Origin of the sequence: Bradyrhizobium sp. B039 (genome assembly GCF_038965675.1) — a bacterium.
In the GTDB taxonomy this organism is placed as follows: Bacteria; Pseudomonadota; Alphaproteobacteria; order Rhizobiales; family Xanthobacteraceae; genus Bradyrhizobium; species Bradyrhizobium diazoefficiens.
The window spans coordinates 7,622,542-7,680,212 of the sequence record NZ_CP152416.1 but is presented as its reverse complement, the minus strand read 5'-3'; the positions used below and the strand labels follow the sequence as shown (position 1 = coordinate 7,680,212).

Here is a 57,671-nt window from a genome sequence, read left to right as displayed (position 1 = left end):
CGAAGCCTGTGCATCATATTCGGCGCGGCCTGAGTCCCGTGGGAGAAATGTTCGGGAACGCTCAAAGACGCATCAAAGGCTTCGCTGGCTGCTGCGATCGTCTGCTCAAGGGTGGTCTGCGCCGCAGCGCCTTCGTTCATCATCTGTCCAGAGTGGTCTTCAGAGGCGAAATCGGGCTGCCGCAAGCTCGGATGCCAAGCAGGGGCATCGAAAGGCGCTTCTTGAGCAACACTCTGCGCTGGCGAGGGAACGGTTGGACTCATCGTTGGCCAAGGCATCAGCGCATCGAAGGTCGGCGTTGGCAAAAGGTTCTCGCGGTCCGCTGCATCGAAAAGCGCGTCCTGAGGGACACTTTGCACCGGCGAGTGGATGATTGAACTCATCATTGGACCAGGCACCAGTGCATCGAAGGTCAGCGCGCGAAAGAGGTTCTCGCGACCCTCGGCATGGAAAAGCGCGTCCCGAGGGACACGTTGCACCGGCGAGGGAATGGTTGGACTCATCGTTGGCCAAGGTACCGGCGCATTGGAGGTCGCCGCCGACAAAAGGTTCGCACGATCCGCGGCATCGAAAAGCGCCTCCTGATCGACACTTTGCACCGGCGAGTGAACCATTGAACTGACCGTTGGCCCAAGCATGGTCGCCGGCAAGAAGCTCTCGGCTTCTGCAGCATCGAAAAGCACGTCCTGGGCGACACTTTCCGTAGGCGAATGGACGGCCAACCCCACTCCATGCCAGACCTGCGGAGCATTGAACCCCGGCGGCCGTGAGCTGCGCTCATCTGCATCGTCCCCAATCGGCTGCTCATCGGCCGGCATAGCTGAGGGGGTGGACGGCTGGATGACCTGGCGCGAACTGCCTCCTTCTCCGCCTAAATTGGTCTGCAGGGTAATGGCGCGATAGTCCCGAAGGCCATTCAAGGCGGAGATGAGCATCTTGTCCTTCGGGAACAACCTATCCGCGTGTCCGAGCAGTTTATCATCACTGAGGTCGGCAATGGACAAGGGTCGGAGCGCTACCGCCAACTTCCGCAGTCCGCTCGCATAGCTCTCGGCCGTTTTCCTGCCGATCTGTCGACCAAAACCTGCCTCGGCGGCATCCCTGATAAGACCCTCATCTTCCCTGGAAGGACGATAATGTGTTGAGAGGGGGCGAGCGTTGGCGTCGGGCTCGCGGTACCGACTGATCATTAACAATGCTGGCGCGATGACCCTGTCGTTTGGCAGCAGCTTCCTAGCGTTAGCGAGTAAGGCATCGTCATCGAGCCCAGCAATTGATTTGCCGGACTTCTTCAGCCCCTCGGCGAATTTGCGAAGCCGACGATCATAAATTTTGACGGTGGTCTCACTCGGCGGCGGCCCTCCATTGAGAGCAGCGGCCGATGCCGCCTGGATGAGGTGATCGTCTTCCTCAGTGACATCATGAAGCGCCGCGTGCGGATATACAGGGCCCGCCTCTCGCACGCCTGCCAGGTGCTGCTCAAACGCCACATGCTTTTGATCCGGCTGTTCCACGGCGGCATCCGACGCAGCGGACGCCTTATCGGCTGGGTTGATCGTGTTGAATCGGTCCATGTTCAGTCCGCAGGGCTCGCTCTCTCGCTATTTCGCTACTCACGTTTGCTTTCCAAAACCTGACATCGCCAAGCGGAAAGGTAGAATGAAAGGATAAATGATGGCTCGCAATTGCCTTCTCTGCGCCTTGCAGCATCGCTCGTGCGCCTGAGCGCCAGGTGCTGCACAGTAGGTTCCGACAAGCGCTTAAAGCGCCTATCGGAGCGGCTGCACATTCTGTGTTGTTGGTCCCGCTGCGTCCGGCGCTGTCGTGCTTGCTCCATCTTCTCCGTTGCCCTTGTTGCGCGCTGCGAGAGTAGAGTGACTAGCAAGAGGAGCGGCGGCGCGATCGCCATTTACCGTGCTGACAGACCGATTATCAACCAGGTCGAGCGGATCGTTCACCATCACTCCCAGGTTGTTTTTGGTCGAGCAACCAAGAGTCGGTTCGAACGAATTGTCGTCCACTGCTGGTCCTGCGATCAAAAGCGACGGACAGTTCGGAAGATGCGCTTCAAACGTAATCGCCTCGATCCTGACGGCGGAACGGCCCGATAAATTGAGGGGAGAAGCGGACAGCCGGATGTTAGAGGGAACAACCCCCATGGCGCGTGCTTCGTGCGCCACCTGCGCAATGAGCTTATGGGAGCCGCTGACATCCACATGGAGCGCATCCCGCCGGCCACCACTTGCGTCGGCGATAAAATTACGCAGCTGAAGCTTTTCGAGGGCATGGAGGCTCTGCAGAAGCAAGACACGCTTTTTCTGTTCGACCTGGACTCCTTGTTCGGCAGGATTGGGATGGATCGACGCAGTATTTGCGCAGCCCCCCAATATTGCGGCAAGGACAATCGAATGGGACAAATATCGCATGTTCATATGTCGATCCTCATTCGATGATAAAGCCGGCGTTGCCCGTCAGTCCCGGTGCGCTCGCGCGCGGCGCATCGCGGCCTTGAGGCGGCCGTGCCACCGTGTTCGTCAAGATGCGGCCTGCATCTGATGGCGGTGCGATGCGGTTGGTCGGAATACTTATCTGGCTTGGATTTGATCCCGGCCGTACGATGTAAGGTGTAACAACGATAACTAGCTCGGTTTCGCGTTTTTGAAACGATGAAGAGCGAAAAAGCGCACCAAGGATCGGTACGTCGCCGAGCCAGGGAAACTCGCCGATATCAGTGTTGAAGTTGCGCCTGATGAGGCCGCCGATTGCAAAGCTCTGGCCGCTGGCGAGCTCGACCACGGTGCTCGCCCGCCGCGTCGAGAGGGCAGGAACCGCCATACCATTGATCTTGACTTCGCCTTCGGTCGATAGTTCGCTGACTTCGGGCTTCACACGGACAATGATCTGGTTGTTGCTGAGCACTGTCGGGACGAATTCCAAGCTCACGCCGAACTGCCGGAATTGGACCGAAACCTGCCTGTTGTCCTGCATGACTGGGATCGGAAACTCGCCGCCGGCGAGGAAGCTTGCGGCTTCGCCGGACATTGCCGTCAGGTTCGGCTCAGCCAGGATTGAGGCGAGGTGCTCACTGGCGAGAGCGTCGAGAACAGCGCTGAGGTTGATATTGCCGGTGCTAAACCCGATCCCAATCGTGCCGCCGCCGCCAGCCCTGCCGGACCCTCCCGGTTTGCCGGTGGCAAGGAAAGCGCCGTTTGGGCCCGAGGCGGTGAAGTTGATGTTGAGATCCTTGACGGCGGTGCGGGAGACTTCTGCTACGCGCACGCTGAGATTTACCTGCAGTGAGCCGGCGACCTGGATCTTGTTGACGACCGGGGCGCCCGCGCCAACAAATTGCTCAGTGACCTTCCTCGCAGCCTCAACGACATCGGCATTGGGCGCTATACCGCTAAGGATCGCCCCGCGCGGGGTATAGCTGACCTGAATTGGATAGTCGCCGACCTCGGCCTTGAGCGCGGCCCGTAGATCCTCGAGTGGTTGGGTTACCACAATACGCAGCTCGGCAAGAGCCTCGCCGTTTTCGTTGAGGGCGAACAGGCTCGTCCGCCCGGACTTTTTGCCGAACACGAAAATTGTACTGCTCGACGGAGCTTGATAATCGGCAATTGCAGGGTCGGCGACAAAAATGGTCGCCGCCGGTGCGCTCAAATGCACCGTCTTTCCCTGTGACGAGGTAATATTGAGCGTGCCCGTGGTGCTGCCGGGTGCCGCACGTGGCATCTCTCCTTTGCCGTCCCGCTTGGTCTCGGCTGAGGCCGCAAGCGGAAACAGCAAAGCAAATCCGCATAGGAGGTAGCAGAGACGATTGAGAGCGGCAGAGCGTTGTGGGTTGGTGATCGCAGGCGGCTGGGTAGCGCCGGCGGCATTATTAAGGACCTTCAAGCGATTGTTGCCTTTAAGTGACGCTGCTAGGCAGCCGATGCTGTGCCAACGAGTTCAAGAGTGTAACCGACGCCGCGCGCGGTCTTGATTCTGAGCGTCGCACCCGCCTGGTTCAAATGCGCGCGTAAGCGATAAATCCCGACTTCCAGCGCATTGGTCGAAACCTCGTCATCGAACGCGTACAAGCTATCTTCCAGCGAAGCGCGCGGCACAGTGCGGCCGGCGCGATTGAGCAGATGCTCGAGAATGCACACCTCACGCCGAGCAATCCTCAGGATCCGGCCACCCACCGAGACTTGTCTGGCGATCGGATCGAAATGCAGATTCCCGAATGTCACGACCGGCGCCGTCATTTGCGTTGACCTTCGCAAAATGGCCCGCATGCGAGCGATGAGTTCGTCGATCGACACAGGCTTGGGCAGGAAATCATCCGCTCCCGCATTGAAGGTCGCGATCCGGCGGCTGAGATCATTGAGACTGCTCATCATCATTGCCGGCATTGATCGTCCTTCGCGCCGCAACTGCTTCAACCAGTCCAAACTATCCCCATCCGGCAAGACGGACTCCAGCAGTACGAGGTGGTAGTTTGCGCAATCCAGCGCGGCTGACGCCTCATCCAGCGTGGGCGTCACGTCCACCGCGAACCCGCAATTCACGAGCGTTGCCTTCACAGCGCGGCCAAAGTCCGCATGATGATCAACCAGGAGAATTCGCATCCATCGCCTCTCGTCCGTCCTCGGCAAGACTTGAGCGTGTTAGGGTTGACCAAGAGATCCGGCGACTGGATGCTGCCGGTCTGGCATGAATTCGAAAAGCCGTAGACGACCCGCAAGAGCTTGTTGGCAGGCGACCGATGCATGCGCATCCATTGACATCGGATATGTGACGGCTCGCGGCGGGTCGCCTGGGCGGGCGGCGCAGCTCAACATATCCGTTATGTTGGCAAGAGCTCTGCGATGACTTACGGGGTTGAGAGCCCTGGCGGCGCACTGATGCATCTGTGGGCGGCACATAGCAATGCCTGCATGCGCTGCGCGAATGCTAGCGGTAGTGATCGCGCGAGACTGCCCCAGCGAAAGCAAGGCACGGGCGAGATCAGCTGTATTTGTCGTCGAACAGGCTTGCGAAACCGACATTGAATACTTCCCAGTTCGTCTTGATCCGCGGTCAGTCTTGCGAGGCTGTTGGCCGTAGTGCCGTCAAGTCGCGGCATTGCAAGTGTTCCGCGCTAAAGACACTTCGCGCGCTATGTGCCGGCCAATGGGGCGTAAAAGGCCGAGAAGCGACGAAACGATCAACGCGTCCTTCGGGACAGACGTCCTCTCGTTTGCCGGCGTTATCCAAGTAAGATGTCAACCGTTCCAATGCTCGGTCGCTTCCGAGGCGTTCTCCGTCCCAACTGAGCTAGTCCTGCCAATGAAGGACAAATTACGTGCGGCATTGCTGTCGTGCCTTGTCTGAGGCGGCGACGCCGGCTCCATGTCGTCGGATCGGGTGCACGGCTCAGGAACTCTGCCTTTCGTCGGCATAGGCGAAACAAAGACTGCCCGCGTTGTTCTCGCGCGCTGGATCCAGGTCTGCCTGCGAAGACGGCGCTTCGCCCAGCCCTCACAGAGCAGATGAACGATGCAAGCTCTAAAAAGGAGGAGTTGGGTAGTGTGATCAACCGAATCGGCCGAGCATTGAGTTTTTGAGACGTTCGCAATTGTTGGTACCCGTCAGGAAGAGTTCACACGAGCGGACTGTGTCGCGAGACTGTCGGAAATCCTACAATCTGACGCGAGGTGAGATTCAAGTGCAATTGAATGCTCTTTGTCGGGGTGCCTTCAGTTTGGAATCGTTGTGAGGCAACGGCGACACAGTTCGACCATGCCGTCGAACTGCGCGCGGCGGTCCGTCTCGCTGTGTACAAAGCCGTGAGCATTCGTCCGTCCAATTAAACGTCTCGCAGAAGCGCTATTGAGTGCAGAAGAGGCAGGCGCTCTTGGCAAGCGGGGTAAGCCATGACACCAGGAGCGGGGCGATCCGATCCGCCTCATGCGTGTCAATTTAGCGGGGAGACCGTGGCGAGAGGTGGACGTCCACTTGATGAACAGGAAGCAACGTTCGAGGTGAAGACTGTCGATCGCTCGAGCCAAGTTGTTCGGCAAGGGATTGAGGAGAGAATCGATTGCCAGACGTCATCTTGAATGCGGCCTCCTTATATTGCGATCGACTATGAGCCTCTTAGGCGCGCTCCGCAAAATCGATTGTTTTGATGGAACGCATCCAGGTGACGGATCGGCTGTCTTGTAACAGCGCGGCTTATCGCGGGGAGCGAATGCCCGATGCGATCGCGGCCGAAACACCTGTTGCTTGACCGCGCGGCCAATTTCAGACCGAGTACAGAGAGGGACGCAGCGCGTTCAGCGGCGTAACTCCACCAAAGCCGCCAGCCAGCCGTGAGCTCGTATGTCGTTCGAACTCACAATGTCCAAGGCGCCGGGATGCTCCAACGAGCGCGCACAGGAGGAGGATTGTCCGACATCCTCGCGTCGCCGGAAGTGCATCTTGTCGGAGACCCAACCGCTCTGCCGCTCGACCGGCGAGTTGATCGGGCCGCCGGTCGCCGCATAAGCTTAAGCTGTTCTGCGTGTGCGGAGTTGGTACGCCGCTTCAAGGTCTTTCTTTTGGGAGTTTGGGTGCTTGAAAACCAACGAACCAGCCCAACGGTTTGGCCGAGAGACCATCTACTCATTGCTCTCGCGCTTATAGGGATTTTCTTCTCTGCCGGTGCGGTAGCTTTCCAAGTTTCCGCCCAAGAACAGGCGCTCGGTCTCTTTCGTTGGCGTTCTGCCAAGTGAGCACATCAAATCGACGTCCGCATCGATGTTGTCGTAGTCTTCAGCATTCATTCTGAGCGCAATGCTGCTCATCACGTCGTCTGGCGTCCAGACACTGTGCTTCGGAACAGTGTAGGTGTGCAGTGCGTTCGCATTGTTGGCGATCGCCCTCGCCCAATGATCGCGAGAAACGGCGAGTTTCGCCGGATCTTCGACCAACGATACGAAGGGTGATGTTGTTGTCTTGCCGCGCATATGCCAGCCAGCTTGGCGCGCCCGGTCAATAGGATACCGCTCTGGATGATCTCCAATGGAAGAATGATCCCGAGCCGTGTTGCGAACATGCAATATGGCGCTTGTGTTTTCGTCCGTATGCGGCTTGCAGTCACTATTCTGATTCTGAAAACGCCGCAGTGTGACATAAGACGACCTCACGACGTCGTCAAATACGCCGTCTCGGTCAATGCTAGGTGCGCTCGCCGGTGACCAGCGCGCCGCCTGCTGCACGGCAAGGTCGATCTCATTGCGAAGCACTTCAAGATTGGCACCTGTCAGTGTTGCTGCAAGCTGAGCGCGGGCACTGACAAATGATGGGGCTGGGCAGCTACCGGGTTCCGAGGCGGCCTCGCCTGGCGCAGACGAGGACGTGGCAGTCGCGGAATTTGCCGCTAAGCAGAGTGAAGGCGGCGTCGGGTAGGCCGAATCGAGGTCGTCTATATCCAAGTCATTCAGCTGCTGCTCGAAGCTTGCTTGATCTTCGGAATTGTGTGCCGTTGCGCTGCTCTCGGCGCCAAGCTCATCCTGTTGTCCATGGACGCGGCGCGCCTGCTGTACCACGTTGTGAACCTCAAAGGGAGTGTCCACAGCATTTCGTGGATCAACGTTCATATCTCTCTCCCTTCGAAGTGCCGGATGCCAGCCTAGATTGTTGCAGGCGCAGCTTTCGAGAAGCTGACAGACCAGAGAGGGCGCCATTTAGTTTCAGCTCTTGACGGAGTCGAATTGAGTCAGTCAGCATGGCGAACAGCCAGCCGGAAGGAAGTCGCGCGAAGCGTCGGATCAAAATCGGTGCTGCCGTTTGCCTCCTGGCATTGGTGTTCGATTGGGCTGCTATTGGATGCCTGAGATTGTTCGGATCGGCACGCCAGGACGCGCCCACCACTTCATTGTGGACGCGTGATCTAAGGCAGACAGCCCGTGCACAGCAAGATGGACGAGCCGGTGCTTGAGGTGGCGAAAGGCGCGTTCGTAGATCGTCTACTTATGCAGAGGCGAGAACTACATTCTCTCGCTCGAGAGGCCTGTGGCGGACCAGCGCAACCGGTTTGGTTTGCTGTTTCCAAGCGGACGACGCTGGATCAAGCCGGTCTAGTCGACGCGCGGGAAGCTAAGCCACTTCCGCAAACCTAACATACGAGGTTGTGATGTCGGAATAGCCATTACAACGTCTTGCGCGTCGTTGCGACAGGCTGCTTTGTACGAGCGCGCTTGTTGTCTGGAATCAGCCAAACGCATCGCGAGCATCACGACTTGGAGGCCGCAATCGGCGGTACTTATCGAGGGAGAAGAGCATATGAAGGTTACTGGCCGAGGACTAACGATCCTGTTGTCCTTGCTTTCGGCCGCGAGCGCGCCGGCAAGAGCCGACGACCCCTCGCCGAAATACACTGAAGTACTCAGAGCCCTCCAAGCGGGGAAGAATGTGAAGCTCATCCTCGATATGACCCACTGTACCAACGCGGATGGTGGCAAACCTGCGTCGGCGACGCAGGCCGGTCTGGTCATCAATGCCTTCAGGGTGACCAGCCAGAGCGGCATCAGCTTCGCCAATGCTCATCAAACGGTCGACAGCTCCGGACATGCCGTGACCGAGTACATCCGCCATAGCCTTAGCCGCGAAGGCAAGCTGACGGTGCGAGCCTCCAAACTTGTCGTCGGGACCACCGAACTCGCGAATCAAGGCGAATTCATCTGCGAAGTGCCGGATGGCGCAAAGTTCATCTGGTAACGAAGAGCACAGAGCAGACGGGCGCTTCGTAGACTTGATCCTCCATCGTGTGGACAGCTTCGCCGGGCATGATACGGATCTTTTCGATCGTCAGGACTGCCAGACTCTTTCTAGCCGTCTTTTCGTCAGGGAAGGATCAAGTTGCCTGAACTTGTTGCTCAGCTAACTCATGAATGTCGCCGATCTCCATTCGATCTTTGAGGTGGAAGATCGGCGGCTCATGCAGTCGTCGTATGGGGCTGAGCCAATACCTCTCGGTTGAACGTCCAGATGATCTCGCTACGTCCACGCGCTGCCCGCGGCCCTCGTGAGAACATCATATTTAAGCGGATCCAGCCAGGACCGGCGTTGTTGACGCTCCCCCTCGCCGGGCAGACGGACCGGAGGATTATAGCATGAACGCTGTTTTCGACTTTTCCAAGCATCGGAAAAGGCAAATCACCCTTTCCGGAGCCTGCGTCATCAGCCTTTTGCTCCTGACTTTTTGTACGGATTCGATGCGCTGGCCGTCCGAAAGTCGTCCAGATTCCCACCCAGAAATAGTACCTCACGCTCTTCGGTTGGGGTAGCACTCACCCATGCCAGATCGGGTTCATCATTTTCGGTTCCATCCTCGAGAATACTGACGATGTCTTCCGCCGTCCAAGTTGTGACCCTCGGCACCGTGTAGGTGTGCAACTCATTCGCGTTTTCCGCGATGACTTTGGCGCCAAACTCCTTGTCGTCGTCCGGCGAAACGAGCAGTAGTGAGGCGTCCTCGGACAGTGACACAAAAGGCGAAGAATTGGTATCGCCCCTCATGTGCTCTGCCGCTGCGCGGCCCAGATCTAGTCGTTGGCCTCCCCAGATATTCCAGGGAGCTTGCTCGTAACGCAAAGCCGCCATGGAACGCAAATGGGCCATCGCGCTTTGACGGTCCAACACATGTGGCCTGCAGTGGCTGGCGTGGTTTTGAAAGCGCTGCAGCTCCGTGTATGACGATGCCAACACGTCGTCGTAAACGCGGTCACTGTCGACGCGATAGGCTGACGATCCAGTCGCTCTTGGCCATTGTGCTGATCTTTGCGCAGCGAGTTCGATGTCTCTTCTGAGTTCCGCAAGGTTAGCGCAAGTCAACGTTGCGGCAAGCTGACCGCGCGTTCTCACGAACGATGCAGCCGCGCACCGTTCGTTCTCAGGGATAGCTTGCGCTTTCTTGTTGCCGTCCGTTACCGTCGGGTTCGATCCAGCCGCGGGTGAAGCTAATGATGCGAGGATTGGCTGAGCCTCTCCAAGCCGATGCTCAAAGTCTGCTTGCGCCGTCTCTTCCTGTTGTGGATCGAGGTTATGCATCCGAGCCTCGGATGGGTTGACGTTGTCAAATGGGGCCATTCCGGTCTCCTTTTGTCGGCCTTCAATATCGTCATGCAAAAGTTGATCAGATCAGGAGCAGGAACTGAGACGGGCGCAGTTTGTATAAGATGCACCGGTCTGGTTCTCGAACGTCCGGTGTTGAGGCGTGCGGCAGGCCCCTGACCGGCAATCCAGCTCATGCTTCTCGTCCAGATATTTGTGTTCGAGTCGGGCTCCAGTCCGGATAAAGATGCTGTTATGCTAGAAAGCCTAGCTGTCGAACAGCTGACCAGACCCAATTGCTTGAAGAAAGCCCGTGGCCATTGCGTCTGTGCCGGCGAGCCTGTTGTTTATTGCGGAGCAGAGTTTTGGCGAGATGGGCCATTGCCGCTCTCCGCTTCATGGCAGTACCGTATGAAAGGTTATGGGGAAGCAGCCCGGGGGAGGGCCCGCTTACCGTAAGCTTGAGCCGCATGGGGCAGCCTGCCTGGACTAGCTTGCATCGGCTCCCCGTGAAGGACTTTGAAAAGCTCTTCAAGAAGCTGCTGGGGATACTAACGCCGGATCATGCCGCGGCCATCGGGCTCTGACCGGGCCGCGTGGCATGAAGATCCATTGTTGGGAATACTGATGCGATGGATCGCGTCGGCGCGCCGAGCGTTAGTCGCAAAACAAGCCACGGGGGTGCGACTTCGATCGGCCCAACTCGTTCTCCCATAGATGGACCCGTCGGCTCGCGGAGCAGGCCTAGCCGATCGCGAGCTTTGGCTAACCAGGAGGCCGGCGATCCGCAAGTGTCGAATTGCAATTGATCGATTGCGTGCCCGTAAGGACTGCGGCTCTTGCCCTCCTGCAACCGAAGTCGGAATTTTTGCTTTCAAGGTGGCGTAGCGACCATAATGCGGTTTCTGTCAGCGGGACCGTGTTTGTCAGAATCAGAACATTCTGCGCCCATGTGGAAATTACGCTGCCGATTTAGCTCGACAATTCCGACTGATGCGGCTGGCACGGTTGTTGCTGCCGATGAGGTAAGGCCAGGCTGAGTGCAGAGCTAGGTGAACGATCACTGTTCCGCCCGCAAGCCGCGGGTCCATTCCGAACAAGAAGAAAGACCTAGAATGTTGCGCATTCGGGTTAATGGAGAGTGATGTGGAGTGTCGAAGAGCTGGCGAAAAGAAACACACTTTCGGACATATCAGCGCTGCCAAACAACGGATCAGGGTTGGTGGGTGTGGTAGACAATTGCACCGATTGGCAGTGGACACGCATGACAAGAATTCGGCTGACGTGGTCAAGCGTCGGCCGCCGCGGACAGCGACATGATAAGAGTCTCGTCGACACGTCGTGTCACCAAATCCCCGGCGAGTTCGCCACAAAGCCCGCAGCCTGCGTCCATGCCAAGCACAAAGAGGTCCTCGTAATCCTGGCAGTACGGAACTCTCGACATGTCGCAAAGGATCGGCGCTGATAGCGAGTGCACCGTGAATGAAGGGGCAGAGCACTACTCAGATCCGAAAGACAAGCTTTCATCAGATGGCGAGTTCGTTCGGTACTGGAGCCGGGCTGCCGACCGGCTGCTGGCGGTTGCTGCTGTTAGGAGGCGAACCGAGGAGGCAATCAGAAGGACCGGGATTGGCTTGCAGCTATCCTCCGAGAACCTTAGCGGTCATGACCTATCAGATTTCCCGCTGCGACGCTGTACCCTCAATCGCGCGCAGCTCTACGGAACAAAGTTGGATCGAGCAGATCTTTCTGAGGCGAACCTTATCTGTCCGGGGCTAGAGCGGGCAAGTTTCATGGGGGCCAAGCTCGATTTTGCCTATATGCATGCGATGGCAGCGCAGGTCTGCAACTTCGATGATGCCAGTCTGCGCAATGTAATCGATGCAACCGGCAGCCTTTTTCACGGTTGCAGCATGAAAAGAACACGCTTTGACAACGCGATGCTCAGCGGGCTCCTCGTTTACCAGTGCGACGCGAGTGATGCTGTATTCGACGGCGCGGAATTACAGGGCTCAACCATCAATGAATGCTTCCTCCCTTCAGCGTCCTTCCGCTTCGCAAAGCTGAGCCAGGTCACGATCACGAAGGCGCATCTGGCGGATTGCTCGTTCTTTCAGTCGAAGGGAGACTGTTTATCGATCGTGCGTCCCATCTCGATCGATGGTCTCGTCTTAGAGGGCGCTCATCTTCCGTATCTGAGACTCTCAAAGGTGAGCGGGCGGATTCGGGCGAGAGCCCTGAGCGCCCCATTCGCTGATCTTCACCTATCAAATCTTGCGGGAGCGGAGCTGGAACAGGCAGACTTGACCGAGGCGCGGCTTCTGTCCGTAGGCCTGTCCGACGCGAACCTCGTGGGTGCCGTGCTTACCGGTGCATCTATTCACTCCTGTCAGCTGAATGGGGCGGATCTATCTAGCGCATCAGGTGAAAGCATTTCGATAACAGAGAGCACAATGCGAGCGGCCAAATTCACCGGTTTTCGCGGCCGCTGCGCCTTTGTGCGCGACTGCGATCTGGAGCATGCGGACCTATCCCAAGCTTACCTCTACAGGTCGATGATCACCGGTGATCCGCCGCAATCAATGGCATTGAATCACGCAAATTTCGAGGGATCAAATCTCGTTCAGGCATATCTCGCCGCGGATATGACCGAAAGTAACCTGGAGGCAACGCGAGCCGCATACGTTCGCATGAACCAATCGTCCCTGCGCGATGCGAACCTGAGTGGGATATCGCCGTTCCAGGCCAGTTTCGTAAAGGTGGACTTTTCGGGCGCTAAGATAACCACTTTCGAGCCACCATTTTTCGCCGACCGTTGTCGGGGACTGCAGGTCGCTCTGGAGGGGCGGCAGCCGCGCGAACCATCAAGCTATCTGGCTGAATTCTCATCGGTGATCAGACGGGGTCGAGAAGGGTCAACCTGACTGCTTCGGAGCTGCAAGAACAGTGCGCGCGAGCTTTGGACAGTTCGTGCGGTGGTCGAGGTGTGAGAGGGCGTAAAACCTCTTTGGTGCTCGTTGGCGTGCGCGGCCCACGAGACGCTGGGCGGCGCGCCTTCCGAGATCCGAACGCGCCACTATTTTGGCGTTCAAAAAGCGGAGTAAGAAGATGCATCTGACAGGTCTTTCCGCAGGCAAGGCGTTCATCCGGGAGGTCGCGAGAACAGGTCAGACGATTGGAACGGTCCACACTCTCGGCGCCCTGCATCTTGGGCATGCAGAGCTGATTAGAAGAGCGGCATTGGAGAATGATGTCGCGATCGTCACAGTGTACCCGAACAAGATCCAGCTTAGACCAGGTGGGAGCTACGATTTCAATTTGGACGATGATATTGGACTTGCCCTACGTTCAGGAGCAACTGCCGTGATTTCGTCGAGCGACACCGAAATGTTCCCGGTCGGCTATCGAACGTATGTATCGCAAGGTGACTGTGATTTGCGTTTAGGGGGGCCTGAAACTTATTTGAAGGAAGCCGTTACTGGAGCAATCCGCTGGATCTGCTATTCGAGGCCAACTCGCAGTTACTTCGGCCTGAAAGATATAGGTCAGGCGATCCTGGTAAAGAGCGCCGTCGCAGACCTGCTTCTCGATTGCGAGATAAGGTTTGTGCCGACCGTGAGATACAAGAACGGAGTGCCCATTTCGTCGCGCTTGAGGCGATTTAACCGTTCCGAGCTTGATGAGCTGTCCTGTCTCTTCACGGCACTCAACCGTTCAAGAGAAGAGATCGCCCGAGGAGCGTCAAGCGTGAAGGATCTGGTCGCGTCGGCGACATCTCGGATAGAGTTTCGACAGTTTAGACTCGAGTTTGTTCGGATTGTCGACGCTGATAATTTCAAAGATTTAGAGCAGGTCAAGCTCCCATTCTTAATTATTGGGGCTGCAATGGCTCATGGCCTCACGGTTTCCGATAGCATCTATGTTCCAGATCAGGATACGCTCCTAAATGGTGCTCAGGATATCTGGATCGATTTGCCTAAGCAGTCGTAGCGAGTCGATTACTCATAGATCTTCGCCCGAAAAAGTAGACGGGGTTAGGTGGCTCTTAGCTCCATGTCGATTGGGGCGATATATGCGAGCGGAATGAAGCCAAGTTCGGTTGTAGGAGCCCTCAATGAAGGCGAAGTTTCGCGCTGGGCTCGCGCGGTAGCGCTCAGATAGCGATCGGGCAGCGCGATGACGTTCGTCGGCGGCCTCTGTTAGGGCGGCGCAGGACGGTGTCACTGGGAAGAACAGGACCTAGCCGCGGCAGCCGGACCAGCTCCTTCGCCGTCAGGGCAACGACAGCCACTATGTTGACGCCGATGCCGTTCCCGGAAACGGCGAGGCCAGCGGTGGTGACAGCTCTCAGCGATCCATTGAGTAGATGGAGCCGGAAAGTCAATGCGATCCTTACTGCCCGACATGGTAGGGCTGGCTAGCCGCACTTTGAGATAGTCTGTTCGGGTAGCTTGTCACAGCCAAACGCCACGACAGCTCAAACCGGTGAATCGTAAGTTTGGATCCGTAAGCTCTCGCGAACAAAATCTGCGGAGATGTTATGAACAGGCGATTGGAAATCCATAGAGCGGATGATGGATATATTATCCCGCTCAGCGAGCTGGATGTAAGCGAGGGCAAGCGCTTTCAAGACGACAGCATATGGGGTTGCTTCGAGCGGTTGCGAAGAGAAGATCCCGTTCACTACTGTCAAAATAGCGCTCATGGTCCATATTGGTCAATAACGAAATACCGGGATATCGTAGCGGTCGACACAAACCACCACGCGTTTTCGTCACAGCAAGGTGTCACCATTGTCGAGGTGCCTGATAAGCACTGGACCCCAAGTTTCATCAAGATGGGGCCTCCCCAGCACGCCGAGCAGCGCAACACGGTGAGTCCGATCGTCGGGCCGGAAAGCCTGACGAGGCTCGAAACCTTGATCCGCTCTCGGGTCCGGATGATTCTCGATGGCTTGCCGCGTAATGAAGTCTTCAATTGGGTAACCAAGGTCTCCATAGAGTTGACGACGCAAACGCTCGCCACGCTGTTCGACTTCCCATTTGAGGATCGGCGACTCCTGACCTATTGGTCGGACGCAGCTGTTACAACTCCTAAAGCAGGCTATGCCATCGACAGCTGGGACAAGCGAAGCACCATCTTGTCGGAGTGCCTGGACTATTTCACACGGCTTTGGAACGAGCGCATCAATGCCGAGCCACGCCTCGACCTGATTTCCTTGATGGCGCATTCACCCGTCACACGCCATATGGAGCCAACTGAGTTTCTTGGGAACCTCATTCTACTGATCGTAGGCGGCAATGATACCACGCGCAACTCGATTACCGGCGGCCTCCTGTTCATGAGCCAGTACCCCTCCGAACTGCGGAAACTAACTGACAATCCCAAGTTGATCTCGAGCGCCGTGTCTGAGATCATTCGATACCAGACGCCGATCGCACATATGCGCCGCACTGCTGCTATAGACAGCATCGTTGGGGGAAAACCGATCAGGACAGGCGACAAGGTCGTCATGTGGTACATCTCCGGCAATAGAGACGAAGAGGTCATTGAGAACGCCAACAGTTTCGTGATCGACCGCAAGAATGTGCGGCAACACCTCTCGTTCGGATTCGGAATCCATCGCTGTCTTGGCCGACACCTTGCGGAACTGCAGTTGAGAGTCCTCTGGGAAGAGATTTTGGATGGGGGATTGAAGATCAAGGTCGTCGGCGAACCCGAGCGAATTGCATCTAACTTCGTGCACGGCTATTCCGCTCTCCCCGTGCGGATTGAAGCTTAGGCCATGATCGGGACAGTCTCGACCGCCGGTGTGCGGTGGGTGTGGATTGATGTGAACTATCTTGGCTTCTTCAAACTGCGCAGATGAATGGATAGAAGCGAAGGTTCTGTCGGCAGCTATTTATAACCGGGCAGACGTTGAATCGCCCGTGAAGAACGATACGTGAGGCGAATGCTTGGTGCACGCGACTGTCATTTTTCTATAGCTGTCAGTTTTCTATAAGGGGGCGTCTGGCCTGTTCGCGTCTCAGCTGATGACACCGGAACTGACGCGGTTACTCCAGCAGCATGGAAGCTGCGATAGAAGTCGAACACAAGGCCGCATCTTCTTCCTTGCGCATCCGGATGAATGCTCTTGGTCAGCTAGTCGTCAGCCAGTCGGCCTATCCAGACAGGCTGCGCACCCTCAATTATCCGGAGATGAAGCATGAAAGGCATTGGCCGAGCTGGTCCATCAGAGCTTGAGGCCGCGGGAGCCGAAAGCATTAGGGAATCGAGCCGTTCGAGCCCGGAGTCTGGTCTCTTCCCTGGGGAACGCGATCAGTCCTTCGATGCCGTCGTAGGGCGGATACGGTCTGAGCCTGATGTGAGAGCGGCGACGCTTGCGAACCCGCCGCCAACTTCGGACGTAGCGGCGCCAACGAGGGAGGAGATAAAGGCAGCAAAGCGAGAATTGAGCAGCCTGCTTGAGGAACTTGAAGCTTGCCGCCGAGCGGCCGGGCATGCCCGGAACTTGCCGGAGAGACAAGATCTGATGGATCAGGTCGTCAAAGCAGGCGCAACAGTTCTGGCGTACTACGCCAGTCTGCCACCCGATTTGGCGCGCCGAATTCTGCCAAACGATCGGGCTCGCCGGCTCCGCGATGACACTGTGAGGGAGGCTGACGAATGTAATGAAGTGGCGACCCAGATTATCTACGAGCTGGAGGAGAGCAGAAAGAAAGCACAAGGCGTGCTCGACAGCCTCAAAGACATCGCCTCGCCTGCACAGCTGAGCCGCCTGTTTACAAGCGTTGCGAACCACTATGCAGCATGCATGGAGTTGTGGGGAAAGAAGGTGCTGCGCTGTGAGCGGATGCAGTCAGTCTGTGCCGCTACCGCCCACCTTCCAGGCAGCACGCCCGCCATGCGCACGGCCGAAGATGCCGCACTAAGGCATCATACGGGCTGGGCGCTCTTTACGAAGTGCATGTATCTGCAATCGCGGATCGCTCTCGTGGAGCTTTTAGTCAACTCGCAAGCGAGCACGTTGGAACCAGACGTGCGCGACGCCCTCATGGATGAGAGCGGGAGGGTGCGCCTGCTCGGGGCCTTCATCGGAGATGTTTTTCCGGCGTTCGTCTCGACGGCCCAAGCCGTTCTGTACAGCGATGGAGCGGCGCTCGAAGCGGAGCATCGCGCCGTTCTGGAAGGAGTCATGGAACGACTTTCGGAATTTGCATCGGGGCTGAGCGGCATGCTTGACAGCCTGAGGGGGACTGCAACGGAAACTGACCTTCCGTTGCCGTTGCTGGACCAGATCGTGGAAGCTGCGTGGGTGACGGCGAACGAAGTCATGCGGCTGCTGGCATTGCAGCCAAAGACGCAAGCCACGATTGAACCGCCGGCTTGGGCTGCGCTTCCGGATAATATTGGCCCAGCGGGCGGAGGCAGTCCGGCGCGCAGAACGGGCAAAGCAAGGCCCGCAGCAGCCGCAGGAGAGGGGAGTTCGACGGCCAGCCCCGCCACGCCGCAACTCGCTAGGCCCGATGCGGCGACGGCCCCGGCGGGCAAGGTCATCGTGCTCTCGGATCTCGGTACAAAGAAACTCGCCACTCCGGAGCAGGCACGCGCGTCATCCGCTGCGGCCGATAACCTCCAGATGTGGATGGCTCCGCCATCCAGGAAAGCACTGCCGGGATTACTTGAGCGATTGGACCAGTTGCTGCAGTTCGATCTGCCGGCTCAGCAAAGCGCCGCCTCGCAAGCTCGCCACATGAAGCCCGAGGACGCCGAACACGTGTTGGATATCGTCATCAAGCGCATGCAGACGCAGTCCTCCGAGATTGAGGCCTGTGTAGCCGCGCTGGAGGAGCCTCGCCGGCGAGGCCTGCTCACGCCTGCGCAAGTGCCTGAAGTGCACGAAAAAATAGTCCGGCTGACAAGGATGTGGTCCGAGGTTCAGGGACAGGCAAGCTCATTGAACGCGCGAAAGGCAGCAATCACAAGCGATTGCACGAAGACCTATGCGTTTCCATCGCAAGAATACCTAGAACAGTTGCGGGAAGCGGGAGAACTGGCGTCAGTGGATCCACCGCACGCCTTGAAGGGAGAGCCGGGGACGCTATTCGAAATCAAGCTGCAGCCCAGGGCGCTGCGCAGCGGTGCGATGCCAAGGCCGATGTGGGTGCACATCCATACCAAGCGCCCGGTAAATGCCTGGCAATTGGCAACGCTGGGCGATCGCGAATTCGCCGCTTGCCACGTCAAGTCCGACGAACAGCGCGGCTACAATCGGCACTGGCAGAGCGCTCGAGCCGCCGAGGGGCACGACAATGTCGTGATCCATCGCGGCAGGCTCACTCCTGTGTTCTGCAAGTCCTTGTTAAGCACCGCCGCTGGCCAGCCGTGGCAGCCCCTCCCCGATCCGGAGCACGCTTCAGCGCAGATGGCTCGACTGGGGATCCGGTGAGGTATCGTCTTGCGGCGGTGAGCCATCCGGTGACAGCGCTCATGCCTCCATCGGCTTGGCGGACTGCCTGAGCAGCGCCGAGCCCCATCAAGCTCTATCTTACAAAAGCATGGAGCCTGGAGAGAACACTCCTTTCGGGAGGGTTATCAGCCCGCAGTCCGGAGGATCGCCAATCGGCGCGCAAGCAAGCTTGCCATTGCGGGGTGTGGCGAACATCGGCGCTCGGATGAGAATGTAGGCCGCTGAGTGTTGCAAGACGGAAAACTTTGTAAAAGAAGGGACTTGAGCTGACAGCGAGTGCTTTGTCGCGGCAGGTGTCCGACAAAGGTTTCATGTGCGACCCCACGCAGCCGGCAACAATTTTTCTCTCGACAGAGCACTTGCGTCACGCAAAGTTTGCATCGGCGTCTTGCCGTAGCACCAGCGCCCCTGATGTGGGCGCACCTCATTGTAGGCAGCGATCCACTCATCGAGATCGCTCTGCAAGGCAGTGATGCTCGGATAGATCTTCTTGCGGAACACGACGCGATAGAACTCCTCGAGCACGGTGCGGTGGAAGCGCTCGACAATGCCGTTGGTCTGTGGGCTCCTCGTCTTGGTGCGGGTGTGATCGATGTCTTCGACGGCGAGGTAGAGCTCATATTCGTGATGCTCCGGATTGCCGCAATACTCGGTGCCGCGGTCGGTCAGGATCCGGTTTAGCGGGATGCCCCGCGCATCGAAAAACGGCACCACGCGATCATTCAACAGTTCGGCCGCCGTGATCGGCGTCTTGCGATCATACAGCTTGGCGAACGCCACCTTACTGTAGGTGTCAATGAAGGTCTGCTGATAGATCCGCCCGACCCCCTTCATGTTGCCGACATAGAAGGTGTCCTGCGCACCGCAATAGCCGGGGCACTCGCTCTCGAACTCGCCGTGCGCCTCCTTCTCGGACTTGGCCCTTTCCAACGCAACGAGCTGGGCCTCGGTCAGCACCAGGCCGTCCTGGGCCATCTTGGCCTCCAGCGCCGTCAGCCGCTTCTTGACGTTGGCGAGGTCGTGACGCAGCCACACCGCCCGCACGCCGAACGGGGAGATCGACAGGCCGCGGCTCCTGAGCTCATTGCTGACCCGCACCTGACCCCAGGCCGGCTGGTCGATCCCCAGCTCAACGACGGCTGCCTCGACCTCCGGCGCGACACGGTTCTTCAGGACCGGTTTCTTGCGGCTGATCTCAATCAGCGCCAGCTCGCCGCCCTTGTCGTACAGTTCCTTGAACCGGTAGAAGCTGTCGCGGCTATAGCCCATCATCCGGCAAGCCTGGCTGACGTTGCCGAGCTGCTTGGCCAATTCCAGCATGCCGACTTTCGCGCGAATGACTTCTGTTCCTGGGTCATGGTAACGTCTCCCTGTGAGACGCCGCGGGCTGCGCGGGAGCGCCCTTTGGGTGAGCGCTCCTGCTCGCCCGCAGCTCCATTCCCTGCCAGTTCAAACCTTGCCGTCAGATTAAGTCGAAACTTCTACAGACCATGACATATTCCATGTCCGGCTCGTCTGAGACCGCATCAAACATGCGCTTCCAGACGCCCGCCTTCGCCCAGTCGCGAAAGCGCGTGTACGCAGTTATCCAGTTGCCGAAGGCGCGCGGAAGATCGCGCCACGGACTGCCCGTGCGGGCAATCCACAGCGCGGCTTCGACAAACAGCTTGCCGCTCCGGCCGGGATCGCCCGGCTTGCCAAGACACAGCGGCTCCATCTTCGCCCATTGGGCGTCAGTCAAAACGAATCGGTCCATCCCAAGCTTGAATCACAACCAAGCCAGGATGAGAATCCTAATAAAAAGCCCAATTCTAACAATCTGCCAAAGTAGTGTTAGGGCGCGGATTCATTAAGGCGCAGCCATAGCCTGACTGACGCGAGTTGAACGAAGGCAAGGTAGTTGTCCTGACATCTGCTCCATTTTTTGATCTTCGCATCCAATGCCGGCGAGCCCGGGTGGATGGTCTCGTTGCTCGATGAGTTGGCCCGACACTTCTCGAGACGCCTACGAAGAAAACGGCCAACGAAACCCTCCTCACCCAGGCAACCCGGAAAGATCCCGAGCCATTCTGATGGCGAGGACACAACGACGCTGGCGCCTGCCATAGGCAATCCGCTCCTCCCGCCCGGGCGGGAGTCGAAAACTCCGGCTGGAAGCCGGGGTTTTCTTTTGTGCTATTATAGGCACCAGCTCTCGTAAACCGCCGCCAGTACAGTGCACCTCACGGCTTGAGCCGAATTGCCTTGGGCTTCGCTCCGTCCAAGGCTCGATCGTAAGCCGCAGGTGTCGGTTGGTCTGCGCTCTGCTCCACCTCAAATGGATTGGTAGAGATCTCACGTCACATGAAGTCTCCATCCGAGTCGGGCTCTGATGAAGGTTCATCATCGCTCGACGCTTTGGAGAGATACATCGAAGAATTGGTTGCGCGCTGCCATTCACCATCCCTATATCTCCACTGTTTGGACTGGGTGGGATCAAGTACCATATCATCGGGATCCACATGAACGAAGCCCAGTTGTTCTGCACGGGCTCTCGCTTCGTCATTGGCAGGACGCCAGTTCACTAGCGGCCGTTCGCCGTCTCGCCCTAGTTGGTGCTCGAGCAGAATATCGCCGGCGTTACCGACGAGCGGATGTGCAACCTGAAAATCCACGATTGATGTGACATCAGTCCGTCCGGGAAACAGTTCTCGCCACCGCTGGCTGGTGAAACCAGTCGCCATAGGAAATCCGGCTTCCGTTCTTTGGAGGCCGACGCTCGTATTTCCTAGTTGATAGCTGTAGCCGTTGTTGCACCTTTACTCGCGTCGGATCATCCCCGAAACGACCCGTGATCGCACCTACCAGGCTTGGTGGGACGGCAAGGGTAATGGGCTGCTGCGGGCAGAACTGCTTGTGGTTGTCGCGTCTGCAATTGCCTGAGAAGAGCTTGGAGCCTGACGAGCTTGCAATGCGTTATGCCGAGAAGACCCCGTCCAATGCCAGGAAATGCCTGACGCACGTGCGAGGAAGAAGCAGCAGCACCGGGCGCGCCGAGGAAACCATGCACGAACTTCAGCCGCAGCTAAGAAAAGCGATTGGGCATGGCGGGCGACACCAAATCGGAACGGTGGGCGAGATCGAGCGGAAACCAGCACACCCATGGCATTCCCCATCCTTCATTCAAAGCTCCTGCATTCTTGAAGAAGCCAGCAATCCTGAGAGTGCGACGAATCTGTACGATATCGATCAATCGGAGAGCCTGCAGCGAAGTCCGTCCAAGATTTCACGGACGTCTCCTATGGTCACGTCTCCGCGCCTGGCCGTCGTTCGAGTCGGCGCGCATCATGTGCACATGCACAAACCTCCTAACAATGCTAGCCCGTCCTATTCGTGAGAGTGCGGCTTTGGGGCCCGATTGATGCGGCCGAACATCTTGTCTGACGAGGCGCACAGGATTGCCTTCGGCTTTTCACCGCCTGACGACCCGTACTTTGCAACGCGCTTGAGGTATAGGTTGGGCGAACGGGGGGCGGACGCCCCGCCGGTCAAGGACCGAGCGGCAGCAGCGCACCTGGCAAGCAGCGGATCAGGTCGGCTTCCGGACAGGCCGCGGCGAACGCAAGGCGAATGCGGCTCGTGGTCTCGACCACACGGGCAGCGATTTTCAAGAGCCGAAGACGCAGCGTCGCGAACTCGGCAGCGGCCAATTCCCGGACTTTGGGAATGGCCTCGCGCACGGTCAGCATCAGCCAATAAGCGGCCGTATGGAGCACGAGACGGACCTGGTTGGCGAGCGCCGAACGGCAGCTGGTGCGGTCGGAGGCGAGCTGTGACTTATGCAGCTTGTCAGATTCTCGGCTTGGCCGCGCGCGCAATACAGGCTGTCGTAGATCCACTCGGCCGAGCCGACATCGAGGCTGGTGACGACGAAACGGATGTCGAGGCCGAGCATCGCCGCCTCAATACGGGCGACAGTGCGCCGTTCGCGATCCCAGGACTTTGCCTTGTGGCGGGTCTCGGTATAGCCACGCAGAACCGGCAGGTTCTCGATGGCGCGTCGGGTGCGGATGTCGTCGGCGACCTCGTCGACTTTTCTGGCGAGAGGCTTGGTGCCGGACAGACCGAAGATGTAGTCGATGCCGTTGGTCTCGCACCACGCCATTGCCTCCGGCCGGGCATAGTGCCCGTCGCCACGGAACGTAATTTGCGTGTTGTGCCATCGCGTGCGGATATGCCGTACCAGGCGGCGCAGATGGGCACGCACCTCGACGCCGCCCGGCGTCTTGCCGGGCCGCAGCACGACGGCCACGGGCCGGCTCTTATCCGTGTCGTAGACGTGGATCGACCGCCATCGAAGGCAGCTGTGACTTTCTTGGCGTGAACGGCTGGAAACGAGGATGGCAGAATCGTATCATCGGTCATGGCGGGCGTGGTTTAAGGTGATGGGGTGGCTTCGCAACCGAATCCTACGCCGCATCAGCGCTTTACACCACGCTCGCCAGCCCTCAGGCGCACTCTTACGAATAAGACGGGCTAGCGCTCCATCTCGCCCATAAGAATTTCATCTGAGACGTATCGTGGATTGGAAATGACAGTCCGCATTTCCGCATTCTTGCCCTCGTCCGCAAACCGGAATCCCTTCTTGTAGAAAAATGCTGAAGCTCCTTCATCTTGAGAGAGAAGGGATAGCTTGGAAAGGCCCGCGGACTGCCTAGTATGATCGGCGACTTCAATCATAGCCGTCCCGACCCCTTTGTACCTCGACCGGCCGAGATTTTCTATGCTGAGAATTCGCAAACTGTTGCGCCCCGGCGCCACGGTCATCGCTCCCACCTTATTGCGTTCATTGGCATCAGTAAACAAAGAAACACTTTGGGCGTTGCCAATATTGCTACTTACTCTGTGTAGGCGGACTGACACACCTGTCCTCTTGTCAAAAGCGGAAGACGCTGGTCCAGCAGCTAAAGCGGCCGTAAAAGCAGCACCATCTGCGCCAGAAGTGCCGGCCAGCGCATCGCGCTGCTGGTCCACACTTTGCCCGTCGGAGGGCCAGTTGTTGTAATTGGTTCTCATCACAACGAGCTACTATTTGGACGAGCTGACAGAAAGCTGACAAAGCCGACGCATGAGCCGGTCCTTTACGAATAAGACGGGCTAGCGTAATGATACTCATCGTAGGATGGAACATGCGACATATTGTTAACTCGATCGTCCATGACGACCACACTCCTATGCCGGTTGCATTGTGTTTCAGGTCGTTAGACCTGACTCCGCAGATAAGCAGCTTAGCTGTCCGTAAGCTGACGCCGAGAAATTAACGGAAAACTAGGTGTTTGGCCCCGGCATTTCTGCAGCGGATTGAGTTTGAATCGTTCCGGCTGGGAAGTTCAATCCTGAATCCAAACAGACCCTAGTCGGGTGCTCCGAGAAATGCATCGACGGAGGTGCGACGAGCATCCGATCATAAGTAGGTCTACAGGTTCCGAGCGGGTAGACGGAGCGATGCGGTGATGGCCGAACTTATCCATTCGGTCGATAGATCTGATCAAGAAAATCAATTTTACCGATTGTAGCGTCGTCATATAGACCGTCACCACGGCTGGGGCTAACCTAGGGAAGCGATCTCCCAATGAAGAAGTCAGTTTTGGTGACGGCGAGCGCCCTCGCACTTGCGACCGCGGCGGTACCTCCATTTGCTGCAGAAGTTGCCGCGCAACCGCTCACCTCCAGCGTGCAGGTAGCCGATACATCGTATCCTCAGTGCGCCGATGACCCATTGAATGGTATCTGCGATCTGTTTTTTTGCTTGACCGATCCCGCGTGCGTGCTGCACTGACGACGGAAAACAATCAAGCAGAGAATGAGGATCGAGCCTCGTGCGGCCGCTGCTCCGTCAGCGGCCGCATCCTTATGCCGTTCGTTTACGCTGGCGGATGGTGCGAGCCGCGCCTTCTTGTTCTCTAAAGATGATCAGAGTCATTGCTCACTCCAGCCGGCGGGTGACGGCAGCCCGATCGCTCAACTGCAGCATCGGCGAACGTTGGGTAAACGGAGAAAGCCGTTTCAGACCGCGACGCTGCCGTTACGGCCGGAACTCCTTCACGATGTCAAGCTGCGCCAGTTTTCAGGATAGATTGCTGTTCGGGCTAGCCCCATACCGTGCTCCTGCTCGATGTTCGCATTTCGGACGTCACAGATGTCATCCTTACCTGTTCGGCTAAGCTACTAGGGCGGCGATCGTGCCGTTACAGATGTTCGTCTATGGTTTCGCTCGAAATTGAGTGGCGCCGTCTCCGGCATCATCACCATGGCAAAGAGCCCGGCCGCGCTCGCGAAAAGCATGTACCAGGCGGGCGCGAGTGCGCTCCCGGTCAAGTAGATCAGCCATGTGACGACCAGTTGAGCTGTGCCTCCGAAAATGCCTATGGCAAAAGCGTAAGTCGTCCCGAAGGCGCCACCACGAATGTTCCTGGGCAAACTCTCGGCCATGCTTACGTAGAAGGCGCTATACGGAACCGTTCCGATAAGGGTGAGCGTGCCGAGGCCTCCTAAAAGTGCGAAGGCGCTGCGGCTCTCTGCAATCCACAAGAATACCGGATAGATCATCAGCAACGCAGCTGCCTGCGGCCATATCATGATGCGCCGGCGGCCTGCGCGGTCGGCGAGCAGGCCGCCCAACAGCGCCGCAGCAATGCCTGCCATATTGCTGATGAGCGTGGCGCCGAAGGCGAGAGGCGCGGATACGTGGAGGGTGTTCAAGGCGTAGGTGGTCATATATCCCGTAACGTAAGTAGTGATCGTGCAGCTGGCCAAGATGACGAATCCCAAGCTCATGATGCGGCGAGCGGCGGGCGATCGCCTTACAGGCCGGGTGACCAGAACCGGCGCCTCCGGGCGGAGAAACGTTTCGGGTAGGACGCTCCGCAGCCAAAGTCCGAACGGCAAAGTAACGGCGCCGAGCAACAGCGCGATCCGCCATCCGTATGCATTGAGCGCCTCACTTGTCATGGTGAGCGAGAGTATTTCTCCAACCAACGCTCCAGCCGTCGCAGCGACCTGTTGGCTCGCGGGCTGAAAGGAGACAGCAAGACCGCGGGCTTTGGCTGGTGCCGCTTCCATCAAGTAGGCTGTCGTTGGACCGACTTCGCCTCCGAGAGCAAAGCCCTGCAGCAAGCGTGCGAAGATGGCTAGCAACGGAGCGGCAAATCCTATTGTCTCGTACGATGGCGTAATGGCCAATAATAGGACCGCGACGCTCATCATAGCAAAGCTGGCGGTCATGGCAGGCCGGCGGCCAACCCGATCCGAATAGGAGCCGAGCACGATGGACCCGATTGGCCTGGTCACAAAACCCGCGCCGAAGGTTCCGAGTGACAGCATGAGGCTGGCGAACTGGTCGGTTGCCGGGAAGAACGCCTGACCGATCTGTATTGCGAAAAAGCTATAGGTGCCGAAGTCGTAGAATTCGAGCATATTGCCGATGGTGGCGCCCAACACCGCCCGGCGCGTTAAGCCTTCGTCTGCCGGACTGGGGACCGGCTCCAGCCTCTCTCGAGTTAATTGCCTCGCCATCCTCAACCTGATCTGGAGCGCGAACCCTGGCCCGAACATTTCCACCAGACACCGGTCGCGCAAAGTTGCAGTCCGCTTGCCCGAACTCGTCCTTCACGGCCATTGCGCCTGTCCACATGTAGCCTGAAGCGCGTCGCTACAAACCTCACGGTAACGTCTGCAATAAGAATGCCTGCCTTTCTGGGCCGATTTGACTTCTGGTCTGATCCCAGGCCTGGCCGGTAAGAGGTAAGCGGAGCTTTTCTCCCATTTGATTGACTGGTTTCGCTTCGGCTTTCGCTCTGCGATCCTTGGCTTGTCAGAGAGCCGAGAGGAGACTGAAGGCGATGGAACAATCGGGGGAGGAAGCCGAAGCTGATGGCTTTGTGGGGAAGCTTACGCGCCGGACGCGTTCTGGATGCCGGTTATGGTCTGCGGAGATCAAGGGGCGCGCTGTTTTCGAGAGCATGAAGCCCGACGCCCGGGTATGTGATGTCGCACGGCGTTATGGTGTGAAGGCCCAGCAGTTGACGACGTGGCGCAGATTGGCGCGTGCTGGCCGGCTCGCATTGGTCACGGACGACGCGGCGGATTTCGTGTCGATCGAGCTGAGCGATCCAGTGGCGTCAGGCAAGAGCGAGGGCCCGTCGAGATTACGATTGGCAAGGTTTCGGTCCGCCTGGATGCGGACGTGTCGGCGGTGCGGATCGCGGAGATCGTGACTGCGATCGAGCGCGGCGCATGATCATTCCGGCGCAGGGACTGCGGATTGTGCTTGCTGTGCGTCCTGTTGACTTCCGGTGCGGGCACGACGCGCTGGCCGGTCTTGTGCAAAACACGCTTGGGCTCGATCCGCATTCGGGCCTGATCGTGGTTTTTCGTTCGAAGCGCGCCGACCGGCTGAAGATTTTGCTATGGGACGGCACGGGCCTCGTTTTGGTCTACAAGCGCCTTGGCCGCGATGGTCGTTTCGAGTGGCCGCAGATCAGCGACGGCGTCATGCATCTGACGCGCGTGCAGTTCGAAGCGCTGTTTGAAGGGCTGAACTGGAAGCTGCTGAGCGCATCCTCGAGGGCTTCGACGGCATCCTTCAGGTCGACGGATACCAGGGCTATCATCGGCTCGCACGGCCCAAGCGCAAAGGCGGCGTGCCGCTGCGGCTGGCCGCATGTTGGTCCCACTCAAGGCGCAAGATCATCGCAGCGACTCCGAAAGCCGGCTCACCCATCGCCGAAGCCGTTCTCGCGCGCATCGCCGCACTCTATGCGATCGAGAAGGAGATCCGTGGCGCCGACGCCCCGGCTCGGCAAACGACCCGTAACGAGCGATCACGGCCGCTCGTCGCTGAACTCGAGAGGTTTCTGCGCGAGCAAGCCGCTCGCCTGTCGCCGGGCAGCGAGATGGGCAAGGCGATCGCCTATCTCCTGAACCATTGGGATGGCCTCACCTTGTTTCTCGACGATGGTTGCGTTGAGATGGACACCAATCCCGTCGAAAATCAAATCAGGCCGCTGACTCTGACGCGTAAAAATAGTTCATTTGCTGGTCACGACGAAGGTGGTCGTTCATGGGCGCGCATAGCTTCGCTCATCGCCACCTGCAAAATCAACAGCGTGGAGCCCTACGTCTGGATGAAAGCGACGCTCAAAGCGATCGCAACCGGTCACCCGCAGTCCCGGATCGACGAGCTCCTGCCCTGGTCGTTCGGCCGCACCTCGTAATTCTCCGTCGTTGCCGCCTCCATACCCCCCGCCAGCGATTTGCAAACACGTTGATCAACAGACTGCAATCCCCACGCCAAACCTTTGCGAGTGGGACGCGAACGTCGCTTACGGTAAGAGAAATATGAGAACCTGGTGCAGTTGTCGGGCGCCGCAGACATTACGTTGCTGTGGCGGGTTTGCGACAAGACTGGCTGGCGCCGAACATGATCGACGAGGACGCGAGCCACCTCAGCGTCACGCGTTGCGTCCGCTCCTTAAACAGCCAGTCGGGGCTGCGTCATCGCCTAGACGATGCTGCCAATCAACGCGCCCGAGGCGGTCTCTTGCGCGCGAGCAAGATCACCATTCACCAGTGCTCCACTTTCCGTCGCGGCCGGATCGCCAGCGGACGGGCAAACCGCTTTCCCCCGAGCCGCTTGGGTCTGGCGACCATCAGGACCGAGGCCGTCATGCGTTCCGCGCCGCTCGCTTGCATCTTGGCTATCGCCCGAGCGAGCGCGTCGTCCAGGACGTGAGAAGGCCCAGCTGTTCGGCCGCAACACCGACGAATGCCGATCTCAAGTCGTTAGGTGAGCGCGAGCTTCAGAGTCGCCCATCTTGGTCAACCATGTGGAGAGCTGCTAAGGCTAATCGATAGCGCCACACGCAGAAGCTAGCGTTTGTGTGCCCGGGCGGGCAAGCAAGAAACGGCTACGCTTCTTCGCCAGCGGACGCTTAGAGGAAGACGGCCATTTCAGCGGCGGCTTCGCCAACAATTACAACGATTTGTCTTAATCAGGACACGAGTGAATCCTCTTTTCCAACAACAAGGCGCGAGCGCCATCTGCATGACGCGTAGCATCAATAGCAGCCGGATAAAGTTGGCGGATCGTATTGCCTCATCTGACGATGAAAATCTCAGCTTGGCCGATGTAGCTCCGGCTGACGGCCTGTCCGACGTTGCATCATGGCGCGCAGGATCGGACGCACTGGGGACATCGCGGAGTGCGCATTAAACGCAGCGGCAGCCGCAGTCCCGAGATCATCGGCCAGCGCCGCACCTTTAGCCGTGCGCGGGATGATCGTCTGGGCTGCTTTGCGTCTGAGCGATTTCTTTCTTCATTTAATCAGGTGAACAGATCGCTCCGCTCTTGCCGGACTCTCAGATCGCGCTCTCGTCTGTTCTCGCGTTGGCCCGGCTATCGCGGTCATTCTGCTTATCGGACCAAGCATAGGCTCAAGTGCAGGCCAGAACAACTGGTCGCGGACAGAGATCGAAATGCACATGTTCGGTATGGGACTGGGGCTGGCTGCGGTCAGCGTCGCCTGACCTCCTAACGAGCTTTCCGTCAGATGAAACGATGCAGGACGCAGAGCTGCGCGCCGACCGCGAGTTGAGGTGGAATGAGTTCAGGATCGGAGATGATCGCATCAGACGTGGTAGATGCAGCCGCGAGTTTGTCTTTCTTCTTCGACCTTTGTCAGCTTCTCGAAAGCCAGCCTCTCTAACACTCGAACTTGGCCTCTTGATGACGAAGCTGCCCATGCCGGAATTCGTGACGAACTTCAGCTCATTCCCTCTGGGAGATATTCTAGAGGCCTTTGGTCTCTTAACAAAAAGGAGGGCTTTATGGCTCCAAGCCCGATCGATAATGCCCGTTCACCAGAATCACCGACAGCGCACGTCTGGACACAGGAAGATCATGATTTGTTCAGCGAGATCATGAATGAAGCTGGACCATCATCGTCTGCCGCACCTGAGGAAGCGGTAGATGTCTCCTTCGCCGCTCCCCAGAGATTTTTACACGGTTCGCAAATCGCCCCTGACTCGATGGTCGATAGGCTGTTCCACCGGGGTCTCTTGCCAGACTCGGACCAGCCGACAATGACCTATGAAATCCAGGGTCACCGCTACACGGCCGGTTTGGATGAGTGTAATCGCGTTCTTCTTGTTCATAACCCTGCGGAAGACCAAGTGCTTGGGGCCGGCCGGGCGGGGGTACCGGACTTCGGAGCCTTCTTCGCGGAGAACCGACGCTATGGAAGGCCGCTACCACAGCAATGGGCCACACCTGCCCTCATAGACAAGCTGCGCGAAGAAGGTTTCATGCCGACCGCCAATAGCCCCACGACCATCCATCTTAACGGACGGGCCTACAAAGCCGAACTAGCCGAAGGAGGATTCGTTAAGCTTACGCGGGTATGAGACCAACTTGACGGTGAGCCGATCGCGCTGGGTCTGAGTCGTGCGGTCACTTTGGTTGTCCTTACCTGGATAGACGGTTCATCGCTTAGCAGTGGATTGTTCGAGCCGCCAGCGGGTACGCATCATCGGGCCCGCTGGCAGCGCTCGAGATGCACGGTCATCCTGGCCATTCGTCTGCGTGGTGCCGACCTGTCATCCGGCCGGCAATATTGTCGCCGTGTTGCTTCACTCGAGGATGTTGCTGGCGCTTGACCGATACAGCTCCGGCTGTGGGCCAGTCCGAGGTTGCACCATTGCGCGCGGGATCGGAAGAACCGGGGTGCGTCGCGGAGTGCCCAAGGCACGCCGCCGCGCCCCGGTCCCGGGATCACCGGCCAGCGCCGCACTGTTAGCCGTGCGCGGGATGATCGTCTTCTCGGCTGCTTTGCGTCTGAGGGATCCCCGTGAGCGCTGCACGACGGTGTGCCGCGGCCGAACTGCTCGGGGCGGTGCTTCGCGAGGTGACCGAGAATTACCAGGGCAAACGGGGCTCGGCCGCAAGCCAGCGCTCGATGTCGGCTGGGTTCGGCAAATTGGGCAGAAACCGGTGCCCGTTGAGCACTTGCTTGGAAACGGCGGAGGCCCTGCAAGTGCGAGGCTGGATTGTCTTGGCGGACGCGAAGGTATTCTCAAGGAGGTGGCAGCAAAGATCGCCTAGCCGCAAGGACCGTCGCAAGTGGCGCAGTCGCTTTGCGTAGCAGTGGGATTGCGTGAGCGTATTTGTCGAGGAAATCGTGTCAATTTAACACTACCAAATCTGGGCGTTCTGCAAGCAGTAGCTCCACCGTAGAGTCACGCAAGATCGCATGCACATAGGCGTGTGCAACCAGCCTCAAAAACCGGAAAAGAACGTCATGGCGAACATCAATCTCAGCTCCCAATCTATTGCAGGTGCACGCGCCGGACAGCGAGCCGCCACCGCCCGGAAAGTCATTGAATGGCGAGCGCCGGCCCCGAGACGCCGAGGCTTCCACATGATCCACGGAATGAAGCCCATGGCGCGGATGCTCGCAGCAATTAGGCGCGGGCTAGCCTTGTCCGATCTTGACCGGTGCTGCGCAATCTGGTGGCTCTATCGTCTCCATTTCGGGTTCACCGGCGACGTGATGTTGGGGCTCGCCGCGGTCAGGATTGCCCAGGAGAGATCCCGCTGCGGAATTTAGGAATCGTGGGGGCGCGCCTTCCATACGGGCTCGGCGCCCTGCCGCCGGTTACGTGTTTGGCTGGCGAGGAAAAGTGGCCGAATGCCGATTGCCTTTAGTCTCCCCCAGCCAATTGGGCCGCATTCACTTCTAGCGCCGAGGATCTGCCCGTGGGGGTGGCACCAAAGTGCAGGCAAATACGATGAGCAGATTGCAAAAACTGAACTTGCGCTCGCCCTTCACACGATCAGTAAGCTGAATTTGATGTCGGATGATGCTGCTCATGAAGGTCCCAGCAGGGGCAGACGACCGGGCCATAGCGGGGAGTGTAGGAATCAGGACGGTCTGGAATCCTTGGTCACGTCTGGTGATCGGGGGCAAGGACGCGCGGCTCGCATTCCATCTGGTGATCTTCTGCTGTTACATGAAAGGAAATGACCCGCGTGAGTTCGCGTGGCGATGCAAGGGCGGGTAGCTCGCCAAGCAATACTGCCCGAGTCGTTGCGCTGGATGGATCCTCGCGCAGAACCTCACCGACGCTGTGTACCCACGGCTTGAATTCCTCTGTGAGCGGCTCGTCCGTTGCAGACCGCCAGCCGTTCAACTCTCCCCTCGGTGAATAAGCCGTTGATCTTTCGCCAGGCACTTTGCGTCCGCCTCCGGCCGCCGCGCGATGAGACAACGGCCGCGGCTTCCCGGTCGGTCGGCGCCTTCGCAATGGTACGCGGAATCGGCTTTGGAGCGAATTCCGGGTCAACGGATCGAGCTCTTATCACCAGAAACGAGCTCCGGTTCGCGAGCGGAGTTGCGCTCGCCTTGTCCATGCGGGCGGTTTGCAATCGAAGCAAGCCGGTGTACAGGCGTGATCGCGACATAGTCCTCGGCGGCGAATGGGCGCCGAGGACTGGGGCCATCAGCGAACTTCAGAACGGCCCCTAAGCATCTGCAGTTTGGAGCCTCGTAACAGTGAAGCCCTTAGTTGAGCTTGTAAGACGCCTGGAAGAACGTACCCCACCGTTCCATGCTGTAGTTCGCAAATCCTAGCGAGCCGCAGCCGTTTCCGCAGTCCGCGGAGTCCGCTTCCTTTTTCGTCCACATGGCCCAATAGCGGCCTCCAACGCCTAGGCTGATATTGTTGGTGACAAAGTAGGACAGAAGGCCTTCAACCTGGACGCCGCCGCCACCATTGCCGTGTTGCTCACTAAAGGTGGTCTTTTTGCGCAAGAGATGATTATCGCGGCCCTTGAAGTCGGTCCAGGGCAGGTAAGCGATGTCCGCATTCAGGCGCCAGCGCTCGGTCAGCATAGTTTCGGCGCTCAAGCCGATTCGAGGCGCATTCCATTGAGTATCTTGGCTGCCAACGATCCTATCGTCGCTCGGCTTGATACGACAAAAGTCCTGCGGATTTGTGAGCGGAACGCAACCCCTCGAGTCTGAGCTCTGGCTGTAATAGGCCCAGCCTATAAATCCGCCGATCTTGTAGTTCGTACTGCGCAGGACATCGTAACCGGCGTCGGCCGTGTAATATGCAAATCGCCCGTTTGACTCACCTGAACGAGTATTTAGGTAGGGGTATCCCTCGTGGGGCAGCCAATCTTCATCGTTCGATTTCCCTTTGTTGAAGAACCCGATACCAAGGCTACTCTTCAAGAACACTCCCCAGGGACTGTCGACACGGCCGAATACCTCCCCCGAAAGTCCGTCCAGTGCATGATAAGTGAGCCTGGAAATCAGTATGCTGGGGTCTTCAGGCCAGCCATACGGGACTGCGCTTTGATCCCACTGGAATCTTCCCCGGCTCAGCCAGAGCCGCGAGCCCCCTTCGAACGACCAACCGGACGTGTAGGGAATGGGTGGTACGCTGCCGGCTGATCTCGCATGCAGCGGCGAATCGGACTTTGGTGCGGCTTCTGGGTCCGCACCAAAGTGGTAGTTCAGACCAATTTTCCCAATGTGATAGTTGCTGGACAGGCTGGTCGTGCTCGCCGGCAAAATCGTAGACGGAGATAACTTCGCGGTCGAAGCGGTCGCGACGCTCGGCCCGCCAAAATGCAGATAGTCATACTCGACGTTCACCGACCATGAAGGCGTAAGGGCTTGCTCCACACCGAGCCCGATGACGCCACCAACTTGGCCATAGTCGAAATGGGTTTTCTCCTGTGGCAGGTCGCCCCCTTCAAAGTTGTTGACGATGTCGCCTCGATTATTTTGCCAGGCTGCACCTGCCTTGAGATAGGCAAGCGTTTGCCCGAGCGAGCCGAAGGCGTAACCGATGCGACCGGTCCCGGTCGCAAAGAGGTTCGGAGCTGCGTTGCAGTTTGCGCTTACAATCAAGTCTGAGGCTGCGAGGCAGGTGTTTGAGCCGCTCGCGACAGCTGCGCTGGCATCCAGTTCGAGGCCGTACACCCAACTATTGTTCTGCCAATTGTAGCCGATTTGGCCACCTGCGACGAAGGAGGGAATATCGACGACGTCGCCGTAGATCGGTGGGCCGAACGGATTGGTGAAAGAGGTTCGACCGTACCCGCCGCCTACATGCCCGCCAATGTAGCCTCCGGACCAGTTCCACACCGACGGTGGCAGGGCTTCTCGCCCGAGGTTCGCCATAGATGTACCCGTTGTGGCGATCGCCATGGTCGCAGCCCCCAAAAAGAGAACTCTTGATCGCATAAAGATTGCCCTGAACTTTCCCGAGTTGTAGTCGCGCTCGCTAAGTATCGCCGCACGGCAAATCGTCGGAGCACCAGGCCCCCAATAACGAGCCGGGGCCGCTCCGAAGATCACCGCACGACGATTGGTGATGACGTCCTCAACGTAGCAAGCCGCGTGCCGGAGCAATTCCTTTGTTCTGCAGGAGCTTACTAAGAGCGTGCCGCGTCAACTTCCCTACATTGGGTGGAAGGCGGACGAACGAGTGTCGAGGTTCGCTGCATTGCGGAGCTAGCGTCCAAGGCACGTGCATGTGCCGGAACTTTGTGGTCTGCCCGGTGAGCACAAGCTGGTTCAGCTTGGATGAGCCGTGAGATTTCAAGCCTAGTGTTCTTTTCACTCCGCGAGCTGCCTGATGGCAACCAGCCGGCCGTTGCAAGTTCAGCTCGTACTAGGGTCTGTACCTAAATAGCGCCACGTGATTCTCTTGCCTACGTGTTGATTCGGGGGCGAGAGAATGCGCGCTGGTTTGTTTTGGCTGAACGACAGGCAATGGGCGCGTATCGAACCGCATCTGCCGAGGGGACTGACGGGGCCGGATCGGGACGACGACCGACGCATCGTCAGCGGCATCATTCACATGCTGCAATCGGGTGCACGATGGCGTGATTGTCCACGTGAATACGGCCCTTACACGACGATCTACAATCGCTTCAATCGCTGGGCCAAGCGAGGACGATGGTGCGCAATCTTCGAAGCGCTGGCCAAGCCTGGCGAAGACGGCGTCGTACTGTCGCTCGACTCGACCTCGATTAAAGCTCACCGGTGTGGCTCCGGCGGAAAAGGGGGGAGCACAATCAAGCAATCGGCCGCTCGCGCGGAGGCCGCACGACAAAAATCCATGCGCTGAGCGATCCGCTCTGCCGGCCGGTCGTCCTGCATCTGACTCCAGGCCAGGATGCCGATATCGCTGCGGCTCCCGATGTCCTGGCGCTCGCGCCACCCATGAGCGTGCTCCTCGCCGACAAAGGGTATGATGGCGACAAGCTTCGCGGCGCAATCATTCGTCGTGGCGCCAAGCCCGTAATCCCCAATAAATCTAACCGTGTCGTCATCCATCGCTTCAACAAACGCGCCTACAAAGGACGAAATGTCATCGAACGCTGCTTTGGCAGGCTCAAGGACTTCCGGCGCATCGCCACGCGATATGACAAGCTCGCCCGTAATTTTTTGGCCGCTGTTCATCTCGCCGCTCTCGTCGCATATTGGCTCAATTGAGTCTGGACCCTAGTTTTTGGGAGCGTGAGTACGCCAGGAAGCTAGGAGTCGTGCTCGGACCGCTTTAGGATCGACGCGCCCATTGTCTTGCGGCTTTCGTCCCTCGCGGCATCCTTGAGCGCGTAATGATAGTTGATCGGCAAGATCGGATGGACCTCGGCCGACGAAATCGATCACACGATAGTCGCTGATCTCTTATCTAAACAGGTCCTGATATGGCAGTATGTAGGATCGTGACCAGATGGGACGGATGCTCTCTGCATTGCGCGAAGCTAAATCGGAGGCGCAAAGATCGAGCCGCGATAAGCCCTCATCAAGTGCGTTTGTAACAGCACATCTGCTACTCTGACATCAAGCGGCACAATCGGCCTATCCTAAAGGTAATATCAGGATCGGTGCCCGGGCCATCTCAGGAAATATCGAGGATCAAGACTCAAAAGTCAGTGCGAGAACGGGCACATCCGCGGAGATCCGGCGTTGGGTAAGCTCTAGAGATGCAATGAAGTCCGCCTCGAGGAGATACCTCATCGAAAGCGCTCCCGCGACGGTGCGCCAAGGAGCTCTGCGCGCCAAGGGATGTCTGTCGAACAAGGCTCCGCTCGCAAATCTTCTTGCTCGGTAAGGCAGCTAGAAAATTGGCCGAGTCGGTCGATGGCCACAACGAGTTGCCGAAAGTCTTGCCGGCGTAATTCGCCAACGGATCAAGTCGTCAGACCGCGAACTTGAATCCACCGTCGCCTAGCCCGTTGGGGCATCAAGATTCATGGATGGTTCTTCATTCCACGATACGTCACACCGTGGATCGAAAAATAAGTAATTGCAGGTCAGTTCTTCACCGGGTTGTACGTCACGGGCTGTGAAAACTCGGCGGTCGTCTTGGTATGTGTTTGGGCGGCTGCTGTGGTTCATGAAGCGGGCATTGTCAGCATTGTACTCGATAACACCATCGTAAGCCTTGTAGTCTCTTGGATAGGCATGCTTATCAAGTAGCGCTTGGAATGTTGGAGCTAGGGCTTCGTATTGTTCAGGCGTCACCGTGATGTCAACGATTGGGTTGTGAATCCAGATCAACGAACCTTTGGGCAAACGAGTCGCGGAGAAAAGTCCAATACCGCCAAACCTGTCTGGCTTCAAAATTGTGTCGACGATCAGCATTGAAGAAGTCTCCCGGAGTTACTACCCAGCAAACTAACTGACGTGAGCTGCGAAATCTGCTGCACGAATTGGTAGGCTCGTTTATCCGCGCCTCCATCACAATTTATGTCTTCTCCAGGCGTATTGGGCCGCCTGCTGCGGATCGCCTCCAGCGACAAGGCCGTGAGCTGGGAGGGCTGCAAGTCAGTCGCATTCCGAGCAAAGATCCGTGTCGATTATAGCGGCGAGCTCGTGTCGCACGATCATGACCTGTTACCAGCGCGACGGCGCGCTCGATGCTCTCGCGGCCCGGCAAGCCGCCGACAAGCCCTTCATCGCAGCTTCAAGAGCCGCCCGCGGGTGAATGCGTCAGTGCGTGCCCAGGCAACTGTGGATGTGGAGCAGATATTGCAGGCAAAGTGCGCGGGAGGCCGGCACTCGACTGCCGATTTCGCTGCACAACCGCCTCGAGGCAATCAACGTGATCACGCCGTAGTTAGCAAGAAAACGGAGGTAGAAGTTCGGCCCAACGAGGAGTTGCTAAGCGATGATGCTGGCAAGTCATCGACGCGAGCAGCGGACATCTGTGCTGCCCAGAACCGCGCCAACCTCGCAGGAGCAGCCGGAGCAAGCTATGGTCCAATAACAAGTCCAATTCCGGAACTATCTGGACGGGCTCCATGCGTTTGAGATGTCCCTCGGCGTCTACATTCGTGGGTGATGGATGAGCCGAAGGTCATCGGAGCCTCCGGGTCCGAAAAGGGCGGTGTAGCGCTCACCATGAATGTCGTATTGTTTTGTCGGATGCGCTTCGTCCGGCAGAAGGCCCCACTGGCCGAGTTTCGCCCGCATCGTGTCCGGCGCGGGTTGGGTGCCGTGCAAAAAAGTCTCGGGAACGGAGAATGATGCAGCGTAAATCTCGCGGGCCGCGGGGTACGTCCTCTGAGCCCTGGAGGACGCCGGAGCGGCTTGCTCAATCGACCGTCCAAAAAGCGATCGGGCGGTTCGATCCGTTGGCTGCAGGCTGGGCGGCAGAACGTTTTCCGGTCGAGATCCGAATTGAATGGTTGAGCCTGGCGGATTGAGTGGGGTGCTTCGCCTCATCGCCCCCGCAGGCACGAACAGCGCCGTGTAACGGTCATTGTGAACGATAAAACTGGTAGGTCGGCTGTCCTGGCTCGGCGGGACGTTGCTGCGCTCGTGCGCAGCGGACGCGTGCTGGTCGCCGTGCTGCGCGTTGAACGGACCAACGGCCGCTTCTGAGTCCAGGGCTTGGTGATGACCCTCGTTTGGTTCGAGAGATGACGATGGGCGAGCGTTATCCACCATGGCCCACAGCAGATCCTGATCGTAGACTTCCTCAGGAAGGACGAACCGGCTGCTGGCCAGAAGCGGTGCGCCGGCGTCTTCAATTAACTCGCGACCGGTTGAATTGCCGGGCTCGGTGCGCTGGCGCGCAGTGGCATTTTCTTCCGCCAGGCTTAGTGTCCTCTGCCTCTTCGTAGGTTGGCCGGTGTAATCCTCATCCACAACGACTTCGTGACCTGAGCTGGAAGCGACCGAGGCTAGCTCGTTTGCAGCCGGCCGGTAGGCGCCGCTCCAGCTGAAGTAACGAACGGCTTCTTCGGGATCCGGTGCCAGACCACCCGGGGCTGGCCGGTTGAGAGACGATGCTAGGATCGCTTCGCGTATCGGCTCTTGCCACGGATCCTGATCGTGACCTTGCGCAGTCAGTTCCTCCGGCCCACCCTGCGGCGCGCGATGCTGCGCAGCGGCGTCCTCGCGTCTGGTGACTGCGTGTTCGGGATGAGGACGGTCCGTGCTCTGGTGCTCAAGTCCCAATGCCTGGGCCAGTCTAAGGCCTTCTTCAGACAGATGAGGGTAGTAGGGATCATGAAAAACGGGATTCTCTGCGATTGTCGAGGTATCAAGCTGGGGCACTTCATCCAAGTAAGGCTCAAACTCCGCTTGCTGCTGTTGCGGTGCCGCGGCGTGGTCACGGTCGAGTGGGTTGATGCGGTTAAAAGGGTCCATGTCGACTCTCCGGTGGTTTGAGTCGGCTCGCAATGCCGATCCAATCGTGTCACTGTCTCACTCTATTAGGATCAGCTGTCGACAAGCTGACGTGCTTAGAGACTAACCGGAGTGCGATCTCAGCTCAGTCATTTCGCCGCAATCGCGACTGGTGACGAAGCCGAGCAGGCGGCATCGTTTTTGCCTGTTTGGGACGGGCTCAAATACTGTCGGCACTCTGACGCCGCGATGATCTCGGCAACTGATTGTGGCTCTTCGGTCATCCCAACGTCTCACGCTTGCTCAGCTTGCACAATCTAATACGGTTGGTGGCCGACAACGGTTCCTGGCTCGCATGTTCGTGTGCCGTACCGCGGCGGATGCTCTCGCTCGGATTGTGGTTCTCTGCTGGTGCTCGGCCGGCAAGACACAGAAAGCCAATAGGCTTTATATCGGCGATCCTTGTCCGGTAATCGCGGCCACGCACATATTTGGTGCGCTCGCAGTAAAGATGTCGAGTGCATGCTCCGCGACCGCGCCGGCTGGGCGCCGTTGAGACCCTCCATGGCCTTCTTCTTGCCGCTCAGAACCAGCTCGGGCTCTCTTTGATCGCCGGCGGACTTGTGCTGCGGCGCACGTATTTGCCCCGCGATCGATTGTTCAGGCCCCAAAAATCGCTAATAGCAAAAGATTCGCCGCATCCTTTCCAGCAGGGCCGATCGTGCCTCCTGAAATCGCGAGTCAACATACGGCCCGGCTAAGCAGGGGATCAAAGCTCCTGGTCGCCGCGCTCGGCTGGCAAAATCAAGTACGTGAAGCGGATCCAACCGGCGAGAGTCGCGCGCCCGGTCCTCACCTTGGGCCCGGCCGCCTCGATTGCGCCGATAGCTTTTGCGGTGTTGCGCGGCCATCCTTGGCCGCTTCATCTCGCCGGCGTCTCTGGAACGATTCCGTCGCGGCACCGGGCGAGCAGAACACGCGCTCTGTTGCGCAGAATTTGTAGCACGCATGATCAACCGCAGGCGGCTGAGCGAAGGGCAGGATGTTGATAGTCTCATTCTGGCCATATCGCCTCGTCGAGAAGTTCTCGCAAATTCACCATCCGCGTTGCTCCGCTGCTTCCCTAAGCGCGTCATCAGCCAGATTCCTGCATAGCTCCCGCTTTGTTCGTATTCACCCGGTCCCGTTCAAGACCTCGATGTGCAGAGCCCGACAGCACATTGCAATTGAATCGATCTGAGATCGCAAAGAGATGATTGTCTGAACCAAGCGCGCGAGTCCTGGCATGTCGATTGCTGGGAAGTGCTTGCTACACCATGCACTGAACTAGACGCAAAGGCCGAGTCAGATCCAACTTGCCGTCGAAACCAATTCTCTAGCTTAGAAGCGGCGCTGCTTACTGCCGCTCCGCCCAACGGAGCCAAGTCATGCTGAGCGACACATCCAAATTCTTCGCCTCCATTCGCATCAACAAGCAGGAAGCGCAGGAGGAGCGCCGGACCGCGGTGCGATGCGAATGGCCTGATTGCCAGAACAAGGCAACCCATCCCGCGCCAAAGGGCCGCCACAATGCGCGCGAATATTGGCACTTCTGCATCGAGCATGCTCGCGAATACAATCAGTCCTACAATTTCTTCTCCGGGATGGACGCCGAAGCGATCGCGCGCTACCAGAATGACGCGCTGACGGGCCATCGTCCAACTTGGAAAATCGGCGAGCCCATCAGCGCCCGCAAGATGACCGGCAGCCCGGCCCATTCCGAGGACGACTGCGATGCTTTTTGCATGCTCGCTGAGCTGAAGGGACGCGCCCGCGCGGAGGCCAGGCCTGAGACGCGCAAGCTTTTCAATGCCAAGCGGAAAGCGTTGCAGGTGATGGGCCTGAATGTCGATGCGACGCTCGGAGATATCAAGGCGAGGTACAGGGCGATGGTCAAGAGGCACCACCCCGATGCCAATGGCGGCGACCGCTCTACGGAGCAGCGCCTGGTCGAGATCATCAAGGCCTACCATTACCTGAAGACCGTGGTGCGGGAGAGCTAACCCGGACACGACTTGAACGGCTTCACCTCACCCGCCATTCCATAGCCCTTCATCGTGTGAAGGCTGCACCCGAGCTGGCGTGTAACCCGCTTCAGACCCTAGGCCCGAGAGGCGCAACATTTCCGCCACGCCACAAGGAGTTCTATCAACCTGCTCCCGGACCGATCAACAACGAGCCTTTGTTTCTTTCCTCGTTCATTCGCTCTCTCCTCGGGTTTGCAAGGAGGGGGCAAGTCTTCACGACGCCGATGGGAAGTTCGCAAAGGCGAGCCACAGCGAAAGTTCGAAAGTGCCGTCCTCGACTGCTCGAAAAGCAGAGCCACACTAAACTGCTGCTCCGCTGCCCGCAGGAAGGTTGGTACTGGACTTGCCTCGCGCGTTAAGATGGCACTCAGGGAGTGCCATTCGCGCCCCGTCAATGCAGGTGAGACGGCAGGCCTTTAATCACGCTCTTGATCTATATCAAATTCTGTGTCGCGCATGAGACGTTGTCGCATGTTCGACGTATGTCACATCCGCTCAACCAGAGGAGACCATCTTTCTGCGAGTGCCCCTATTATGGGGGCAAGTTCTCCGATCGGCGAGTGGTGCGAGAATTGCTGTGCGCATCGGTGGTTCTTGGAAAGTCCTGAGGATCGCATGCACGCTGTCGTCCTCGTCAAGCAGCCATTTGTTGATGTCCGCGGGTGGTGGCCCAAAATGCGCAAGCACCTGAGGGCGCTGGACCCGTCCGGGTGTGGTGTGCCGAGCTGCGAACAGTTCCATGCCGACCTCGCTCCTTTGCGGTGGCGCTCGAGATGCCGGCATGTTCTTACGAGAAGTGCTGACCGTGTCCGCCGCAATCGTTGCATGATTTGCCAGCCGTTCTTTCGAGAGACTGGGGCACTGGCACCTCGGAGAGCAGCCCGACCGGTCAGCAGCGAACAAAGTCAGCTTCGCTTTGGCTCGACCTGCCAGCGTGCGTCAAGTCGCTCCGATTATCTTCTCGGAGCGTGCTGGGACCGTGTGAAACAGTTCTGGGCCGGCGCTTTCCTTTCGCGCGCGAGCTTTCAGCTGCAAGAAGCAAAGCCAACATCTGTGTAAGCAAACGGAAATAGAAAATGGATGACCAGTCGCACGGCAAAATGCCACTCGCTTCAAGCAGACGGGAAAGCCGCGGGCCCGACCTATTCAGCTTCATCGAGTGCGCTATACAGACAAGATCAATCGCAGCGCTGTTCGATCTTCTTGTGAATTTCGCGAGCAATGAAGGCTTTGATAAAGTCGCCTACGGAGCACTCTCCTGCTCCAATGAGCGTCGTTTGCCAGAGTATCTACCGCCCCCGCCAACTATAAACTTCCCGTCTGATTGGTGCCAACGCTATGCTGAACAAGAATATCAAGCGATCGACCCGGTGGTCCGGCGGACAGCAATGCTGCCAAGGCCCTTTCTTTGGGATGAACTAACCAGTCGATATGAACTGCAGCCCCGTGAGCTGCGCGTCTTACGCGAGGCCAAAGAAGCAGGCCTTAAGCATGGCATGAGCGTGCCATTGTTTGGATCGCAAGGCCGATCGGCTTTCGTATCGTTTGCATCTCCTTTCGATGATGCCGATCCACAGGATCGCATGGCTCATCTCACGACATTGGCGTCGGCGTTTCACAACGCTGTCGCGCAGATTACACCGCCGCTTGATGAGAGTTGCGAGACAGACATTCCGCTAACACCGCGAGAAACAGAGTGCCTATACTGGGTCGCAGAGGGGAAGTCAGCCTGGGTAATCGGGCAACTTGTTAACGTCACTGATAATACCGTCAATTTCCACATGAAGAACGTCATCAGAAAGCTAGGGGCGGCAAACCGGACAAATGCTGTAGCCAAAGCAACCCGGCGCGGCATCATTTAGCTCCGTACGCCTTCAAAGGAACGATCAAGGACCCTGCGTCGGCGGGCTCTTCCTTTGCGATTCATCTGCTGCGGTCGGGATAGCCGATCTCTAGTGGATTCAACGATGTACTTCAACGGAATTGGCTCAAACCAGATGACGGGGCAAGCGCATCCGGCGCGCGTGTCCGGTGTTTATCAGTGGCTGGCGTGGACCTAGGGGCGTCGGCGCTTCATGCAAGTTTCGCTGCGTCAGACTCGCCTGAGGCTGGATTTCCTAGTTCGGACAATGCAGGTCCTAGGCGGTAAATCGCATGCTTTGTCATACCGACCACGCGATCCCGGCGCTATTGATATGAAGTTCCATCCGTTTCAGATCGAGGATGTCGATCTGTTTGCCAGGAATCGCGCTGTTATAGGTTTTTGCAAGTAAGTGTTGCTAAACAGGCTGCTCAACGCAATGAACGGGTTGAAGCAACAATGACAACATCTTCATTCTCGCCACCAACCGTCTCGAGGCTCTCGAGGCTGCGCCAGCCGGCCGTCCCGGCCATATCAATCAGGCAACTGAGGTGCCGCTGCTCGATGCGACCGCCCGCGAAAGCTGGTTCGTCCCTATGGCAGGGGCTTGCCGCTGGACGAAGCCGTGATCGCTGAAGCCAGGCCCTTCACCTGAGCGGCAGCGCGGCCCTTATCGAGAAGTTGATGCTTCGCGTTGTGCAATCGAGGCTTGCCAGCTGCGGCAATGTCGGCGCGATTTCCACTAACATGAAGCTACCTGCCCGTGCGCAGCGAGTTCAATCGCGATGCGCATTGCATTGTGGCTATGGTGCGCGCCCCACAACTAGGCGCGTCCCAAGTTACCTATCGAAGGATTTGTGGTGAGGGGTCTCCAGCCGTCGACCTTGCGCATGTTGATCTGGCCGGGGGTGAGCAGGCCAGGACGGCATTGCCGCGGCGGCCGCTGATGGCAAACGGTCTTGATCTTGATCCGTCGCTCGAACTCCTCACGCGGCCGCTCAATTGCGTCGGTAGCCGGAATAAGATGTCGCGGCGCCAACTTCCGCTGCGGTGTTCTACAGCGCGGTGTATGGTGCTACCATCGGCGCAGAGGCAGCGGGAGCGCGAATGGCAGGTACGACGACGCGGGCGATGAGCCGGGGTTCGGCTCGGGAGCTTGCCTCTGCGACCCGGTGAGTTGTACCAAGAGCGCGAATTCTTCTTGTCGTTTCGCCGCAGCTCAGATGCCACTGAGGCGAGTGATTGGGGGCGGCATCCCACCGAAGCTTCGGAGAGGTGTTGTTTGGGGAGGCGGCAGGCTTCACCGGCAGCACCGATATGGCGAGGAGTGGGCCAACGCGCTGGCAAGACCCCGCTGGCCAGCGATGAAATGTTGCTCGAGGTCGTAGGAACATCATGGCGGTCTCGCGCGTGCGGACGCCTCTCGCGGAGCGAGTATGTCGGCCGGCCGCTGCAAGCAAGGCGACTGGCGCAGGGCTCTCGACCAAACCGACAAGATCGTCCCGCTCAGCGGCCAAGCGGAGGAAACTAACTGTCCCAGATTTGATGCGTCAGAGGCCCCAGATTCGTCATCCCGAATACGTTGGAACTTTCGGCAGGATAAGCCGAAGAGCAGGCCAATATATGCCCGCTATTCGAACTTCTGCCGATTTGCGTCAGCAACCCGGACAAGAGACTCTTCTCGACGCACATGGGGCAGACGCTAGCGGCCAACAAGCGGCAGGCGTTGGGCAGCTGAATGGTGATCGCCTCGCAATCGCGTTTGACGCAATAGCGATCTTGCGGCCGGTTCAACCCGCTACCTCAACTATTTTCGACTGCCAGCCCTAGTGCCAATTCGTTTGGGCAACTTCCTTCCACGATCGGCTTCGAAGTTCGCGCTAATTCGAGCGTGCAGCAAGGCTCGACAGCGAGGGACTGTCTGAGTGGCGGCAGGCACTGATCCTGAGCCCCGCGCAGCTGTTGCCGGCGCTCCTGCGGGAGGGTGGAGGATCGCGGCTACGCGCAGAACTCACCGAAACTGCCGGGGACTGCAAGTCCTTGATAGGAGTATCGCCACGGGAAGCTGTCCTGTTTGTTGATGCCCTCGCGTCACAGTGCCGCATCCGAATTCCTAGTCCTCTCATCTCGCGCACAATGGGGATTGACGAGGGAGCTCCGACTGAGTGTCGGATTCCGTTGTTCGCTGCCTTCATCTCACCTCGCATCCGCTTTTGCGCGACATCAAAGCGCTTAGATCAGCTCCTGACTAGATGAGCAAAACGCAGACCAACTTCAGTAACGGTTCTTGCTTCATGGCGCTCACGCAAAGATTAGAGTTCCGGCAATCCCAGTCGCTGGTCATGTCGCCGCAGCTGATGCAGGCGATCAAGCTGCTGCAATTATCTAATCTCGACCTCATGACCTTCGTGGAGGAAGAGCTGGAGTGTAATCCGCTGCTCGAGCGTGCCAGTGACGATGCAGCTGGGGCCGAAGCCCCGACTGAGGTCGATCAGGTCAGCGGCGATCAGCTGGCCGAGGCCCAAGTGCGCGACGCCCGGGATGGCGCCATGACCACCTATACCGAATGGGGTGGCGGCGGCTCGGGTGACGAAGACTACAATCTCGAAGCGTTTGTCGCGTCCGAGACAACATTGTCCGACCACCTGGCCGAACAACTGTCGGTCGCATTCACCGCGCCGGCGCAGCGCATGATCGGGCAGTATCTGATCGATCTCGTCGACGAAGCCGGCTATCTGCCGCCGGATCTCGGCCAGGCCGCCGAGCGGCTCGGCGCAACGCAGGAGGATGTCGAGCACGTTCTTGCCGTCCTGCAGGAGTTCGATCCGCCCGGCGTCTGTGCGCGTAACTTGCGCGAGTGCCTGGCGATCCAGCTCCGCGAGCTCGATAGATACGATCCGGCGATGCAGGCCCTCGTCGAGCATCTCGATCTCCTCGCCAAGCGCGACATCGCGAGCTTGCGCAAGCTCTGCGGCGTCGACGACGAGGACATCGCCGACATGATCGACGAGCTCCGCCGGCTCAGTCCCAAGCCGGGCATGAAGTTCGGGTCGGCGCGGCTGCAGACGATGGTACCCGACGTCTATGTCCGTCCGGCTCCTGATGGCGGCTGGCATGTCGAGCTCAACAGCGACACCTTGCCGCGCGTGCTGGTCAACCAGACCTATTATTCCAAGCTGTCGAAGAAGATCGGCAAGGACGTCGATAAGTCCTACTTCAACGACGCGCTGCAGAACGCGACCTGGCTGGTGCGCGCGCTCGACCAGCGCGCCCGCACCATCCTGAAAGTTGCGACCGAGATCGTGCGTCAGCAGGACGGCTTCTTTACCCTTGGTGTTGCGCATTTGCGGCCGCTGAATCTAAAGGCCGTTGCCGAGGCCATCCAGATGCATGAATCCACGGTGTCGCGCGTCACCGCCAACAAATACATGGCAACAAATCGCGGCACATTCGAGTTGAAATATTTCTTCACGGCATCGATCCCTTCGGCGGATGGCGGTGAGGCGCATTCCGCTGAAGCGGTGCGTCACCGCATCAAGCAGCTGATCGAATCCGAAGAGCCGTCAGCGGTTCTGTCCGATGACGCGATCGTTGAGCGCCTGCGAGTCTCGGGCATTGATATTGCCCGCCGCACGGTCGCGAAGTACCGCGAAGCCATGCGCATTCGGTCCTCGGTGCAGCGCCGCCGCGACAATATGTGGTCAACGATGAACAGTAGAGCATCGGGCGGAACTGGCCTCGATAAATAAACCCCCAGCTGTCGATTTAATCCGGAAGCGTAGCTTTGGAGGTCTCTGAAAGCGGGCCTTTGGAGCGAGATTGTTGATGGTGATGGAAGGAAGCTTCTGGCGCGGCATTTGAGGAGAGGTAGTATAGGCCGACTGCCGTCTAAGAGGGGCGAGCGTTTTCAGAGGCTCCGTCGGCGCCAAGCTCTTATTCCTCCCAAGTCCTCGCCTTGGCTTATTGTCGGCCGATATACGGCCCCGATCGGTAGCAGCCGGCTGATCTCGCACGCCAATGATCGCCACCACCTCTTCCGCGATAACTTTCCGGTTCGTTGCTACGCTGCACAACAAGGTTGTAGGGCGAATTATTGGCTTAACCATAATAGCTCGGCGCTAAATGTTGTAAAAACTACACTTGGAGCGCCCAGATTTTGGAAAATGAACAGGTTTTCGAGTGCGCAACTGTAGCCGCGCCCAGCATCGCCAAGTGCGGTTGGGCGGGATCGTCAGGATTGCGCCAAGTCGGGGCTGCTTAGGACCGGCGAGCTCATGGCGGCTTCAAGACAATCGACGACGTCCCGGCAGGAGGGACACATGACCTGGCTGAGCAGGGACAATCTGCCGAATGGCACGTGTTCTGACGAGGCGCATTCGAACTCGGCGGAAGCTAGCGACGCCGGCACACAAGTCGGCGTCGAACGCCATCGCTCATAGAGTCTTGAGATATTCGACAAGCGCTCGCCGTTCGGCGTCGGTCAACTCTGGTCCGATGATGCCGGGCGGCAGTTTCCTTAAGTCGGTTTCCTTACCCTCGAAAGAATGTCCGCGATTGCTGTTCCCAAGCAGCGACACATCGAAGTTCGTCAGACCGGCCGCACAGCTTTCGGACGACTGTGCTTTCGTCGCGAGCCCGACGTTGACCGGGTCGAACGCACGGCTGCCTACGCAAAACGACATCGGCCGCTTGGCGTGCGGCACCAGCATGTCTCTCAGGGTCGGAACAGACCCGTTGTGCAGATAAGGAGCTGTTGCCCAAACACCGTCCAATGGTCGCGCCCGGTACTGAGTGAAAAGCTGTCCCAGCTATTTAGGTTCATCGAGGGTACGATCAAGCATGTCATGCCGACCATCGTTGCCGAGATCGCCTATCAAAGCCTTGGAAGCGAAAAGCTGGTTGATTTTATCGATGAGCAGATACGCAGCGAGAAGACATCTGCAATTCGCACGCTGCTCTGCTCTTTCATGTTGCTCGAGATCGACTCGTTCCCTAGCTATAACCAGGATAAGTGAGTTTTACGAATCGGAAGATACGCCACGGTGGGTGACAGCTGTCATAACCGAGCGCCTGTACAGCTATTATCGGCAACGACCTCTGGCGGGCGCAACACGCAAAAAATTTGAGGAACTTGTTGTGACGCTAGAAATGCGCTTGGCCGGTAAATCTCGTCCAAGAGTTCGAGGAAATTATTTATCCGCCTTGAAGAAGAAGGCATTCAAAGAACCAAAGTCCTAAACTCTTATTCTGGATGAAGCGCCTCCTACAGTCAAAGATCGAGCCATGTCGCTGGACTTGCGGCGCGGATGGGGCGGCGGACTCGATCATGGCCATGGATCGCCTCAAGGGTCGCGCATGGCAACCGAAAGGCTACCATACGCCGGCCAGCTGATCGTTAGGGTCGCGCCGGGCGGCGATCATGGTTCGATGAACGCCGCTGCGCGCGGATCACGCCCGGCCTGCCTTGACCAGATCGAACCACCGCTTCAGGTGCGGATGCGCGCACCAGTCGATCCGTCGTTGATCGACCGGGAGCGGTAGCCCGCGGGTCGCTTCGTCCGATGTCGATACGTTGCGCCACGCCTTCGATCTCGCCCAGGCCATCCTGGACAACAAGCATCTCGACGTGGACTATAAGACCTTCTCGCGACGGACGGTGAGGCACAGCAAGACGCTGGAACGCGTTGAAGGCGTCGTGGTTCGGCTCCTGAGTGGCGTCCTCGAGTTTCCTCCGGGCGCGCGGCCCCGCGAGGCACTGCGGGCGATCGGGCTGGAACGCTTTGCCCCGCCGCTGCTGATCGCGGGTAAGATCGATCTTCTTGGGGCCGATCTCTCCGGAGCCACTCCGCTCATCTCGGGATCGCGCCTAAGGAGGCAGATCATGTCCGCTTCCGGGAGCCGCCGGCGTATGTTTTGACGATCGAAAACTTGGCAAGCTTCAACAGGCACGTCGCCGAGGCCGACGCCGCTCGACTGGGTGCTACGCTGTATGTTGGCGGGTATCCCTCGCTTGCCAGCCAACAGGCCCTGCGCACGATCTCGGCAATGGTGTCCGAACAAACCCCGATCTTTCACTGGTCGGATATCGATCCGGACGGCACCTGGATATTCCACACGATGGAGCGCGCCGTCGGACGACCGATCCTGCCGCATCTCGGGGCGGGCGCCGACCAAAAAGTCCGCACCCGCTCGTTGCCCACCAAACTCCGGCATCGCTTCACTGGCGGCATACTTGGCCAAAGATGGATCCAAGATCCTCGAGCAGGAGGAGCTTGATCCGATTCTTCCTACGCCCACGTAGGCGTTCGGACTGACGAGGGCGCCAGCTTGCGTAACGGGCACGCTTGGCCATTGACGTAAGCGGCTCGGTGACAAGCTGGAGCTCTTGCTGGCCGAGAGCTTGAGGGGGCGCATGAGACCGGCGCGTTGCGGACGCGCGATCTCAAGCAGCGACGGTGGAGACCACCGTTCAGCCCAAGACCATCACCTCCCGACCGATGCCAAGCTGGAATATGCGGCGATTAACCAATCGGCTGGCCCGCGAGTGCGGCCTTAAGTTGCGGCAATCTTATCTGCGCATCGGCTCAGGCGCCTCTCAGTCATCGAGCCGTGAATGGCCACATGAAGAGCGACGGGCATCTCGGTCGCTGCCATCTCAAAGGGCCGGGAGGGGGACGCCGCCAACATCGCCTTCACCGCCGTCGACCACAATCTCCGCCTCACCCTCAGCCTGGCTGAGGCTTTCGTTGGGCCTAATCCGCAACGCCTTGTTGCTGATGCTCGCGGTCGCGCTCGAGCTTCGTCCTGCAATATGGCGGGTTGAGAGACCAGATTGTTTGCGGATCGAGAAAGGTTGCGGCAATGCATCAAGCACTCGTCCCTCTTAAAAGCAGCACAATCAAGAACAAGATCGAGGCGTCCGTGCCGCAAGGTGAGATTAACAGAGGGATTCGAACGAGCTACTATGCATCAGCTCGGGCGGTTGGCCCGGCTCGGCCCTCGTTTGTAGGCTGGCTGCGCGGGGTCTGAACATGGGCCTGCATTGATCATCTCCCCATGGCTTTTGCAACGGCTGCTGTAACGCTGTTTTCTTGACTTACCCAAAAATACCCAACTTCGATCTGAATGGGTGCATAAGGGCGGAAAATCACGGCTAGCGTTACCAACACTCGCGGCCCTGGAAGACGACAGGCACGTGAACTTGAGGGCCGAAGAGCCCAGAGGAGGGACCAATGCCAAGGACGCTAGCCGCACCGCGCGGCCATTCTTACCATTTCGTCAAAGCCGCTCTGATTTGCTCAACTCTCTTGTCCGGTGCGGCCGCATCTTTCGGCCAGGCCAAAGCGGAGGATATCAACTGGCGCCAGTTCGAGGGCGCTTCGATCGTTTGGGCTTACGACATCCATCCATATGCTGACGCGGTTGCAGCACAGCTTCCTGAGTTCGAGAAGTTGACGGGCATCAAGGTGACGCCCGAGCTTTATCCGGACGATGCCTATTGGAATAAGCTGACCATCCAGCTGAGCACAAAATCGCCCTCGTGGGATGTCGTCGGCACAGGAATTCAACCGGCTTGGGATCTTGCGCCCGGTCAACTGCTTGAGCCGCTCGACCGCTATCTGAACGACCCTAAGCTCACATCGGCAAGCTATGACTACAAGGACTTCTTCCCCGCATTGCGTGACGCGCTGACTTGGCAAGTCAATGGCGGGCAGATCGAACCGGGCCGGGGTCAGGTGTGGGCCATCCCGCACGGGTTCGAAAACATCCAATTGTTCTACCGTAAGGACATTCTTGACAAACACGGTATCAAGGTTCCGACAACCCCGCCGGAAATGTCGGCGGCATGCGAAAAGCTAAAATCTGCCGATCCCGCGATCACGCCCCTGGGTGTGCGAGGAGTGCGCTTTTGGAGCAGCATCCACACGGCCGCGATCTCAATCGCCAAGTCCTATGGTGTACACGACTTCGTCGTCAAGGACGGCAAGTTGGAAACCGGTCTCAATTCTCCCGAGTCGATCGCCTTCCACAAAGACTACGTGGAGATGATCAAGAGGTGTGCTGCCCCATCCTTTGCCAACGACAACTGGTACCAAGTGGTCGATGGCATCAATTCGGGTCGGACAGCGATGGCGATCGATTCTAACATGTTCGGGTTCTGGAACGATGTTGCCGGCAAGCCCGCTTCGGGCAAGATTGCCTTCGCTCCGCCACTGCGAGCTCCGAACGGCAAGACTTTCGAATCGAACATCTGGATCTGGTCCCTGGCCATGAATGCTGCTTCCCAGAAAAAGGGAGCGGCCTGGCTCTTCATTCAGTGGGCGACGTCAAAGCAGGTCGAGCTGAACGGTGCCATCGCCGGCAAGCTCGTCAACTCGCCGCGCGCTTCGACCTGGAGCGACAAGGTTTGGCTCGACTATGCGGCTAAACCGGAATTCACAAATTTCGTGGATACCTTCAAGAGTGTTCAGGACCGGGCTGCGCTCGCCTTTACGCCGCGCGTAGGGTTTGCCGAGGCCATGAACGCCTGGGCAGTTGCCATGCAGAAGATGGTTAATGGTGCGGACGTGAAGGCGACATTGGCCGACCTCGCCTCCGAGATTCGCTCCTCCATGTAAGGCAACCGGGGAGCGGCATCACCGGATTGCCGCCTCCACTACCCCCGCGTATCTTTCGAGAAGTGAGCGATGAACCTTCGAGGCATCGACGCAACCGTGATGCTACAATCATCGGTAGGCCAACTGGCACCGCCCAAAAAAGAGCAGGTGCAAAGCGCCGGGCAGCATGCTCTTGACTGGTGGAGCCTTGCTGCGATTGCTCCCGCGATCATCATACTGCTCGGATTTCTTTTTCTGTTTTTCTATGGCGTCTTCCAATCGCTGACCGATCTCAAGTTTGGCCGTCCCCTGGTTCGTTTCATTGGGGTCACCAACTATGAAGTGGCAATCAAGACTCAAGATTTCTGGAACAGCATGCGGGCGACCACGGTGTATGCCTGCTCCGCGGTCCTCGCGGAAGCGTTCTCTGGGCTTGCGCTCGCCAAATTGTTCGCAAGCCGCGTGTTTCTTGCACAATTGATGCGGCCTGTCATTCTCCTTCCGTTGGTATTGCCGCCCATGAGCGTCGCCCTGATGTGGACCACAATGATGGATCCACAAAACGGGATTCTGAACTATTTGCTTTCGCTCGTCGGGATCGGCCGCTTCGCCTGGATTTCGGACGCCGGTACGGCGATGTTCTCGCTAGTTCTCATCGACATATGGACTTACACACCATTTTTTGCGCTCATCATCTTCGCCGGTTTGCAGGGCATTAACGAGGAGATCAGAGAAGCCGCGCGGATCAATGGCGCTAAGGGTTGGGCGACGTTCCTCCATATTGAGCTTCCACTTATTGCACCGTATATCCTGATCGCCGCAGTCTTTCGGCTGATCGAGTCGCTCAATCAGTTCGATATCATCTTCGGAACAACCCAGGGCGGTCCAGGTGACAGTACCTCCGTGCTCTCGGTTCGCGCCTACATCACAGCCTTTCAAAACCTCGCCTTCGGGCGTGGTGCCGCGCTCATGGTTGTCAACTGGTTGATCGTGCTTCTCGGGACCTTGGCCATGGTAAAATTGTGGCGGTTGGTTCGGCAGCGCGTAAGCTAGAGGAGGCTGGCAATGCGCTTCAAACGCTTAACGCCCGCAAGCTTGTTCCTTAATGGACTGGTTGTTGTCTGTACGCTCATCCTGACATTTCCCCTGGTCTGGATCGTGATGATGTCGCTGAAGCAGCAGGCCGAGGTCATGACCTTGCCGCCGCGCTTTGTCTTCACTCCAACATTTGAAAACTTCCGCGTTTTGTTCGATGCCGCCCAGGCCGGGGCGACAAGCTACGGCACCATCAAGGTTGATTTCCTGACGCCGGTCGCCAATAGCGTCGTGATATCGCTTGGCGCGGTGCTCGTATCGCTGATCGCCGGCGTACCCGCAGGTTACGTCTTGGCAAGACGTGATATCCCTAGGAAGGAGGACATCGCGTTCTTCATTCTGGGCTTCCGCTTCGCGCCGGCACTCCTTGTCGTTATACCGCTGTTCAGCGTGTTCCAAACAGTTGGCCTTTATGACACTTATCTCGGCATGATCTGGGTTTATCAGGTCGTCACGCTGCCAATGATCATCTGGCTAAGCCGATCATATATCGAGGACATCCCAAAGGACATTGAGGAGGCGGCGGCCATGGATGGTGCAAAGCCGTTCCGTGTAGTCTGGCACATCGTTCTTCCGCTTCTAAAGCCCGGCCTAATCGGCGCTTCATTGCTCATTTTCTTGCTTGCCTGGCACAATTTCGCTCTCGGCCTGATCCTCAGTTCGACGAAAGCACCGGTCACCGTGGCCCTGCTCAAGCTGCTTAATCCAGGCGTTCAGTTCTATCCGGTCATGGCTGCGGGTTTGGTGGTGACCATGATTGTGCCGATCGTCCTGATTATCCTTGGCCAGCGTCATCTCGAACGTGGCCTTACCTTCGGGGCCGTGAAATGAGCCCCAGACCATTGATGTTCTTCGGAACGACCAATCTTGACCTCTGCTTCAACGTCGAGCGGCTTCCAACGCCGGGTGAAAGCCTGATGGGAAGCTTAAAGCAGAATGCGGGAGGCAAGGGCGCAAATCAGGCGGTCGCCGCCGCTCGATTGGGGCTTCGGCCGAGCTTCTACACCCGGCTTGGCGATGATGACGCTGGCCGATCGTTGCTGCAAGCGCTGCGTGAGGCAGGTGTCCGCCTTGATGCCATTGAGGTATGCCCGGGGGAGATATCCGGTTCTGCTCTTGTCCTCGTCGGCGACGACGGCTCCAACATGATTGTCATAGACCCGGGAGCCAATGCAAATGTCACTCCGAGCATGGTCGAGAAGGCGGCCGAATTCATTGAGCGGGACGCAATCGTCGTTGCCGAAATGGGCATGCCGGTCCCCGCGCTCAATCACCTTTTTGCATTGAAGAGCGTCAAGGAATTCGATCTTATTTTCAATCCGGCCCCCGTGAGGGCGGGCCTGTCGCCCGCGGCGTGGAGGAGTGTCGATTTCGTCACACCAAACCAGACGGAAGCTTTCGAGCTCACCGGTGTCGAGGTGCATGACTTCGACGGCGCCGCTCATGCGGCTGGAAAGCTTCTCGATCTCGGGCCGAAGGCAGCGCTGATCACGCTAGGTGCGCAGGGAGCCTACTACGCCGATGCCAGCGCGACTTTCGCGCTCCGCGCATTTCCTGTGAAGGTCGTTGATACGACCGCGGCGGGGGATGCCTTTAATGGAGCTTTCGCAGCCTCTCTTGCTCATCGGTTGCCGATACGAGAAGCGATCAAAAAGGCGCTCGCGGTTGCCGCCTTATGTGTGACGCGACGCGGCGCCCAAAGATCGATGCCTAGCAGTTGGGCCGTCGACGAATTTCTGAATTCTCAATCGATCTTGGAGTTGGAATGACCGAACAGTTCTCAGTTGCAGACAGGACCGTGCTTGTGACCGGTGCAGGTGGAGGCATTGGCTCAGCCATAGCTAATGCTTTCCGTCAAGGCGGTGCGAACGTCCTGGCAACCGACGCGAATTTGGAAAACCTGCGAGTCATTCTGACTCGTTTGCCGCACGGCAATGGCATCCTGCCGATGAGCATGGATGTGTCACGAGAAGATGATGTCGGCAGGGTGCTTGATGAGATCGCCAAGCGCTTCGGCAGGCTCGATGTCCTGATCAACAACGCCGGAATAAAATCGGCTCAGGCGCTTCTGACCGGAAATGCCGATCGAATCGAAAAAACCATCCAGATCAATTCCGTCGCAGTGCTTCGTTGCGCGAAGCTGGCGATCGAGCGCTTCATGAAGAGCAAAGGCGGCCGCATCGTCAATGTCGGGTCCTCGTTGTCATCTCAAGGTGCTGTTTTCAACTACCAGGCTGGCGGTGCCGACTATTGCTTGTCAAAAGCCATCGTGCACGATGTGACAAAGCTGCTCGCTTATGAATGTGCTCCGTTCAAGATCAACGTCAACGCGATTGCTCCCGGGATTATCGATACACCCTTGCACGGGCGTCCGCGGGAGGAAACCGAAGCGCGCCATAGTGGCCGAATTCCGCTGGGCCGGGTCGGACTGCCGGAAGATATCGCAGGGCTTGCGGTGTTCCTGGCCAGCCCCGCAGCTTCCTACATGACCGGGCAGATTGTCCATGTGAATGGTGGGATGCTGATGAATGGTTAGCCTCAGCTCTAAGATCAACTGGCCGCCGATAGAAGGGATTATCTCCGATCTGGATGGCGTCGTTTATCGTGGCGGCACCGCAATAGCGGATGCCATAGAGGCGTTTACGAGATGGCAGAAAGCAGGCGTGCCATTCTGCTTTGCGACGAACAATTCAACGCATACCCCGGAGGACGTCGTCGGCAGGCTGAGAGGATCTGGTCTTTCGATCGCACCGTCTCAGGTCGTTACAAGCGCTATCACCGCCGCAGAACTCGTTCGAACCAATTATCCGCACCTAACGCGAATCTATGTCATCGGAGCTTCCTCGCTTGTGACGGCCATGCGAGATGTTGGGCTGGAGGTCACGAACCGAGCGCCCGAAGCCGTCGTGATGGGGCTTGACCGGGACATCACGCATGAGAAGCTGCGAATTGCGGTTGAGTCGATCCTCAATGGAGCTGTGTTCATAGGAACCAATCCCGATCTTCTGCTGCCGACGGCCAGCGGGTTCGAACCTGGCGCTGGTGCGACCATTGCAGCTGTGGCCGCTGCTACGCAAGTGCAGCCTTCGATCGTTGGAAAGCCGCAAGTGCCGATGATCGAGACAGCGCTCTCACGCCTCGGTACGAAGCGCGGGTCGACCATCATGATCGGAGATCAAGTTCCTACTGATATTCAAGCCGGAAAGAGGGCGGGTCTTGCCACGGTGCTTGTTACAACCGGCGTGCCAACGCGTCAGGATCCGTCCTTGATGGCTCCCGACTTCATCGTATCGAGCTTGCGCGAGATTGAGGTGAGTGCTGCTCGCGCGGCTCAACCGCGACAGAGGAGGGCATAATGGCCGACGTTCGCCTGGAGGGCCTCAAGAAGACTTTTGGGACAATCGAGATCCTGCGTAATATCGACCTGACTATCGATCACGGCGAATTTGTCGTCTTTGTTGGTCCGTCCGGGTCGGGCAAATCCACGCTTCTGCGCATGATTGGCGGGCTCGAGCCCATCAGCGGTGGGCGGCTCCTCATCGACAATGAGCTCGTCAACGACATCGATGCGGCCGATCGCAACCTCGGCATGGTCTTTCAAAGCTACGCTCTCTATCCGCATATGACGGTGAAAGAGAACCTGGCCTTTCCCCTGCGCATGGCCAAAGCCGGGAAAGCCGCGATCGCCGCCAAGATAGCCAAAACAGCATCGCTATTGCAGATCGACCATCTATTGGAGCGCAAGCCTCGACAACTTTCAGGAGGGCAACGCCAGCGCGTCGCAATCGGGCGCGCCATCATGCGAGAACCAAAAGTTTTCCTGTTCGATGAGCCGCTCTCCAACCTGGACACCGATTTGCGCGTGCAGATGCGGGTTCAGATCGCCAAGCTCCACAAGCAGCTCGGAAATACCATGATCTACGTGACGCATGACCAGGTGGAGGCGATGACCATGGCTGACAAGATCGTGGTACTCAAGGACGGCAACATCGAACAGGTCGGCAGCCCGCACGATCTGTATCACAATCCCGCTTCGCGCTTTGTTGCAGGATTCATCGGCTCGCCCAAGATGAACTTCCTGGGCGGCAAGGTCGAAGCAGCTCATGAACATGGCATGGATGTCCGGTTGGACGCCGGGCCCACGATCTCCGTTCCGGTCCAGCCGGACCAGATGCTGGTTGGCAAGCCGGTCACTGTTGGAATTCGCCCGGACGACTTCTCCTCGTCAATGCCCGGGCAGCAGGAGATCTCGATTGAACTTGGGGTCGATTTCGTCGAGCATCTCGGCAGCGTCACGTACATCTACGGTAATGCCGGAAACGAAGCTCTCGTCGCCAGGGCGCCACACTCCGGTTGGCCCAAAGGCGCCTCCAAGTTCACCCTCACCGCCGCTCCAGCCGATTGCCACTTGTTCATGGGCAATGGAAAGGCGGTATGGCGGTTGCACGCACCTGCGAGTTGGAGCTAGTCTTCACGTAGAGCCGTGCGATGATGCGCGGCTCAGGATCGACAGGCGGACGGCTGAGGTGAAGGGAGCCGGTATCAGGCAGTTCTTCCGCAATTCCCGTTCGTTTGTCCTTGGTGCGGGGATCGGGTCGGGCATGACCGCCAGAGCCGCCGAGCGGGCGGGGGCCGATTTCGTGCTCGCGCTCAATGCGGGCCGTTTTCGTGCCATGGGTGGGGCCTCGCCTGCCTCGATCCTCCCAATCCGCAATAGTAACGAATTCGTGGCAAGCTTCGGACGGACCGAAATTCTGCCCAGCACGAAACTGCCGGTCTTCTTCGGCACCTGTACATTCGACCCCGAGCTCGATGTTGATCGTTGGCTCGATCGGATCATCAAATGGGGATTTGCCGGCGTGACCAACTTCCCATCGGTCATACACATCGACGATGAGCGCAGGTCATTGCTCGAGAAGTGTGGTCTTGGTTACTCCCGGGAAATCGAGCTCCTCGTGAAAGCTGCAAAACGCGGCCTGATGACAATTGCCTATACGCGCAGTCAATCCGAGGCGCGTCGAATGGTCGAAGCGGGCGCCGAGGCCATTTGCATCAACTTCAATCTAAACCGCGCGATTGAAAGCGGAGCCGATCCGTCGGTCAGCCTGTCTGAACTTGCAGCGCGTACGAGCGCCGTTGCGCGCGTTGCTCAATCCGTCAACAAGAGCACCATCTGCCTGCTTGGGGGCGGCCCCATTACGAAGCCGGACGAACTCCTCGACATCTGCCGCGAGACCGGAATCCAGGGTTTCATCGGAGGCTCTTCGCTGGACCGCGTGCCTCTGGAGATGTCGGTCCTCGAGGTGACGTCGGGCTTCAAGACCATCCACCTGTTGCGCGAGAAGGTGGATCTACTCGAACGGCAGCTGCAGTTGAGTGGTTTCAGGCACGGCGTGATCGCGCAGTCCTCGGCAATGAAGCGCATCCTTGAGATCACCAGACGCGTTGCGGCGACCCCCCGCCCGGTCCTCATCTGGGGGGAGGCCGGCTCTGGCAAGCGTAGAATAGCAACCCTGGTTCACGCGTTTAGCGACCGCAGGCACGCCAAAACGGCGTTGTTTCATTGCCGCCCCGGTCCGGCGATGGATATACTTGGCCCGTTGTTCGGCGCCGAGCGTCTTGAGAGCGGCAGACGCCAATTGTCACTCCTGGAGGCGTCGAGTGACGGTGCCGTCGTGCTATTGCATGTCGACCAACTTTCGCGCGATGGACAGGAGCGCCTTGCCGATTACCTCGAGACAGGCGGATTTACCCCTCTGAACGGGGTAACTGTCATGCGTTCCAACGCCCGGATCATTGCCACCGCGACCGTGGCCCGAG

The 57,671-nt window shown here is 58.3% G+C and carries 40 protein-coding genes and 5 pseudogenes (2 of these 45 only partly in view); 27 read left to right on the top strand and 18 right to left on the bottom strand.

The annotated features are described in order from the left end of the window. The 5 genes from AAFG50_RS36275 to AAFG50_RS36255 all read right to left on the bottom strand — a co-directional run. Positions 1–1,574, bottom strand: the 5' portion of a protein-coding gene (locus AAFG50_RS36275) for a hypothetical protein (RefSeq protein ID WP_018647880.1). The gene continues 742 nt to the left of window position 1, outside the view; 1,574 of the gene's 2,316 nt are visible here — the first part of the coding sequence; it begins with the start codon at positions 1,572–1,574; the stop codon falls past the left edge of the window. 195 nt (positions 1,575–1,769) lie between these two features. Further along, positions 1,770–2,432, bottom strand: a complete 663-nt coding sequence (locus AAFG50_RS36270) for a CpaD family pilus assembly lipoprotein (RefSeq protein WP_011084647.1) — start codon at positions 2,430–2,432, stop codon at positions 1,770–1,772. A gap of 10 nt (positions 2,433–2,442) precedes the next feature. Then, the gene (locus AAFG50_RS36265) at positions 2,443–3,897 is read right to left on the bottom strand and encodes a type II and III secretion system protein family protein (protein ID WP_018647881.1); all 1,455 of its coding nucleotides are present in this window, start codon (positions 3,895–3,897) and stop codon (positions 2,443–2,445) included. Positions 3,898–3,923: 26 nt separating this feature from the next. Beyond that, the gene (locus tag AAFG50_RS36260; protein WP_011084649.1) at positions 3,924–4,613 is read right to left on the bottom strand and encodes a response regulator transcription factor; all 690 of its coding nucleotides are present in this window, start codon (positions 4,611–4,613) and stop codon (positions 3,924–3,926) included. 2,013 nt (positions 4,614–6,626) lie between these two features. Beyond that, complete coding sequence (locus AAFG50_RS36255; protein WP_014497925.1) at positions 6,627–7,607, bottom strand: hypothetical protein; 981 nt, start codon at positions 7,605–7,607, stop codon at positions 6,627–6,629. A 685-nt stretch (positions 7,608–8,292) separates the two neighbouring features. On the opposite strand from AAFG50_RS36255, the gene AAFG50_RS36250 reads away from it, so the two are divergent. After that, a complete protein-coding gene (locus AAFG50_RS36250) occupies positions 8,293–8,727 on the top strand; it encodes a VirK family protein (RefSeq protein WP_011084653.1) in 435 nt (144 codons plus the stop codon). A gap of 462 nt (positions 8,728–9,189) precedes the next feature. Here AAFG50_RS36250 and AAFG50_RS36245 read toward each other — a convergent pair whose 3' ends face one another. Next, a complete protein-coding gene (locus AAFG50_RS36245; RefSeq protein WP_014497924.1) occupies positions 9,190–10,098 on the bottom strand; it encodes a hypothetical protein in 909 nt (302 codons plus the stop codon). Between the two features lie 1,406 nt (positions 10,099–11,504). Between AAFG50_RS36245 and AAFG50_RS36240 the strand changes: the two genes are divergently transcribed. From AAFG50_RS36240 to AAFG50_RS36225, 4 genes are all read left to right on the top strand, one after another. Next, the gene (locus tag AAFG50_RS36240) at positions 11,505–12,986 is read left to right on the top strand and encodes a pentapeptide repeat-containing protein (protein ID WP_011084657.1); all 1,482 of its coding nucleotides are present in this window, start codon (positions 11,505–11,507) and stop codon (positions 12,984–12,986) included. Positions 12,987–13,170: 184 nt separating this feature from the next. Beyond that, positions 13,171–14,052 (top strand): pantoate--beta-alanine ligase, encoded by an 882-nt coding sequence (locus tag AAFG50_RS36235; protein WP_028176031.1) that lies wholly within the window; start codon positions 13,171–13,173, stop codon positions 14,050–14,052. A gap of 550 nt (positions 14,053–14,602) precedes the next feature. Continuing rightward, positions 14,603–15,844, top strand: coding sequence for a cytochrome P450 (locus tag AAFG50_RS36230; RefSeq protein WP_011084659.1), 1,242 nt, complete (start codon positions 14,603–14,605; stop codon positions 15,842–15,844). Between the two features lie 426 nt (positions 15,845–16,270). Next, positions 16,271–18,514, top strand: a complete 2,244-nt coding sequence (locus tag AAFG50_RS36225; protein ID WP_018648290.1) for a hypothetical protein — start codon at positions 16,271–16,273, stop codon at positions 18,512–18,514. A gap of 330 nt (positions 18,515–18,844) precedes the next feature. Here the strand turns inward: AAFG50_RS36225 and AAFG50_RS36220 are convergent, their stop codons facing one another. From AAFG50_RS36220 to AAFG50_RS36210, 3 genes are all read right to left on the bottom strand, one after another. Beyond that, positions 18,845–19,855: an IS481 family transposase gene (locus AAFG50_RS36220; RefSeq protein ID WP_011084661.1), complete on the bottom strand. Its 1,011-nt coding sequence runs from the start codon at positions 19,853–19,855 to the stop codon at positions 18,845–18,847. A gap of 142 nt (positions 19,856–19,997) precedes the next feature. Beyond that, on the bottom strand, positions 19,998–20,291 hold the full coding sequence (locus AAFG50_RS36215) for an IS5 family transposase (protein ID WP_011084662.1): 294 nt from the start codon (positions 20,289–20,291) through the stop codon (positions 19,998–20,000). A gap of 583 nt (positions 20,292–20,874) precedes the next feature. Then, positions 20,875–21,258 carry a hypothetical protein gene (locus AAFG50_RS36210; protein ID WP_011084664.1) on the bottom strand — a complete coding sequence of 128 codons (384 nt, stop codon included), beginning with the start codon at positions 21,256–21,258 and terminating at the stop codon, positions 20,875–20,877. 227 nt (positions 21,259–21,485) lie between these two features. Between AAFG50_RS36210 and AAFG50_RS36205 the strand changes: the two genes are divergently transcribed. After that, positions 21,486–21,911 (top strand): hypothetical protein, encoded by a 426-nt coding sequence (locus tag AAFG50_RS36205; protein WP_223153745.1) that lies wholly within the window; start codon positions 21,486–21,488, stop codon positions 21,909–21,911. A 151-nt stretch (positions 21,912–22,062) separates the two neighbouring features. Here the strand turns inward: AAFG50_RS36205 and AAFG50_RS36200 are convergent. Next, positions 22,063–22,859: pseudogene (locus tag AAFG50_RS36200) on the bottom strand (IS1380 family transposase); the annotation flags it as partial. A gap of 191 nt (positions 22,860–23,050) precedes the next feature. After that, a complete protein-coding gene (locus AAFG50_RS36195; protein ID WP_014498653.1) occupies positions 23,051–23,590 on the bottom strand; it encodes a GNAT family N-acetyltransferase in 540 nt (179 codons plus the stop codon). 556 nt (positions 23,591–24,146) lie between these two features. On the opposite strand from AAFG50_RS36195, the gene AAFG50_RS36190 reads away from it, so the two are divergent. Next, entirely contained in the window at positions 24,147–24,353 is a 207-nt protein-coding gene (locus AAFG50_RS36190) for a hypothetical protein (RefSeq protein WP_011084669.1), read from the top strand. 389 nt (positions 24,354–24,742) lie between these two features. Here AAFG50_RS36190 and AAFG50_RS36185 read toward each other — a convergent pair whose 3' ends face one another. Further along, positions 24,743–26,089, bottom strand: coding sequence for a citrate-proton symporter (locus tag AAFG50_RS36185; RefSeq protein ID WP_174719444.1), 1,347 nt, complete (start codon positions 26,087–26,089; stop codon positions 24,743–24,745). 326 nt (positions 26,090–26,415) lie between these two features. On the opposite strand from AAFG50_RS36185, the gene AAFG50_RS36180 reads away from it, so the two are divergent. From AAFG50_RS36180 to AAFG50_RS36165, 4 genes and pseudogenes are all read left to right on the top strand, one after another. Continuing rightward, positions 26,416–26,790 (top strand): transposase, encoded by a 375-nt coding sequence (locus AAFG50_RS36180; RefSeq protein WP_011084671.1) that lies wholly within the window; start codon positions 26,416–26,418, stop codon positions 26,788–26,790. Positions 26,791–26,809: 19 nt separating this feature from the next. After that, a pseudogene (tnpB, locus tag AAFG50_RS36175) lies at positions 26,810–27,061 on the top strand (IS66 family insertion sequence element accessory protein TnpB); the annotation flags it as partial. A gap of 53 nt (positions 27,062–27,114) precedes the next feature. Continuing rightward, positions 27,115–27,789 carry an IS66 family transposase gene (locus AAFG50_RS36170; protein WP_259220786.1) on the top strand — a complete coding sequence of 225 codons (675 nt, stop codon included), beginning with the start codon at positions 27,115–27,117 and terminating at the stop codon, positions 27,787–27,789. 1,612 nt (positions 27,790–29,401) lie between these two features. Then, positions 29,402–29,977 carry a hypothetical protein gene (locus AAFG50_RS36165; RefSeq protein ID WP_018648617.1) on the top strand — a complete coding sequence of 192 codons (576 nt, stop codon included), beginning with the start codon at positions 29,402–29,404 and terminating at the stop codon, positions 29,975–29,977. A gap of 2,156 nt (positions 29,978–32,133) precedes the next feature. On the opposite strand, the gene AAFG50_RS36160 is transcribed toward AAFG50_RS36165, so the two are convergent. Further along, the gene (locus AAFG50_RS36160; RefSeq protein WP_224517533.1) at positions 32,134–33,792 is read right to left on the bottom strand and encodes an outer membrane beta-barrel protein; all 1,659 of its coding nucleotides are present in this window, start codon (positions 33,790–33,792) and stop codon (positions 32,134–32,136) included. 510 nt (positions 33,793–34,302) lie between these two features. Between AAFG50_RS36160 and AAFG50_RS36155 the strand changes: the two are divergent. Further along, positions 34,303–35,085: pseudogene (locus tag AAFG50_RS36155) on the top strand (IS5-like element ISBj2 family transposase). A gap of 738 nt (positions 35,086–35,823) precedes the next feature. Here AAFG50_RS36155 and AAFG50_RS36150 read toward each other — a convergent pair. Next, positions 35,824–36,240, bottom strand: coding sequence for an SET domain-containing protein (locus AAFG50_RS36150; RefSeq protein WP_011084680.1), 417 nt, complete (start codon positions 36,238–36,240; stop codon positions 35,824–35,826). 684 nt (positions 36,241–36,924) lie between these two features. After that, positions 36,925–38,253 (bottom strand): hypothetical protein, encoded by a 1,329-nt coding sequence (locus tag AAFG50_RS36145; protein WP_011084682.1) that lies wholly within the window; start codon positions 38,251–38,253, stop codon positions 36,925–36,927. A gap of 1,406 nt (positions 38,254–39,659) precedes the next feature. On the opposite strand from AAFG50_RS36145, the gene AAFG50_RS36140 reads away from it, so the two are divergent. Then, complete coding sequence (locus AAFG50_RS36140; protein WP_011084684.1) at positions 39,660–40,274, top strand: J domain-containing protein; 615 nt, start codon at positions 39,660–39,662, stop codon at positions 40,272–40,274. Positions 40,275–41,374: 1,100 nt separating this feature from the next. Continuing rightward, a complete protein-coding gene (locus tag AAFG50_RS36135; RefSeq protein WP_018645272.1) occupies positions 41,375–42,160 on the top strand; it encodes a LuxR family transcriptional regulator in 786 nt (261 codons plus the stop codon). An 822-nt stretch (positions 42,161–42,982) separates the two neighbouring features. On the opposite strand, the pseudogene AAFG50_RS36130 reads toward AAFG50_RS36135, so the two are convergent. Next, positions 42,983–43,171, bottom strand: a pseudogene (locus AAFG50_RS36130) (hypothetical protein); the annotation flags it as partial. A gap of 1,282 nt (positions 43,172–44,453) precedes the next feature. Between AAFG50_RS36130 and rpoN the strand changes: the two are divergent. After that, positions 44,454–45,908, top strand: a complete 1,455-nt coding sequence (gene rpoN / locus AAFG50_RS36125; protein WP_011084688.1) for an RNA polymerase factor sigma-54 — start codon at positions 44,454–44,456, stop codon at positions 45,906–45,908. Positions 45,909–46,592: 684 nt separating this feature from the next. Here the strand turns inward: rpoN and AAFG50_RS36120 are convergent. Then, the gene (locus tag AAFG50_RS36120) at positions 46,593–46,967 is read right to left on the bottom strand and encodes a di-heme-cytochrome C peroxidase (RefSeq protein ID WP_269465757.1); all 375 of its coding nucleotides are present in this window, start codon (positions 46,965–46,967) and stop codon (positions 46,593–46,595) included. A 36-nt stretch (positions 46,968–47,003) separates the two neighbouring features. Here AAFG50_RS36120 and AAFG50_RS36115 point away from each other — a divergent pair, with 36 nt between their 5' ends. The 4 genes and pseudogenes from AAFG50_RS36115 to AAFG50_RS36100 all read left to right on the top strand — a co-directional run. Further along, entirely contained in the window at positions 47,004–47,174 is a 171-nt protein-coding gene (locus AAFG50_RS36115) for a hypothetical protein (RefSeq protein WP_014497906.1), read from the top strand. A 557-nt stretch (positions 47,175–47,731) separates the two neighbouring features. Then, positions 47,732–48,076 (top strand): hypothetical protein, encoded by a 345-nt coding sequence (locus tag AAFG50_RS36110; RefSeq protein WP_014497905.1) that lies wholly within the window; start codon positions 47,732–47,734, stop codon positions 48,074–48,076. Then, positions 48,073–48,435 (top strand): Wadjet anti-phage system protein JetD domain-containing protein, encoded by a 363-nt coding sequence (locus AAFG50_RS36105; protein WP_026312353.1) that lies wholly within the window; start codon positions 48,073–48,075, stop codon positions 48,433–48,435. Before AAFG50_RS36110 ends, AAFG50_RS36105 begins: the two co-directional genes overlap by 4 nt. 79 nt (positions 48,436–48,514) lie before the next feature. Continuing rightward, positions 48,515–48,740: pseudogene (locus AAFG50_RS36100) on the top strand (IS5/IS1182 family transposase); the annotation flags it as partial. 74 nt (positions 48,741–48,814) lie between these two features. Here AAFG50_RS36100 and AAFG50_RS36095 read toward each other — a convergent pair. Beyond that, a complete protein-coding gene (locus AAFG50_RS36095; RefSeq protein ID WP_161966258.1) occupies positions 48,815–49,033 on the bottom strand; it encodes a hypothetical protein in 219 nt (72 codons plus the stop codon). Positions 49,034–49,391: 358 nt separating this feature from the next. On the opposite strand from AAFG50_RS36095, the gene AAFG50_RS36090 reads away from it, so the two are divergent. From AAFG50_RS36090 to AAFG50_RS36055, 8 genes are all read left to right on the top strand, one after another. Next, positions 49,392–50,777, top strand: a complete 1,386-nt coding sequence (locus AAFG50_RS36090; RefSeq protein ID WP_011084694.1) for a sugar ABC transporter substrate-binding protein — start codon at positions 49,392–49,394, stop codon at positions 50,775–50,777. 69 nt (positions 50,778–50,846) lie between these two features. Continuing rightward, on the top strand, positions 50,847–51,809 hold the full coding sequence (locus AAFG50_RS36085; protein WP_011084695.1) for a sugar ABC transporter permease: 963 nt from the start codon (positions 50,847–50,849) through the stop codon (positions 51,807–51,809). Positions 51,810–51,821: 12 nt separating this feature from the next. After that, a complete protein-coding gene (locus AAFG50_RS36080) occupies positions 51,822–52,682 on the top strand; it encodes a carbohydrate ABC transporter permease (protein WP_011084696.1) in 861 nt (286 codons plus the stop codon). Between the two features lie 14 nt (positions 52,683–52,696). Next, positions 52,697–53,620 carry a ribokinase gene (locus tag AAFG50_RS36075; protein WP_020607991.1) on the top strand — a complete coding sequence of 308 codons (924 nt, stop codon included), beginning with the start codon at positions 52,697–52,699 and terminating at the stop codon, positions 53,618–53,620. Next, on the top strand, positions 53,617–54,387 hold the full coding sequence (locus AAFG50_RS36070; RefSeq protein ID WP_011084698.1) for an SDR family oxidoreductase: 771 nt from the start codon (positions 53,617–53,619) through the stop codon (positions 54,385–54,387). Before AAFG50_RS36075 ends, AAFG50_RS36070 begins: the two co-directional genes overlap by 4 nt. Continuing rightward, positions 54,380–55,207 carry an HAD-IIA family hydrolase gene (locus tag AAFG50_RS36065; protein ID WP_028175941.1) on the top strand — a complete coding sequence of 276 codons (828 nt, stop codon included), beginning with the start codon at positions 54,380–54,382 and terminating at the stop codon, positions 55,205–55,207. Before AAFG50_RS36070 ends, AAFG50_RS36065 begins: the two co-directional genes overlap by 8 nt. Continuing rightward, on the top strand, positions 55,207–56,319 hold the full coding sequence (gene ugpC / locus AAFG50_RS36060) for a sn-glycerol-3-phosphate ABC transporter ATP-binding protein UgpC (RefSeq protein WP_018645265.1): 1,113 nt from the start codon (positions 55,207–55,209) through the stop codon (positions 56,317–56,319). The genes AAFG50_RS36065 and ugpC overlap by 1 nt, the downstream gene beginning before the upstream one ends. 133 nt (positions 56,320–56,452) lie before the next feature. Then, positions 56,453–57,671 carry the 5' portion of a phosphoenolpyruvate hydrolase family protein gene (locus tag AAFG50_RS36055; protein ID WP_231166590.1) on the top strand. The gene runs 461 nt beyond the window's last position, so 1,219 of the gene's 1,680 nt are visible here — the first part of the coding sequence; the start codon lies at positions 56,453–56,455; the stop codon falls past the right edge of the window.

What these genes read in the sequence shown, in the direction of transcription:
- AAFG50_RS36240 (WP_011084657.1), top strand. Translation starts at nt 11,505, where the DNA reads ATGTCGCAAAGGATCGGCGCTGATAGCGAGTGCACCGTGAATGAAGGG.
- AAFG50_RS36245 (WP_014497924.1), bottom strand. Translation starts at nt 10,098, where the DNA reads ATGGCCCCATTTGACAACGTCAACCCATCCGAGGCTCGGATGCATAAC.
- AAFG50_RS36230 (WP_011084659.1), top strand. Translation starts at nt 14,603, where the DNA reads ATGAACAGGCGATTGGAAATCCATAGAGCGGATGATGGATATATTATC.
- AAFG50_RS36140 (WP_011084684.1), top strand. Translation starts at nt 39,660, where the DNA reads ATGCTGAGCGACACATCCAAATTCTTCGCCTCCATTCGCATCAACAAG.
- ugpC (WP_018645265.1), top strand. Translation starts at nt 55,207, where the DNA reads ATGGCCGACGTTCGCCTGGAGGGCCTCAAGAAGACTTTTGGGACAATC.
- AAFG50_RS36150 (WP_011084680.1), bottom strand. Translation starts at nt 36,240, where the DNA reads ATGCTGATCGTCGACACAATTTTGAAGCCAGACAGGTTTGGCGGTATT.
- AAFG50_RS36255 (WP_014497925.1), bottom strand. Translation starts at nt 7,607, where the DNA reads ATGAACGTTGATCCACGAAATGCTGTGGACACTCCCTTTGAGGTTCAC.
- AAFG50_RS36210 (WP_011084664.1), bottom strand. Translation starts at nt 21,258, where the DNA reads ATGGCGACTGGTTTCACCAGCCAGCGGTGGCGAGAACTGTTTCCCGGA.
- AAFG50_RS36195 (WP_014498653.1), bottom strand. Translation starts at nt 23,590, where the DNA reads ATGAGAACCAATTACAACAACTGGCCCTCCGACGGGCAAAGTGTGGAC.
- AAFG50_RS36220 (WP_011084661.1), bottom strand. Translation starts at nt 19,855, where the DNA reads ATGCTGGAATTGGCCAAGCAGCTCGGCAACGTCAGCCAGGCTTGCCGG.
- AAFG50_RS36190 (WP_011084669.1), top strand. Translation starts at nt 24,147, where the DNA reads ATGAAGAAGTCAGTTTTGGTGACGGCGAGCGCCCTCGCACTTGCGACC.
- rpoN (WP_011084688.1), top strand. Translation starts at nt 44,454, where the DNA reads ATGGCGCTCACGCAAAGATTAGAGTTCCGGCAATCCCAGTCGCTGGTC.
- AAFG50_RS36090 (WP_011084694.1), top strand. Translation starts at nt 49,392, where the DNA reads ATGCCAAGGACGCTAGCCGCACCGCGCGGCCATTCTTACCATTTCGTC.
- AAFG50_RS36205 (WP_223153745.1), top strand. Translation starts at nt 21,486, where the DNA reads ATGCGTTATGCCGAGAAGACCCCGTCCAATGCCAGGAAATGCCTGACG.
- AAFG50_RS36215 (WP_011084662.1), bottom strand. Translation starts at nt 20,291, where the DNA reads ATGGACCGATTCGTTTTGACTGACGCCCAATGGGCGAAGATGGAGCCG.
- AAFG50_RS36070 (WP_011084698.1), top strand. Translation starts at nt 53,617, where the DNA reads ATGACCGAACAGTTCTCAGTTGCAGACAGGACCGTGCTTGTGACCGGT.
- AAFG50_RS36085 (WP_011084695.1), top strand. Translation starts at nt 50,847, where the DNA reads ATGAACCTTCGAGGCATCGACGCAACCGTGATGCTACAATCATCGGTA.
- AAFG50_RS36225 (WP_018648290.1), top strand. Translation starts at nt 16,271, where the DNA reads ATGAAAGGCATTGGCCGAGCTGGTCCATCAGAGCTTGAGGCCGCGGGA.
- AAFG50_RS36135 (WP_018645272.1), top strand. Translation starts at nt 41,375, where the DNA reads ATGGATGACCAGTCGCACGGCAAAATGCCACTCGCTTCAAGCAGACGG.
- AAFG50_RS36160 (WP_224517533.1), bottom strand. Translation starts at nt 33,792, where the DNA reads ATGGCGATCGCCACAACGGGTACATCTATGGCGAACCTCGGGCGAGAA.
- AAFG50_RS36270 (WP_011084647.1), bottom strand. Translation starts at nt 2,432, where the DNA reads ATGAACATGCGATATTTGTCCCATTCGATTGTCCTTGCCGCAATATTG.
- AAFG50_RS36080 (WP_011084696.1), top strand. Translation starts at nt 51,822, where the DNA reads ATGCGCTTCAAACGCTTAACGCCCGCAAGCTTGTTCCTTAATGGACTG.
- AAFG50_RS36180 (WP_011084671.1), top strand. Translation starts at nt 26,416, where the DNA reads ATGGAACAATCGGGGGAGGAAGCCGAAGCTGATGGCTTTGTGGGGAAG.
- AAFG50_RS36145 (WP_011084682.1), bottom strand. Translation starts at nt 38,253, where the DNA reads ATGGACCCTTTTAACCGCATCAACCCACTCGACCGTGACCACGCCGCG.
- AAFG50_RS36250 (WP_011084653.1), top strand. Translation starts at nt 8,293, where the DNA reads ATGAAGGTTACTGGCCGAGGACTAACGATCCTGTTGTCCTTGCTTTCG.
- AAFG50_RS36260 (WP_011084649.1), bottom strand. Translation starts at nt 4,613, where the DNA reads ATGCGAATTCTCCTGGTTGATCATCATGCGGACTTTGGCCGCGCTGTG.
- AAFG50_RS36185 (WP_174719444.1), bottom strand. Translation starts at nt 26,089, where the DNA reads ATGGCGAGGCAATTAACTCGAGAGAGGCTGGAGCCGGTCCCCAGTCCG.
- AAFG50_RS36115 (WP_014497906.1), top strand. Translation starts at nt 47,004, where the DNA reads ATGCCGACCATCGTTGCCGAGATCGCCTATCAAAGCCTTGGAAGCGAA.
- AAFG50_RS36165 (WP_018648617.1), top strand. Translation starts at nt 29,402, where the DNA reads ATGGCTCCAAGCCCGATCGATAATGCCCGTTCACCAGAATCACCGACA.
- AAFG50_RS36065 (WP_028175941.1), top strand. Translation starts at nt 54,380, where the DNA reads ATGGTTAGCCTCAGCTCTAAGATCAACTGGCCGCCGATAGAAGGGATT.
- AAFG50_RS36075 (WP_020607991.1), top strand. Translation starts at nt 52,697, where the DNA reads ATGTTCTTCGGAACGACCAATCTTGACCTCTGCTTCAACGTCGAGCGG.
- AAFG50_RS36235 (WP_028176031.1), top strand. Translation starts at nt 13,171, where the DNA reads ATGCATCTGACAGGTCTTTCCGCAGGCAAGGCGTTCATCCGGGAGGTC.